Origin of the sequence: Streptomyces asiaticus (assembly GCF_018138715.1) — a bacterium.
Lineage (GTDB): Bacteria > Actinomycetota > Actinomycetes > Streptomycetales > Streptomycetaceae > Streptomyces > Streptomyces asiaticus.
On record NZ_JAGSHX010000006.1, the window covers coordinates 634,387 to 690,410 of the forward strand.

A 56,024-nucleotide genomic window follows, 5' to 3' on the forward strand; every position below is an offset into this window, starting at 1 on the left:
TGATGACATCGCTGCCGGCGAAGAGTTCCCGCAACGGCACCGGGCGCACCCCGAGTTCCTTCGCCTCCTGAGCGGTGACATACGGGTCGTAGAGCAGGAGGTCGAGGTCGTACGGGCGCAGCAGCTCGATCACCCGGCGGCCGATGGCGGAGGCGCTGAGGATGCCCACCGTCCGGCGGTAGTTGCCCGCGTCCGGATAGCGCTCGTTCCAGTCGATCGTGCGCCGCTCGGCGCGGTAGTCCCGGGCGATGTCCAGGACGCGCTTGTTGGACAGCAGGATCATGGCGACGGTGTACTCGGCGACGGGCAGGGCGTTGGCCGCGGCCGCCGAGGAGACCGCGATGCCGCGCTCCCAGCAGGCGTCGGTGATGTGGTGGCGCACGGTGCCCGCGGTGTGCACCACGGCGCGCAGCCGGGGCGCGGCGTCGAGCGTACGGCGGTCCAGGGGCGGGCAGCCCCAGCCGGTGACCAGCAGTTCGGTGTCGGCGAGTGCGCGACGGGCGGCCGGGGTGGTGAAGTCGTCGATGACGAGGCCGGGGTCGAGGTCGAGGAGGTCGATGAGCCGGTCCAGGCTCGCGGGCCCGAGCACCTGCCGGGCCGACCGCTCGGCCATGGCGAGGGCGGCACGGGGGCGGCGGCGGGCGGAGAGGTGGGTTGCGGTCACTTGACGCTCCCTGCGGTCAGTCCGGACTTCCAGTAGCGCTGCAACAGGACGAACGCCACGATCAGCGGCACGACGGCGAGCAGTGAGCCGATGACCACGAGGGGGTAGTACTCGGGCGAGACGGTGGCGGCGCTGTTCCAGGTGTAGAGGCCGAGGCTGAGCGGATACAGGTGCTGGTCGGAGAGCATCACCATCGGAAGGAAGAAGTTGTTCCAGATGGCCGTGAGCTGAAAGAGGAAGACGGTCACGAACCCGGGCCCGAGCATCCGCAGGCTGACCCGCACGTAGGTCTGGAGCTCGCCCGCGCCGTCGACCCGGGACGCCTCCAGCACCTCGTTGGGCACATAGCCGCTGCTGAGCAGGCGGGCGAGATAGACGCCGAAGGGGTTGAAGAGCACCGGGATGAAGACCGCCCAGAAGGTGTTGACCATCCCGATCTCGGAGGCCACCAGATAGAGCGGAAGGGCCAGCACGGTCGGCGGCACCATGACGCCGGTGAGGACGAGCCCGAAGAACTTCTCCTTGTGCCGGAACTCGTACTTGTCGAAGGCGTAGCCCGCGGCGACGCTGATGAGCGAGCCGACCAGGGCCCCGACGACCGCGTACAGCAGGCTGTTGACGTACCACTCGCCGTAGAGCCCGCCGTCCATGGAGAACAGGTCGGAGAGGTTGCGGCCGAAGGAGAAGTCGCCGAGCGAGAAGATGTCGCTGCCGAAGAGGGCGTCGGCGTTCTTGGTGGACGCCAGCAGCAGCCACAGCGCGGGCAGCATGGTGTAGAGGGCGGCGATCAGGACCACGGCGTTGGCGATGCCGCGGCTGGTCAGCTTGGAGCCGCCGAAGGGCTTGCCGAGCGGCCTGGACGGTCCCCGGGAGGGGGTCACTGGGGTGGTGGGTGTGGTCGTGGTCATCACGCTCTCCGTTCCCGGCGGCCCGACCAGCGCGTCACGGCGTACGACAGGACGCAGGTGACGATCAGGAGGATGACGGAGGCCGCGGAGGCGAGTCCGTAGTTGTTGCGGCGGAAGGCCGCGTCGTAGATGTACATGTTCGGGGTGAAGCGGGAGTTGACCATCGGGGTGGCCTGGTTCATCAGCATGGGCTCGGTGAACAGCTGGAGCGCGCCGATCAGGGAGAACATGCACACCATCACCACCGAACCCCTGATGATGGGCACCTTGACCTGGAGCGCGGTGCGGATGCCGCCGGCGCCGTCGATGGTCGCCGCCTCGATCACCTCGCGCGGCAGCGCCTGGAGCGCGGCGTAGAAGATGATCATGTTGTAGCCGAGGCCGCTCCACAGGGCGATGTTGACGATCGACGGGAGCACGGTGTGCAGGCCGAGGAAGTCGATGGTGATGTCGGCCTGGGCGAAGAGCTTGATGACCGGGCTGAGCCCCGGGGTGTAGAGGTACAGCCAGATGACGGCCGCGATGATGCCGGGGACGGCGTGCGGCAGGTAGAGCAGCATCTGCGAGGTCCGCCGCAGCCGGATGAGGCCCGAGTCGAGCAGCAGGGCGAGCGCGAGGGCGCTGACGACCACGGTGGGAACGAAGATCACGCAGTAGAGGGCGATGGTGCCGAACCCGGAGAGGAAGCTGGGGTCCTGCAACACCGCGAGATAGCTGCGCAGTCCGGTGAAGACGGTCTCCCCGCCGCCGAAGCCGAGCCCGCTGTGGTCCTCGCCGAAGAGGCTGAGGTAGATGGCGTAGCCGACGGGGACGAGGAACACGGCGATGAGCAGCGCCGTGAAGGGGGTCAGCAGAACGGTGGCGGCGATCCGTTGCTGGCGCCGTCCGGTTCTGCGGGGCGGATCGGCGGCGGCCGCCGGTGGCGGCGCCGTCCGTCTTGAGGACGTGACTGTGCTCACGGGGTACCTCGGCTCAGGCGTGGTGAGTACGGCTTGTGAAGGTGCGGTGTGAGTGGCGGGGCGGGCTCAGCCGGTGCTGACCGACAGGCCGAGGCTCTTCAGGTCGGGCATGGTTCTGCTCTGGGCTTCGCGCAGGGCCTCCAGGACGGTGCCGCTGCCGACCCCGGCCCGGGCGAGCCCGTCGTCGCCGGAGGTGGTGGTCGAGACCATCCGCGGTCCCCACTTCCAGCTGGAGGTGATCATCTCGGCCTGCTTCCCGAAGAGACCGAAGATGTCCTGTCCGGAGAAGTAGCTGGTGTCCATCTCCTTGCGGGCGACCGGGACCAGGCTGGGCACGGACGGGAAGGCGCTGCTGACACCACTGGCGAGCTTGGCCTTCAGCGCGTCGGGGCTGGTCACCATCCAGGAGATGAACTCCATGGCCTCCTTCGGGTGCCGGCTGTCCTTGGTGACCATGAAGGTCGAGCCACCCTGGGTGCTCACCTTGGGTTTCGCGGGGTCCCACTGCGGCATCGGCGCGATGGCCCATTTGCCCTTGCCGTCGGGCGTGGACGCCATCATCGAGCCCGCGGCCCAGGCGCCCGCCAGATATCCGGCCGTCTCACCGCTGCGCAGATGGGCCCGCCACTGCTGGCTGGAGCCCGGTTCGACGCGCACCAGGTCCTCGTCCTTCAGCCGCTGCCAGTAGCCGGCGACCTTGCGGGTGGGGGCGTCGTCCATGGAGACGCGCCAGGTGTCGTTGGAGGTCTGGTACCACTGGGCCCCGGCCTGCCAGGCGTACCCGGCCATGTAGAGGGTGCCGCCGGTGGTGAAGAGGCTGGCGATCCGGGAACGGGGCTGGGCCTTCTTGAGCTCGCGGGCCGAACTCTCGAACTCCGCCCAGGTCTTGGGGACGGGGATGCGGTTCTTGGTGAAGATGTCCTTGCGGTACAGGAAGACCATCGGCTCGATGTCCACCGGTACGGCGTAGGTGCGCCCGTCGAAGGTGGTGAGGTCCAGCGCCTGCGGCAGGATCTTGCGGCGTACCGAGTCGGGCAGCAGCTTGGAGATGTCCCGGGGTACGCCGTCGATGGTGAAGCTGGGCAGCTGGGGGTATTCGACGGTGGCGACATCGGGGGAGTTGCCCGCGCGGGCGGCGTTGCTGAGCTTGGCCCAGCCGCCCTGCTCGCCGGAGGGCACCTGCTGGAAGTTGACCTTGATGTCGGTGTGGGTGCGGTTGAACTCGTCGACGACCTCCTGGCTGCCGCGCAGCGCCGACCAGAAGGTGAGGCGCACGGGGCCGTCACCGGTGTCGGACCCGCGGCTTGTGGAGCAGCCCGCCAGGACGAGGACGAGCAGCGTGAGCAGTGCGGTGGTGCCCGCCGTAGCCCGGTGTCCGGGCATCGGGCGTCCTGGGCGTCTGTGACCAGGCATGGACCCTCCCCTGATTCAACGGTGGAGTCAGAGGGAATCCTGATCGCTTGACTGAAATTCCGTCAATACATCGAACAGTAGAAACTGAATCGGTCAAACGCTCAGTGAAGCGGGGCGGTGGAATCCCGGACCACCAGGTCGGGCAGCAGCTCCAGATGGCGGGCGGCACCGGCCCACCGCCCGGCCCGGGTCCGCTCCAGCTGACGGGTCAGCAGCTCCAGTGCCGCCTGCCCGACCTCCCCCTTGGGCGGGGCCACGGCCGTCAGCGCGATCTGCCCCATGTCGGCGACCACATCGTTGTAGGCCACCACCGAGCAGTCGCGCGGCACCTCGATGCCCGCCTCGCGCAGCCGCTGGACCAGCACCAGCGCGTCCATGTCGCCGTGGATCAGGGCGGCGGTGGCCCGGGCGCGGCGCACCGCGGCGGCCAGGTCGGCCTCCCGCTCGTCGCGCGGGCGGGGATCGGGCCCCGCGGTGCGCGAGCTGAGCATCACCGGGCACCCCTCGCTGATGCCGCGGGCGGCGGTCTGCGCGGCGAACTCCGACCGGATCACCCGTGCGGTGGGGCTGTCGTCGCGCGCCGCCAGCACGATGCGCCGGTGCCCCAGCGAGATGAGGTGCTCCAGCGCCAGATGCACCCCGTAGGCGTGGTCCGAGCGCACACAGTCCAGCCCGTAGATCGCGCTGCCCCGGTGGGGCCTGCGCTCCACCAGCACCACGGGGACCTCCAGGTCGGCGAGCCAGGCGTGGTCCGCCCGCGCCTCCGCCTCGGTGCGCCAGCGCGGGGCGAGCAGCAGCCCCCGCGCGCCCGCGTCCAGCGCCTGGCGGACCGCGCGCTCGGTCCCGCGCTCGTCCGCGGCGATGTGCAGCGCGAGCCGCAGCCCGGTCTTCTCGGCGGCCTCGCGCGCCGCCTGGACGGCCTCGGTGAGGTAGGTGTTGCGCTCCGGGACCACCATGCCGATGGTGTCGCCGGTGGCGGTGGACTCCTGGGCCATGGGCCGCAGCGAGCGCGCCACCCCGTGGCCGCGGCGCAGCTCGCCGCGCTGGGCCAGCTCCTCCACGTCCCGCCGCACGGTGACGACGGACACCGCCAGCTCATCCGCGAGATCGGTGATCCGGGCACTGCCCCGGGCCTCCACCAGGGCCGCGATCCGTGCCTGCCGCTTCTGCGCCGGCTCCCGCATGTTCCCCACCTCCGACGCGATCGGCTTTGGTCTTCGTATCGAAACACCGCCATAGTAGCGATCATTCGATCAGAAAACAGTCGTCGGATGGCCGGGACGGTCAGCAGTCGGTGATCCCCCGCGCCCGCAGGGCCGTCCGCAGCGCCCGCGTCGCGTAGTACGTACGCGACTTGACGGTTCCGGGAGGCACCCCGAGTGCCCGGGCCGCCTGGCTCACACTGCGGTCCAGACAGTGCAGATGCAGCAGCACCTCCCGCTGCGGGGGCGCCAGGTCCGCCAGGGCGTCCCACACCACCCGGGCGGTGAGCGTCTGATCGACCGGGTCCGGCGCGGCCAGAACCGCCATGTCGGCCTCACCGGCCGCCTCCATCCGCGGCTCCACCTGGTCCTGGTGGGCGTCGCCGACGAGATCGCCGACCACCGTGAACAGCCGGTGGCGGGCGGAGGCGTCCATGGGGCCGATGTCCATCGGCCGCAGCCAGGCCCGGATCGCCACCTCCTGCACGATGTCCTGGGCCCGGTGCCAGTCCCCGCCCAGCAGCCGGGCGGCCAGCCGGAGCAGCGCCGAGCCGTGGCGCCGGTACAGCGTCGTCAAGAAAGCGTCGGCGTCGGTCATGACGGCCGCCGCGTTGATGTCCATCGTCCCGTTCCCCCCGAGGCGAATGTGTAGATGGCGGGAGCGTAAAAGAAGGGGACGCCGATTGAGTGACGAAAGTCTGACGACACACGTCGGCCGGAAGAGCTCGGTGCCCGAAACGGGCTCGACTAAGATCCTAGTTGTGCGATTTACGGTGTTAGGCCCGGTCAGGGCGTGGCGTGCGGACGCCGAACTGGAGCTGGGCCCGCCCAAACAGCGAGCGCTGCTCGCGCTGTTGCTGGTGCGGGCGGGGCAGCCGGTGGCGCTCAGCGAGATCGTCGACGTCCTCTGGGCACAGGATCCGCCGAGCACCGCGGTGAACGTGGTGCACCGCCATGTGGGTTCGGTGCGCCGGCTGCTGGAACCGGGGCTGGCGGCGCGGGCGGAGGGCAGCCGACTGGTGCGCAGCTCCGGCGGCTACCGGCTGAACGCCGACCCGGACGCGCTGGATCTGCTGCGCTTCCGGCGCCTGAGCGAGTCGGCCCGGCGCACCGCCGCCGAGGGGGAGCCGGAGCGGGGGGCCGAGCTCTTCGCCCAGGCGCTCGCCCTGTGGCAGGGGCCGACCGCCACCGGGGTTCCCTCCGACATCCAGACCCATCCCGTCTTCTCCGGTGTCGACCGTGAACTACTGGCCGTCGCCAAGGAGGCCGCCACCACGGCGCTGGCCTCCGCGGTGCCGGAGCAACTGCCCACCGTGCTCCAGCAGTTCGCCGCCCACCACACGCTGGACGAAACCCTCCAGGCCCAGCTGATCCGGGTGCTCGCCACCACCGGACGGCGGGCCGAGGCGCTGGAGGTCTTCTCCTCCGCGCGGAACCGGCTGGCGGACCAGCTCGGCGTGGCGCCCGGCCCGGAATTACGCGCCGCCCACCGCGAGGTGGTGCCCCGGTCGACCCCGGCCCCCGCCGAGCCGGTCCAGCCGACCCCTCCCGCGACGCCGCCCGCCCCGGCGGTCCGCCCGGCGCAACTGCCGCCCGATCTGCCCGCGTTCAGCGGACGCCACAGCGAACTCGCCGGTATCCACGCCCTGCTGCCCGAAGGCTCCGGGATCGCCTCACCGGCCCCGCTGGTGATCAGCGCGATCGACGGGATGGCCGGGATCGGCAAAACCGCGCTGGCCGTGCACTGGGCCCACCGGATCGCCCACCGGTTTCCGGACGGACAGCTCTACGCCAATCTGCGCGGCTTCGATCCGACCGGCTCGATGATGTCGCCGAACGAGGCGCTGCGCGGATTCCTCCACGCGCTGGGGATCCCGCCCAGCCGGGTGCCCACGGGTCTGGACGCCAAGACCGCGCTGTACCGCAGTCTGCTGGCGGGGCGGCGGATGCTGGTCCTGCTGGACAACGTGGTGGACTCCCAGCACGTACGGCCGCTGCTGCCCGGCTCCCCCGGCTGTCTGACCATCGTCACCAGCCGCAATCAGCTGCACGGTCTGATAGCCGGCGAAGGGGCCCGTCCTCTTACTCTGGGGCCGCTGTCCCCTGCCGAGTCCCATGAGGCACTCGTCCGGCGGCTGGGCACGGACCGAATCGCCGCGGAGCCGCAGGCGGTGGCGACCATCATCCGGCTGTGCGGGCGGCTGCCGCTCGCACTGGCGGTGGTGGCCGCCCGCGCCGCGACCCGTCCCTCCTTTCCCCTTTCTTCTGTCGCCGCGGAGTTGCACGAGAGCCAGGGCAACCTCGACGCGTTCGCGGGCGCCGATCCGAGCACCGACGCGCGGAGCGTCTTCTCCTGGTCCTACCGGGCGCTGGAGCCGGAGGCCGCCCGGCTGTTCCGGCTGCTCGCCCTGCATCCGGGGCCCGAGGTCTCCATCGCGGCTGCCGCGAGCCTGGCCGGACTGCCGCTCCGGGTGACCCGGGCCCTGCTGGCCGCGCTCACCCGGGCCCATCTGCTGGTGGAACAGGACCCGGGCCGCTACACCTTCCACGATCTGCTGCGGGCCTACGCGATGGAGCTGGTCCAGGACCATGAGGCGGAGGAGATCCGCCAGGACGCCCGGCACCGGATGTTCGACCACTATCTGCACACCGCGCGCACCGCCGCCACGCTGCTCACCCCGCACCGGACCGAACCGCTGCCCGTGTCCCCGGCCCGGCCCGACGCGGCGCCCGAGCACCTGGGCGGCCAGGAGCGCGCCGAGGCATGGCTCTCGGCCGAGCGCCGCGTACTGCTGTCGGTCGTCGAGCACGCACGGGACCACGGATTCCCGGCCCACGCCTGGCAGTTGGCGGTGACGCTGGAGATCTTCCTGGACCGGCGCGGCCACTGGCAGGAGCAGACCGCCATCCAGCGCACCGCGCTGGGGGCGGCCCGGGCCCTGTCCGATCGGCTCGGCCAGGCGCACAGCCACCGCACCCTGGGCTTCGCCGAGGGACGGCTGGGCCGGTACGAGGAGGCGCACGGCCATCTGGAGCGGGCGCTGGAGCTGTTCACGGAGCTCGGCGAGCGGGGCGGGCAGGCCCGTACCCTGCGCGCCCTGGCCTTCCTGGCCAACTGTCAGGGCCGCTCCCAGGAGGCGCTGGACCACTACCGGCCGGCGCTCGGCCACTATGTCGGCCTGGACCACATCAGCGGTCAGGCCAGTGTGCTCAACGAGATCGGCTGGACCCATATCCTGCTCGGTGAGTACGAACACGCCCTGGCCCGCTGCCGGGAGGCCGTCGAACTGCACCGGCGGATCGGCGACGCGTCCGGCGAGGCCGCCGCGCTGGACAGCGTGGGGTACGCGTACCACCACCTCGGACGGTATGAGCACGCCCTCACCTCCTACGGCCGGGCGCTCGCCATCTACCGCGAGATCAGCGACCGGTATCTGGAGGCCGACACCCTGCACCACCAGGGGGACACCCGGTTGGCCCAGGGCGATGTGGCCACCGCCCTCACCGACTGGCGGCGGGCCCTGGAAATTCTCCAGGAGCTGAACCACCCCGATGCCCGGGTCCTCGACGGCAAACTGGGGCAGTACCGGCAGTCGCCGCATCCGGCCTCGGCTCTGAGCAGATGACGGGGCCTGGTGGGCGTGGTCTTCCGCGTTGTCGCATCCACGGCGGGGCGCCTCCGGGTCGTCGGGACGGTGTGCGGCCGGGCCGCTCGGACGCGGCCGTGCACCGGGTTCTCCCTGCCGTACGTACGGGCCAGGTGAGTTGCTCAACCGGGTGGGAAAAATCTTTGTGAGCGCCCTCCGGAGCGCGGCCGCGCAGGGTACCAAGAGGTAATGATCTCTGTCCCGGCTTTATTCACTAGTGATGAGGTCTCCACGACCGAGCCACACGAGGTACTAGCGTCCGGTGTCACTCCGAACCAAGGAGGGCGCTGTGCCATCAGCAAACCTCACCAGATCCATCGCCTCCAGCCGTACCATCGGCACCGGGCTCATCATCGGGGCGCTCGCCGTCACCCTGGCGGCGATCCTCATTCCGGTGTCGTTGTTCGGTGAGAGCAGCGTGGCCCAGCCGCGCAATGGCGTCACGGACGACGGCGGTGGGACGGTCAGCACCCAGTACGGGCCGCTCACGGCCACTGACCGGGACTTTGTCCGCAAAGTCAGGCTCGCCGGAACGTGGGAGCTCCCCGCCGGACGTCTCGCCCAGGAGCGTGACAGCCGGGATGCCGTGAAGACCGCCGGTGAGCATCTCATCGAGGGGCACACCGAGCTCAACCGCCGTGCCGAGGAGGTCGGCCGGGCGCTCGGAATCCAACTGCCCAGTCAGCCCAACGCTCAGCAGCAGGGCTGGCTGAATGAGATGACCAACGCCGGCAGCAGCGCCGAGTTCGAGCGGGTGTTCGCAAACCGGTTGCGCGCCGCTCACGGCAAGGTGTTCAACCTTGTGGCGCAGGTGCGGGCCGAGAGCCGCAACTCCATGGTCAGATCTCTGGCCACCAGGGCCAATGCCATCGTTCTCGACCACATCACGGTCCTCGAGGACACCGGGCTTGTCGACTTCGACGCCCTCTAACGACTAAGTGAAGTGATCTCATGAGGCAACAGACCCACAAACGCGGGCGGTTCACGAACAAGACCGTCGCCATCGTCGCCGCGCTGGCGCTCGGCGGCGGCGGGGCCGCGATCATCGCCGCCAACGCGTCCGCCCACGGCGACAAGAGCGGCTCCGACCAGAACAACACCGTGGCCGCGAAGGCGGGGACGATCCAGTGCCCCGATGTGGGGCAGCAGCTGAGTGACGTGCCGTCGAAGGCCAGGCCCAAGGTCGACAAGAACCTGGCCGAGCTGGACAACCAGGTGGCCAAGGCGTACCAGCAGATGAACCAGCAGCAGGGTTCGAACGACGCCGTGCTCTCCAAGCTCAACGACGACCGTTCCCAGACGCTGGACAACATCGGCTCGGCCATGGGCGGCGACAACTCCCAGCTCCAGGGCATGGCCAACTGCAAGTGGCAGGAGGTCACCAACCAGGCCGGCCAGGGCCAGAACGGTCAGCAGCAGGGTGGTGACCAGCAGGGCGGCCAGCAGCAGGGCGGCGACCAGCAAGGCGGCAATCAGCAGGGCGGCGGCCAGCAAGGCGGTCAGCAGGGCGGCGGCCAGCAGGGCGGCGGCCAGCAGGGCGGCGAGGGCGCCAACGAGGTGCCCGGCAACGCCGGCGGCCAGGCGGGCAACGGCCCCTCGCAGGACGACTTCGTCGACATCACCAAGGTGCAGCCGAACGTCAAGCAGCCGCCGCAGGCCCAGGGGAACGGCTCCACCGGCACCTTCTCCTCCGAGTGCGGAGTCGGCGACCCCCAGCTGCGCAACAGTGACAACGTCATCGTCGCGCCCGGTGTCGGCAACGGCGCCCACCACATGCACGACTACGTCGGCAGCGACAAGAACGACGCCTTCGCCAACAACCAGACGTTCGAGCAGGGCGGCACCTCCTGCAAGAACCAGGACGACAAGTCGACCTACTACTGGCCCGTGGTCCGCGCCCAGGACGGCAAGGACGAGGCGGACGCCGACCAGCTCGGCGGTGGCCAGGAGGGCAACGTCGGCACGATCCTGACCCCCAAGAGCTCCAAGATCGAGTTCAAGGGCAACGCGCAGAGCAAGGTCACGGCGATGCCGAAGTTCCTGCGCATCATCACCGGTGACGCCAAGGCGTTCACCAACGGCGACAAGAACGCCAACGCCTCCTGGAGCTGCACCGGCTTCGAGGACCGGCAGCTGACCGACAAGTACCCGCTCTGCCCCGAGGGCAGCTCGGTCACCCGGACCTTCGACTTCCAGAGCTGCTGGGACGGCCAGAACATCGACAGCGCCAACCACCGTGACCACGTGGCGTTCGCCAATGAGGACGGCTCCTGCCCCAACGGCTTCAAGGCCATCCCCCAGCTGGTGAACACCATCACCTACGACGTGCCGGCCAACACACCGTTCGCCGTGGACGGCTTCCCCGAGCAGTTGCACAAGCCCATCACGGACCACGACGACTTCATCAACGTGATGTCGGAGGATCTGATGAACGAGGCGGTGGACTGCATCAACAGCGGCAAGCAGTGCGGCTGATGGAACACACTCACCAGGCGCGCGTCGGCCGGAAGGCCGGCGCGCGCCGCGCTGTCACCGGGCACTTACACCAGGCCGCGGACGACGACGCGGACGACGACCCGCCGGCGGCGGAGCACCCGGACACCGAAGGGTTCCCGGGACCGGAACATACCGACCGACCGGTCCGTCCCCCCTCGGACCAGGAGCTCACCCGGCAGTTGGTGGCGGGCTACCGGTCGGGCAGCGCCAGTCCGGCCGCGGCCGACCTGCTCTACCGCCGCCACCACCCGGCGACCCTTCGCTACGCCCGGACCTGCTGCCGTGACCCCCATGACGCCGAGGACCTGGCCTCCGAGGCGTTCTTCCGCACCTTCCAGGCCGTTCGCGCCGGGGGCGGTCCGCGGGGTCCCTGGCGGCCGTATCTGCTCACCGTGGTGCGTCATACGGCGATGGAGTGGAGCGCCGGGGAGCGCCGGGTGCTGCTCACCGCCGACTTCGAGTCCTGGCGGCAGCACGCGCCCACGGCCGACCCCCAGCAGCATCTGGTGGCCCGGGAGGACCGCCGGTTGCTCATCCGCAGCTTCCGGGGACTCCCCGAGCGCTGGCAGACCGTGCTGTGGCTGACCCTGGTCGAGGAGGAGTCCCCGCACCGGGTGGCCATGGTCCTGGGCATCTCCCCCAGCGGGGTGACCTCGCTGGCCTTCCGGGCCCGGGAGGGGCTGCGGGAGTCGTATCTGCGGGCCCATCTGGAGTCGGCGCGCGACGACTGGTGCCGGCACTACAGCGGCCCGCTCGGCGCCTCGGTGCGCCGCGGCGGGGTGCGCGGCCGGGCGCTCGCGCGCCATCTCGCCGAATGCGCCTTCTGCTCCCACGCGTACCGCGAACTGCTCGGCCTGAACGCCGCGATGCGCACGGCCGGGCGCACGGCGGCGCCCGCCGGGGCGCGGGGCTGAACCACCCCGCTCCGGCGATCCCGGCGGGCTCCCGGAGCCCCCGGAGCCCCCGGAGGCGGCGAAAACCGCCGACCGCGTCAGCGCGGTCGGCGGTTCGCCCTTCTGTTGGCGAAGGCCCTGCTCAGAGTCCGTTGACGCGCGCCTCCCTGGCGATGCCCAGCGGCCGGACACCGGGGGGCGCGCCGGTACGGGTCCGGCGGCTCACCCGGGACGCGTGGCGCCGTATCCGGTCCATCTGCGCCATCAGCCTGCGGCCGCGCAGCGCCATCTCCAGCTCGAAGCGTATTCGGGGGTCCCGGAGGCCGGGCCCGAAGAGCTTCTCGATCTGGCGCAGCCGGTATCGCACGGTCTGCGGATGCACCTTGAGGGCCTTGGCCGCCTCCGGCGCGCCACCGCCCTCCAGCCACGCCAGCAGCGTCATCTGGAGGCGCTCGCTCTGCCGGGGGGTCAGCCCGACGAGCGGCTTGAGCCACCGGGCGGCCAGCGCCCGGACCAGCGACTCGTCCTGGAGGAGCAGCAACATCGACAGATGGTCGTCGACGAAGAGCACCCGGGCCTCGGGGCCGGAGCGGGCGGGCGCCAGGGTCAGCAGGCGCCGGGCCCAACGCACCGAGGAGGCCGCGTCGTTGAGCGGCACCACATGGCCCACGGCCGCGGTACGGCCACGCAGCGCGGTCTCCAGCGCCGACCGGGTGCCGGGCTCGGCGGGGGTGGGTTCCCGCTCCGGGTCCTTCTCGCCCTCCTGGGCGGCGGCGGTGCCGGGGTCCGCGGTGGGTCCCGGGTCCGCGTCCGGGTCGGGGATCAGCAGGCACAGCTCGTCGCCGACCGCGCCGATGAGGGTGTCTCCCAGCACGGCGGCCAGCTGCGGCGCCTCGCCCGGGGTGGGCAGGGCGATGGCCTGCACCGTCTCGGGAAGCGGCCAGCGGGCGGCCCGGGAGAGCTCCACCAGGGTGCGCTCGGAGACCGCCACCTCGCCGATGAGGGCCTCGAACAGATCGCGCCGGGCCCGCTCGGGCGGCACCTCGGCCAGCGTCTCCTCACCGGAGGCGGCGGCCTGCTCGCCCGCGCCGTCCTCGCCCGCCTTGCGGTGGCCGAGTGCGGTCAGGAGAGCCTGCTCGACTCCCCATCGGACCTTGTCTCGCTCAGAGTCCTCCAGGAGTTCGGCGAATCCCGGAATTCTGTGCCGAAGGTTCTCAACCACCTCGTCGGCCAGGGACGGGAGTTCATTGCGCAGCACACGGGTCCACTCGCCACGGGGGCGGGACCAGATGCGGTTCACGAGTTCGCCCATCATTACCTCGTTCTTGCCGGGGGGAGACCTGGCCGTTGGGGGGTCGGTCAGGTCCGTGGAGGTTGCCTCCGTCACCGGTTCGTCCAGTACCGGTCAGGGAGTCGAGGGTCCTCCGCTACGTCATAGAGGACCCCGCCCCCTCCCGGTCCCGGCACTTTGCCGGTTCTTTGCCATTGAGACGACAGTGGATCAGCCGGGGACGGTGTGGGCACGGTTCGTCCACTAGAAGTTGTCACGTTACGACAAATCTTATGGAGATCAGGTGTACTTCCGAGAAGCTGCTGCCCCCAAGACGACTTTGACGTATCTCGTCACCCGCGCGAATCCGCGCGATCGGGAGGCTCCAATGTCCATGTCCCAAACGCCGCTCCCCTCCTCGCAGGGGCGTCACGGGGGACGCCGAGCTCGTGGCGGACGACGAGCCGCTCGCCGGACCCAGCAGCATGATCCATCCGGACTGGGATGGCCACGCCATATCCGGATCTACGCCGTCGTCGGCTCCATCGCCCTGTCCCTGTACGTGACATGGAGCGCCGGCGCGTTCTCGAAGATGTTCGTGTTCCTCGACTTCGGCGCGGGTGTGCTCGCGCTGGTCTGTCTCACCTCGGCGGTGCTGTGGGGGCTCGCCGCAACCGACCAGATGATCCTGAACTCCAAACAGCGGCTGCTGGCCCAGGCCATCCACCGGGCGGCCGCGGTCGCCGGACTGCTCTTCCTGGCCGTTCACATCTGGGTCAAGGTCGCGGAGAGCCACACCAGCGCCGCGGCCATCGCGATACCGTTCGCTGACGCAAATCAGCCGGTGCTGATCGGGCTCGGCACCATCGCCGGCTATCTCTTCGTGATCGCCGCGGTGACCGGTGCGGCCCGCAGCTCGTTCGCCTCCAGGGGCAACTCCCGCTGGCGCTACCGCTGGTGGCGGGCGCTGCACGTGGGCGCCTACCCCGCGTGGTGCGCCGCGCTGATCCACGGTCTGAAGGCGGGACGCGCCGCCAAGATCTGGGCGACCTACGGCTACATCGCGGCGCTCGCCGGTGTGGCCATCGCGCTGTGGCTGCGGCTGGTCCAGCGGCGGCGCCAGGACGTCGACCGGGCGGACGGCATCGAGGTCAGGAACCCTCCGGCCCGCAGCATGCAGGAGGGCCGGACCCGGCGGTCCGATCCCGCCGTGCCGCGCCCCCGTTCGGGCGAACCCGGACGGCGTGACAGTCAGCCGCTCGGCGCCTCTCGCGGGTGGGACCGGTGATCACGACCAAACCCAGGCTGGCCTGTGTCGATCCGCCCCGGCTGCTGGCCGGGCTCGACGAGGTGTACCGGCTCGACCGCGTCGGCCATCTGACCGTCCATGGCACCATGCCCGCCCTCCGGGCGGACGAGCTCGTGGCGCTCGCGGAGAACATCGATCTGCGCGGGCGCGGCGGCGCCGGATTCCCCTTCGCCAAGAAGGTCCAGGCGGTCGTGGAGTCGGCCGGCCGGCGCGAGGGCCGCTGCACGGTGGTCGTCAACGGCAGCGAGGGCGAGCCCAGTTGCCTCAAGGACACCGCGCTGCTGCTGCACACCCCGCATCTGGTGATCGACGGCGCCGTGCTGGCCGCCGAGGCGCTGGGCGCCGAGGAGGTGGCCATCGCGGTGCACCGCGAGGATGTCGAGGAGTCAGTGGCCGCCGCGATCGCCGAGCGCGGCCCCAGTGGCGTCCCGGTGGGGGTGAGCCGCACCCCGGACCGGTTCGTGGCCGGTGAGGGCGGCGCGGTCATCAACGGCATCAGCGGCGCCCCGGCCATCCCCAACGGCCGGAAGATCCGGACCAGCGACAGCGGGCTCGGCGGACTGCCCACCCTGCTGTCCAACACCGAGACCTTCGCCCAGCTCGCGGTGGCCGCGCGGATGGGCGCCCTGCCGTACCGCTCGGTGGGGCTGCCCACCGAGCCGGGCACCACGCTGCTGACGGTCGGTGGCAAGTACGTCATGGAGACGCCCACCGGGGTGCCGCTGACCTACGTCCTGGAGCTGTGCGGGCTCACCCCCGGTCAGGCGGTGCTGGTGGGCGGCTACCACGGCAAGTGGCTGGACCCCAAGAGCATCAACGCCGCCACCATCTCCCGGGAGTCCATGAAGAAGTACGGCGCCCGGCTGGGCGCCGGCGCGGTGCTGCCCATCCCCGAGAACACCTGCCCGCTCGGCGAGACCGCGCGGATCGCGCGCTGGCTGGCCGCCGAGACGGCCGGTCAGTGCGGGCCCTGCTTCATCGGGCTGCCCGCGCTCGCGGACGCCATCGGCCAGGTGGAGCGCGGCGGCGGCCAGTCCTCGATCGACAATGTGCGCGCCTACGTCAACTCGGTGAAGAAGCGCGGGGCGTGCAGCCATCCCGATGGCACCGCCGGTTTCGTGACCACCGCGCTGGACGCGTTCCCCGAGGAGTTCGAGGCGCATGCGCTCGGCGCCGGCTGCGGACGGCCCACGATGGGGGTGCTGCCGCTGCCGGAGGACGCGCTGCCGCTCGCCCTGCCGCCCGCCCCGCTGAACCCCGGGGCGCGCGACGAGCGCCGCCAGCGGGGGCCGATGGAGAAGCTCCTGGTGGACTGGTCGCTGTGCCAGGGCCATGGGCTGTGCGCGGACATCCTGCCGCCCGAGGTGCTGACGCTCGGGATCGACGGCTATCCGTCCTCGGCCAGCATGGAAGTGCCCCGGCAGCTGCGGGCGCAGGCGGTCCGCGCGGTCCGCCGCTGCCCCGCCCTGGCGCTGCGCATCGAGGAGTAGCCGGGGGACGATCAGCCGCACCACCGACACCGCGACGGCCGTGAGGAACGGCCGTCGACTGCTGTGCGCTCAGCGATCCGGCGAATTTTGCGTCCGGTGACAAATTCGCAAGCCGCTGAACGCCGGTCCGCACGGGCTCCGTATGGACATGGCGTCGGCGCAATCACCGCCGGACCGATCGAGACTGTAGAGGAATGGTCATGGAGAAGCGGCGTCACATCGCATTCGCCGGGGTGTCGGTAGCGATGGTTCTGCTGACGGCGGCTTGCGGCAGCAGCAAGGACAACAGCGCGGGCAGCGCCAATGTGCAGCCGGCGGGTGGCAGCCAGACCGTGGGTGCGGGGGCCTCCGCGTCGGCGGGCGCGGGGGCCGCGGCCGGGGCCGGCGGCGGGTACGAGGCGGGCGGTGACACCGGTGCCGGGGCGGGCGGCGAGGCCGAGCGCACCGGTCCGGCGAAGCAGCTGGCGGTCAAGGAGGACGCCAAGCTGGGCAAGTTCGTCACCGACAGCAAGGGCTGGACGCTCTACCGGTTCGACGAGGACACCCCCAAGCCGGCCAAGTCCAACTGCAACGACGACTGCGCCACCAAGTGGCCCGCGGTGCCCGCGGACGACGCCGCGGCCACCACCGGTATCGAGGCCGGCAAGCTGGGCTCGGTCACCCGCGCCGACGGCACCAAGCAGCTGACCCTGGCGGGCTGGCCGGTCTACCGCTTCGCGGGCGACAACAAGCCCGGTGACACCAAGGGCCAGGGCGTGGGCGGCACCTGGAACGCGCTGGCGCCCGACGGAAAGCCGGCCGGCAAGACCGCGGCCGCGGACGACAGCCTCCAGCTGATGGTCAACAACAACGCCGAGCTGGGCAAGATCATCGTGGACGGCAAGGGCATGACCGTCTACCGGTTCAACAAGGACAGCGCCTGGCCGATGAAGACCGGCTGCCTCGGCGCCTGCCTGGACACCTGGAAGCCCGTCAAGGCCGTGGACACCACCAAGGTGGCCGGGCTCGACGCGGCGAAGGTCACCTCCTTCAAGCGCCCCGACGGCACCAAGCAGGCGGCGTTCGACTGCTGGCTGCTGTACACCTTCACCGGGGACAAGAAGCCCGGTGACATCAACGGCCAGGGCGTGAAGGGCACCTGGTTCGCGGTCACCGACAAGGGCAAGAAGGCGGGCCAGTAAGGGAGACAGCCACTACTTTTGGTCCACCGCGGCGGGTGGCCCGAGGCATCAGAGCCCGGGCCGCCCCGCCGGATTTTCTACGGGAGGTTGTTGTGTCACTCGCTCTCCGTGCCACCGCGGTCGGCGCGGCCCTGTTGTTTCTGGCCGGCTGCGGTGGAGGCGATCGGACACATGGCGCCGGCCACGAGGAGAAGAAGGTGTCCCCCGCCACCAAGGAGTTCGCCAAGCCCGGGAAGCCCGCGCAGCTGACGAAGATCGCCGACGCCATCGGCTGCAAGGCCACGATCATCACCGAGGCGGAGGAGCTGCGTCAGGGCTCCTGCGGATCCGGTCAGAAGCGGTTCACGATGGTCACCTTCGCCACCGACAAGGGCCAGCACGACTGGCTGACCACGTCGAAGGACTACGGGGGCATGTACCTGGTCGGCAAGCGCTGGTCGGTCACCGGCCTGTCCATGGGCTCGCTGGAGCCCCTGCGCGAGAAGATCGGCGGATCCCTCGAGAAGGGGATGTCCATGTCCCACGGCGGATCCCATGGCGGGGCCAAGTCCGGGGGCGGCATGGAGGGCATGGACGGCTCGGCGAGCCATGCGGGTCACGACGGGAAGAAGTGACCCGCGGCCCCCGCCGACCAGGCGATGAGCGTGGCTCAGACAATGAGCCTGGCTCAGACAGTGAGCCTGGCTCAGACAGTGAGCCTGGCTCAGGCGGTGAGCGTGGCTCGGCCCCTCAGGCCACCCGGGAGTCCGCCCACTTGACCAGGTCCGGGTCGGCGAGGGTGGAGACCCACACATCGACCGGCGGAGGCTCGTCCACCGGCTTCCGCGGGCCCACGCCGAGCACCCTCAGCCCGGCGCGCGAGGCGGACAGAAACCCGCAGTGGGAGTCCTCCACCGCGAGGGCGTCCTCGGGGGCCGCCCCGCACAGCCGGGCGGCCTCCAGATAGACGTCCGGGTACGGTTTGGGCCGCACGTCCCCCTCGGGGACCAGCACATGGCCGAAGTACCGCAGCAGCCCGGCCTTGGCGAGCCCGTCCTCGACGACGTCCCGCGGGCAGTTGCTGGCCACGGCCAGCGGTGCGAAGACGGCCGCCTTCGCGACCAGTTGGGGCGCCCCCGGCATGGTGACCGGGTCGTCGGCCACCAGCCGGCGGAAGGCGTCCAGGAGTTGTCCGGTCATTTCGTCGGCGAGTTCGGGGCGACCGGCGAATTCGGCCAGCATTCGGCCGCATTCGGTGTAGTGGAGCCCCTTCGTGCGCCGCGCGAACTCCTCGTCGGGGGCGGTTCCATGGCTTCTGAGGACCACTTCGCGCGCCTCCTCCCAGTGTCGTTCGGAATCCATCAGGGTGCCGTCACAGTCGAAGACGATGGCGGCTGGGGTCCATCCGAGAAACTTTTCGGCTGTCATCTGTCTGCCGTTCCATGGGAGGTGGAGGAATCGGCGCAGGGGATGCCTGTACCTGCGGGAGCCGCGCGGTGGAATTCGACCGGGCGGCTCATGAGGGCGCTGTGCGCCGACCGCTGTTGTCGTACAGGCCGTGGGGTTCGCCTGCCCGAAACATAACGATCACTACGTTAGTTTGATGACCCGCAGTAAGCAAGAGGCTACGGAGCGTCGGCGATTTGTTCGTCGTTCAGTCTGTTCGTCGTCACATTGTTCGTCGCACGGCGTGTTCGTCGCTCAGAGGTACCGGAGCACGCCGACCGCCGTGCAGATACCGGCCTGACGCAGCCGGAAGACACACGTCCGGCCGTGGGAGGTGCACTCGACCACGGCCGGCGGATACGACTCGGTGAAGCGGATCGCCTTCATGCGGCAGGCGACCGGCCGGGTCAGCGTCCCGCCGGTGGCCAGCGCCGCCGCCTGCCGGGCGCCCTCCAGCAGCACCAGGCCCGGCATATGGTCGCTCCAGTGGTCGAAGAAGAACGGATGACGGGGGTCGGCGGGGTCGAGGTAGACCACTCCCCCGTCCCGCACCACCAGGACGTCCCGGGCCGCCGGAACGGCCAGTTGCGCAGGTGAGGGCCGTACGGCGGCACGCAACCTGCGGCGCGCGGTGTGCCCGTGGGCGGCGGCCCGGGTCTCCGCGTAGGTGGTGCCGTCGAGGAAGCGCGCGGTGCCCCCGGCCCATGCGAAGAGCTTGCCGCCCGCCGACAGCACGACATCCAGCCGCATCCCGGTGACGAAGCGTCCGCAGGGGCTGGTGCGGATGTCGGTGACGGCGGCCCGGCAGGTGATGTCGGAGGCCCCGTACGGCGCCCGGGGCTCGGTCTCGGGGTCCAGCCGGTAGGAGATGTCCCGGATCAGGAAGTGCGCCCCCGCGGGCACCGCGTAGTACCGCGTCGGGATGTAGATCCCCAGCTCGCGCAGGGTTTCCGCGATCATCAGCGGATGATGGCGGCCGTCTCCGCCGTGCGGGAAGGTGGGATGGGACCTCGGCCACTGGGCCGCGGCCTCGAACCGGTTGTCACCGTGGTTGCGCACATCGGTGAGCAGCACCTCGGCCACCGAGACCCGGTGCACCGCCTCCCGCGCCACCGTGCGGGACCAGCTGAGCGGCCGCCCGGTGGGACCGGACGGCTCCGAAAGGCCATGAGCCTCACGAACGATCACCATAAAATACTAATAATGTTTGACCTGTCTCGCCTCATCACCATCTCAGGCCGAAAGTCCGCTAAGTTCTCCCCGTCACATCCGACGGGGAAGGACGGCGAACACCACGTGCAAGAACGGGCCGAGCAAACACGCCGATCCCTTCTGGAGGCCGCAGCGTTCCTTTTCGACGAACGGGGATACGCGGGCACGAGCATCAGCGACATCACCTCCCGGTCCGGCCACACCAGCGGCGCGATCTATTTCCACTACACGAGCAAGGAAAGGCTCGCCCTCGCCGTGGTGGAGGAGCACTTCGCCACCTGGCCCCCGCTGATCGAGCGCTTCGCCGCCCTCGACGCCCCGCCCCTGGAGCAACTCGTCCGGCTCAGCTTCGCGGTGGCCCGCGCCTTCCGCGATGACATCGTGGTGCGGGCCGGAGCCCGGCTGTGGGCCGAGCGCACCCTGATCGAGGCGCCCATGCCACCGCCCTTCGTGGGCTGGATCGACGCGGTGGGGCAGCTGATGGAGAAGGCGCGCGCCGAGGGCGATCTGGCCACGCATGTCGATCCGCTGCCCGCCGCCCGGACCGTCGTGTGCGCCTTCTTCGGGCTGCACACCGTCTCCGAGGCGCTCGACGGGCGGCGGCTGGTCGAGGACCGGCTGGCCGATCTGTGGACCCTGCTGCTGCCCTCCCTCCAGGCCCGGCCCGGGGACGCATCGGGCCTGCTGGCGCTCGCCCGCGCCGACGCCGCGCCGCCGTCAGAGTGAGGCGCCCGCGCACATCACCAGCGTCTGGCCGGTGACCGCGCCGCCCTCCGGGCCCAGCAGGAACGACGTCAGCCCCGCCACCTCCGCCGGACGGACCAGCCGCCCCAGCGGTGGCATCACCGGCGGGGTGCGGCTCCGGCCGGGGTCCCGCAGCATGGGGGTGTCCGTCGGCCCCGGCGCCACCACGTTGACCGTGACCGCCCTCGGCGCCAGCTCGGCCGCCCAGGACCGGGCCAGGGCGGGCAGTGCCGCCTTGGTGGCGGCGTACTGGCTCTTGCCGGGGACACCCGTCATCGTCCTGCTGCCCACCAGCACCACCCGCCCGCCGTCCGCGACCCGGTCCACCAGCGTGTCCACCAGGACGCCCGCCGCCTGCACATGGATCCGCCACATGAGGGACCCGTCCTCGGGGTCGAGCTCCCCCAGCCGCGCCGAGCGCTGAACGCCCGCCGCGTGCACGATCGCGTCCACCCCGGACACCGGGGCGAGCACCTCGGGGAGGGTCTCCGGGCGGGACAGATCGCCCGGGATCCAGCGCAGCCGCGTCACCGGATGCGCGGGGGCCGTACGGCTGATCCCGGTGATCCGCCACCCCTCGTCCAGCAGGCGGGCGGCGATCGCGGCGCCGATACCGGAGCTGACACCGGTGACCACGGCGTGGCGGGGCTCAGCCATCGGCCGCCCAATCCGGTGCGACGCGGACGTACTTGATGGCCTGGCGGTGGTAGGTGTACGCGATGTGCAGCGTGCCGTCGGCCCCCTGCCGGATGGTGGGGTAGGACAGCTCGCGGTTGAGCCGGTCGCGTGAGTTGTTGGTCAGACAGTGGCCGTCGCCGGTGTCCAGATCGCGCCGTACGGGCCAGGTCAGGCCGTGGTCGGAGGAGAGCGCGAGGGTCATCGGGGCGCGGGGCGCGCCCCAGAAGGCGCCGGGCGCCGAGTCGTCCGGTGTGGCGGCCGGGGCCGGTGTCTCTCCTGTCCGCCCCTCGTCGTCGATCTCGTCGTAGAGGGACACCCGGCGGGCCGTGGCGTCCGCGCGGCTGCTGTGGTTGTAGACCAGCGCGAGCCGCCCGTCGGCGAGCGGGACGTACTGCACGGAGGAGTTGTTGTTGGGCAGTTCGGTGCGGACCGGCTCGCTCCAGGTCTCCCCGCCGTCGGTGCTGTGCGAGCGGTACACCGCGTCCGCCCAGCGGCTGCGGAAGAGGGCCAGCAGGGTGGTGTCCGGCAGTTGGTGCACATTCATGTGCACACAGCCGGTCGAGCCCGGCACCGGCCGCTCGCGCCAGGTGCGCCCCTGGTCGTCGCTGATCATCACCGCGCTGGTGTCGCGGTCGCCGACCCATCTGACGCCCGGGGTGGCCACGCAGTGGAACACCGGCAGCAGCCACCGCCCCGAGTCCAGAACGGCCACCGGCTGACGGATGAACACCCCGCCCGCCTCGGTGGCCGGGAACAGCGTACGCGGCGCGCCCCAGGTGGCGCCCGCGTCGGCGGACACCCGCAGCCGGACCTCGGCGGTGTCCTGATCGCCCGCACGCTGGGCGGTGTACAGCAACCACAGCTCCCCGGCGGGGGTGGGGAACAGCAGCGGGTTCTGCTCCGAGCGGGTGTCGTCGTCCGAGAGCCGGACCGGCTCGGTCCAGGTGTCGGCCCCCGGGACGAGCCGGGAGAACCACACCGAGATGTCCGGCACGCCCTCCTGCGTACCCCCGAACCACACACACCCGAGGTCCCCTGCGGGCAGCACGGTGAGGTTCGCGGCATGGTTCTGCACGGCGGGCGCGGGCAGGAACGCCTCCTGTAGCCCCGGGTCCCCCGGGCGCGCCCGAAGCCGCCCGTCCGTCAGCGGTATCGCGGTGTCATCGTCGGCGGTCATGTTCGCCGGGCTCCTCATGGTTGTGGCGATACGGGTTCGGGGGAACTACCGGTTGTACGCGGGCATCGGCCCCCGCGGCCCAGGTCGACATGGTCGGTGCCCAGGCGGCGCAGGCTGCCCTCGAGGGCCGCGCGCAGGCCCGCGTAGGCGTTCGCGGTGTCCACGCCCGTCACCCCGGCGTCCAGCGCGATGTCCAGCATCGCGGCGGCGCCCGCGCGGTCCACCGTGTCGCCGAAGGTCATGGTGCCGAGCACCAGCCGCGAGAGCGGCACCGGGATGCCCGGCAGGGCGACCCCGCCGGGCGACGCCTGGCTGGTGGTGTGGGTGTGTGGATGCGCGTTCACTGCGTCGCTCCTGGTTCCTGGCCGGCCGCGATGGGTTCTTGCGCAGTCGCGACGGATTCCCGGTCGGCCGCGACGGACTCCTGGTCGGCCGCGATCGCGGACACGAGGGCGCGCGGTTTGCGTCCCCGCATGGTCGTCGGGTCGAGCGCCGCCCGTCGCAGCGCCCGGGTGCAGGGGTCGGCGGGCGCGGAGAGCACCGTGTCGGTGGGCCCGGATTCGACGATCCTCCCGGCGCGCATCACCACCACCTCGGAGCTGATCTCGCGGACCACACCGAGGTTGTGCGAGATGACGATGTAGGCGAGCCCCTGTTCGGCCTGGAGCTCCCGCAGCAGCTGGAGCACCTGGGCCTGTACGGAGACGTCCAGCGCGGAGGTGGCCTCGTCGCACACCAGCAGCTCGGGGCCGCTGGCCAGGGCGCGGGCGATGCCGATCCGCTGCCGCTGACCGCCGGAGAACTCGGCCGGGCGGCGCTGGAGCGCACCGGCGGGCAGCCCGACCTGGTCGATGAGGGCGGCGGCGCGGCGGGCGCGTTCGGCCCCGGAGCGCACGCCGTTCAGCCGCAGCGGCTCGGCCACGATCTCCTCGGCCGTCAGATGCGGGTCCAGGGAGCCGTACGGATCCTGGAAGACCATCTGCACCCGCTTGCGCAGCGGGCGCAGCCGCCGCTCGGGCAGGCCCGCGATATCGGTTCCGTCGAGCAGGATCCGGCCCCTGGTGGGGCGCAGCAGCCGGACGATGGAGCGGGCGATGGTGGACTTGCCGCAGCCGGACTCGCCGACGATGCCGAGCGCCCCGCCGGGCGGGACGGCGAAGCTGACGCCGTCCACCGCGCGGAAGACTCCGCCGGCGACCGGGTATTCGACCACCAGGTCCTCGACGGCCAGCAGGGGTGTGGGGCTCACAGCGCCTCCTCGGTGACGGCGGCCGCGGGGGTCTCGTCCCAGGGGCCCAGGGTGGGCACGGCGGCGAGCAGATCGCGGGTGTACCGCTCGCGGGGGTGGTCCACGATCTGTTCCACCGGTCCCGACTCCACGAAACGGCCGTCGCGCATGACGTGGATGCGGTCGGAGACCAGCCGGGCCACCCCCAGGTCGTGGGTGATCATCAGGATGCCGATGCCGGTGCGTTCCTGGAGCTCCATCAGCAGGTCGAGGACGCCCGCCTGGACGGTGACGTCGAGTGCCGAGGTCGGCTCGTCGGCCACCAGCAGCCGGGGCTCGGCGGCCAGGGCGATGGCGATGAGGACGCGCTGGAGCATGCCGCCGGAGAACTGGTGGGGGTAGGCGCCCCAGCGGGTCTCGGGGCGGGGGATCCGCACCCGGCCGAGCAGTTCGACGCCCTTGGCGCGGGCGTCGGCGCGGGACATCCCCGGGTGGCGCAGCCGGAGCGCCTCGCCCAGCTGACGGCCGACCGTGTGCACCGGGCTGAGCGCGGTCATCGGGTCCTGGGGGATCAGGGACACCCCGCGGCCACGGATCCGCCCGGCGGCGGTGGCGTCGGCGATGACGTCGGCGCCGAAGATCCGGGCGGTTCCGGAGAGGACGGCGAGCCCTTCGGGCAGCAGCCGCAGCAGCCCCATCGCGGTGGTGGACTTGCCGGAGCCGGACTCGCCGATGATGGTCACCGTCTCGCCGGGGCCGATGGTGAAGCCGACCCCGTCGACCGCACGCACCACACCGCGGTCGGTGATCAGCTCGATCTGGAGGTCCTCGACCTCCAGCAGCGGGACGCTCGCCGGGGTGTTCGCCGGGGCGCCCGTCGGAGTGCTCGTCGGAGTGCTCGTCGTGTCGCTCATCGGGAGCCCTCCGTCGTACGCCGTCGGGTGCGGTCGCGCAGTCCGTCGCCCAGCAGGTTGACCCCGACCACCAGCAGCACGATGACGAGGCCGGGCAGGGTCACCAGCCACCAGGAGGTGGTGATGTAGTCCTGGCCGTCGGAGATGATCCGGCCCCAGGTGGCGAACGGCCGCTGGGGGCCGGCGCCGAGGTAGCTGAGGGCGCTCTCCAGCAGCACCGCCTGGGCGAGCAGCAGCAGGACCACGAGCGATGCCTGGCGGACGATGTTGGGGATGACATGGCGGGCCAGGATGACGATCCGGGGCAGCCCCAGCACCTGGGCCGCGGCCACATACGGCTTCTCCCGCTCGACCAGCACCAGGGACCGGGTCAGCCGGGCCACCTCGGGCCACTGGGCGATGGCGATGACGCAGGTGATGACGGTGACGGACGGGCCGAAGAGGGCCACCACGAGCAGCAGCATCATCAGCAGCGGCAGCGACATCTGGGCCTCCAGCAGCCGGGAGACGACGGCGTCCACCCAGCGGCCGTAGTACCCGGCGGCGGCGCCCGCGACGATGCCGATGAGGCCGGAGACGACGACGGCGAGCACCCCGACCGTCAGGGACACCTGGCCGCCGTGCAGCACCCGGGAGAGCACATCGCGGCCGAGCTGGTCGGTGCCGAAGAGATGGCCGTCGGTCAGCGGGGCGAGCCGGCGCCGGGAGAGGTCCTGGTCGCCCGCGCCGGGCAGGGGCAGCACCTGGGCGAGGGCCACGGGCACCACCACCAGCAGGGTGCACACCGCGCCCGCCCACAGCTTCAGGCTCGCGCTGCGGCGGCGCCGGGTGGCGGTGGCGCGGGCCAGATCCCTGGCGGTGACCGCGCTGGCGCGGATCCCGGGGCCGGCCTTGGCGGGGGCCGGGGGTTCGAGGGCGCCTTGCATCTCAGGCCGCCTTTCCCAGGCGTACCCGCGGGTCGAGCAGCGGGTACGCCAGGTCGATGAGGAGTTGGACGAGGACCGCCAGCGCGGCGGTGACCAGCACGGTCGCCTGGATCAGCGGATAGTCGCGGGTCTCCAGGGCGCGGACGACCAGCGAGCCGACCCCGGGCCAGCCGAAGACCACCTCGACCACCACGACTCCGTTGAGCATCGCGGCGAACCGGGTGCCGAGCGCGGTGAGCACCGGGATGGCGGAGTTGCCCATGGCGTAGCGCCAGGTCAGTACGCGGGTCGAGACCCCGCGGGAGCGGGCGACGGTGACGTACGGCGAGGCGAGCGCCGCCACCATCTCCCGGCGGACCAGCCGGGAGATCAGCGCCATCTGGAGGATCGCCACGGTGACGGTGGGCAGGATCAGTCCGCCCCAGGTGGTGAAGCCGGATGCGGGCAGCACCGGGACGGCCACGGCGAAGAGGGTCAGCAGCATCACGCCGATCCAGAAGTCCGGCATGGACTGCCCGGCGATGGTCAGCACATTGGCGCCCAGCTCCCGCTTGGTGTCGGCCCGGCGGGCCATCCACACGCCGAGCGGCACGGCCACCACCGTGGTCAGGGCGATCGCGGAGAGGGAGAGGGTGATGGTGTACGGCACCCGGTCCAGCACCACGTCCAGGGCGGGCGCGTGGAAGGAGTAGCTGGTGCCGAGGTCGCCGGTGAACAGATCGCGCAGGAAGAGCCCGTACTGGGTGAGCAGTCCTCGGTCGAGGCCGAACTGCTCCCGGATCCGGGCGAGGTCCGCGGTGGAGGGGTTGGGCCCGGCCAGGGCGGCGGCGGGGTCACCGGGGGCCATCCGGACCAGGACGAAGACGGTGGAGAGGGTCAGGAAGACGGTCAGGACGCTCTGGCCCAGGCGGCGTATCAGATAGCGCGTCACGGCTCAGCCCTCCAGACGCACGGCGGCGAGGTCGTAGGAGTTGAGCTGGAGCAGGCCCACATCGCGCACCCGGGTGCGGCGGGCCAGCACCACATCGGGGACGAAGGCCCACAGGCAGGGGCGGGTGTCCCAGATCTGCCTCTGGACGGCGGCGAGTCGCTCGTTCCGCGTCTTCTCGTCGGTTTCGGCGGAGGCGTCGGCCAGCCGGGTGGCGATCCGGGGGAAGACATAGCCCTGGTAGGTGTCCCGGCTCCGCTCCTTCTCCGGAGTGCCGCCGTACATGCCCTGGAGGCTGGTGGAGGCGTGGCCGGTGGGGACGGAGAAGCCGTTGCCGAGGACGTCCCAGTCGCCGCGGCGGCCCTGCCGCCACTGCTGGATGTCGCCGCCCGGTTCGAACTGCTGGAGGCCGGCGCGGACGCCGACCCCGCGCAACATCTCCAGCACGGCCTCCATCACCGAGGTGTCCGCGGGGAACTCGCCCGACTCCCAGATGATCTTCACCTTGAGATCGCTCGCGCCCAGCGCGGCGAGGCGCTTGCGGGCCTCGCCGGGGTCGTGGACGTAACGCCCGGTGCGTACGGCCCCCTTGAGGGCGAGCGGGACGACGCCCTCGGCCTGCTGGGCCGAGTCGGTGAGCACATCGCGCACCAGGGCCTCGCCGTCGATGGCGTAGCTGAGCGCCTCGCGCACCCGGGCGTCGGCCAGCGGATGTCCGCGTGGCTTGCGGAAGTTGAAGAACAGCTGGTTGACGCGGGTGCCCGAGGTGCGGTCCAGGCGCACCCCCGGCAGGCCCTTGAGCTGCTCGGCGGAGTCGGGGGTGATGGTGTCGATGACGTCCAGCTCACCGCTGCGCACGGCGACGACACGGCTGGACTCCTCGGGCACGAAGCGCACCCGGACCCGGTCCACGGTGGGGCGGCGGCCCCAGTACCGGTGGTTGACGGCGAGGGTGTACTCGCCGGTCCCGGAGTTGGCCGAGGTGACCACGTACGGGCCGGAGCCCGCCCCGCCGGACAGCTCCTCGGGCCGGTTCCCGGCGGCCGGGCTGATCAGGATGTTGGCCATCAGCTGGTCGAGGATGGGGACCGGGCGCTTGGTGTGCAGCCGGAAGGTGCGCCCGTCGACCGGCTCGACGGTGGGCAGCTCGGGGAAGAGGCCGACGATGAACGAGCCGTTGACGCCCGCGTACATCTTCAGCGCGGTCGAGACGTCCTTGACGGTGACCGGAGTTCCGTCGGAGTAGCGGACCCCCTCGCGCAGCCGCACCGTCCAGGCGGTGGGCTCGGTCATCTCGAAGCGGTCGGCGAGCACGAGTTCGGGGCGGAGCCCCTTGCCGATCCGGGTCAGCGCCTGGCGCACCGCGCGCTGCACGGTGACCGCCGCGTCGAACTGGTTGAGCTTGTTGTCCAGGCTGACCAGCGAGCGGTTCAGCCCGAGACTGATGGCGCCGGGCCCGGGGGCGCCGGTGGGGCCCGCGCATCCGGTGAGCGGGGCGAGGGCGATACCTGCTGAGGCGCCTGCTCCGAGGCGCAGCACGGACCGGCGGCTGAGGGCCGGAGCGTAGGGGATACGGGTCATCGTTGACCTCTCGGCGTTCCTGAGGCGAGCGACGTGTCGGGCGAGCTACCGGCTCGCTCGACCCGTGCGGCGCCCGGATGAGGGCCGTACGGGTCGAAGTGTCGCGGCGGTCACCGTGACATGGCTGCGCGCTTTACGCAATACTTCTCGCGCACTTCGCGCAACGTATGTCATCATCGGGGCCACGGAGACGATGCCCACGGTGGTGGGCCGCTCCGCCTGTCATGGTCGCTCGAGGAGGTACCGGTGGACATGACACCCAGCCGGAGACTGCTGGCCATCGCGGATGACCTGTCGGGCGCCGCGGAGGTGGCGGCCGCGGTGCGCTCGCGCACAACACGCAGCCGGGTGCTGCTCCTCGGGGCGCCGGGCGCCGCCGGTACGGCAGCGGCCCTTCGCCCCCGCCATACCGGCGAGGCGACCGTCCTGGACCTGGACTCCCGGTACCGCCCGGCGGCGGAGGCGGCGGAGGCGGTCCGCGAGGCGCTGCGGATGTCCTGGCCGGACGGGGACGGCCGGGGCGGCTCGGGTGCGCTGGACGCCTTGGACACCTTGGACACCTTCGTCCTGAAGAAGATCGACTCGCAGCTGCGGGGCAATGTCGCCGCCGAGATCGCCGCCCTGGCGGAGGGCGGTGCGGGGGTGGTGCTCGCCCCCGCGCTGCCGATCGCCGGGCGCGTGGTGCGCTCGGGGGTGGTCCACATCGGCGGAGTGCCGCTCCACGAGGGCGACGCATGGCGCGCCGAGGCCGTCCCGCCGCCCGCCTCGGTGGCCCAGGCGCTGGGCGGCCTGCCCAGCGCCCTGATCCCGCTCACGACCGTACGGTCCTCCCGCCCCACCCTGCTCACCGCCCTGCGCGCGGCCGCGACGGCGGGACGGGTGGCCATCTGCGACGCGGAGACGGACGCGGATCTCGACGCGATCGTCGGGGCATCGCTCGCGGACGGCCCCGGGATGCGACTGGTCGGCTCGGGCGGCCTGGCCCTGGCCGTGGGCCGCCACCTGGCGACGGCCTTTTCGGTCACGGGGGTCCCGGCCGCTCCGGGCGCCACGGGCCCGGTCGCGAAGGACACTGGGAGCCCGGCCGCCACGGGCCCGGCCGCCCCTGGCGCCACGGGCTCGCTTGCCACCGCCGTCGGGGGCCCGGCCGTCTCGGACACCTTGGGCCGGGGCGCCCCCGACGCCACCGGGGCTTCGGCTCTCGCCACACCGGCGGCAGCCGCGTCGACGGACGGACCAGCCGCGCCCTCGGCGCACGCTGCGGGCGACCCCGACGCGGCCACGCCCTCGACGAACACCGGGCGGCCCGTGCTGGTCGTCGTGGGTACGGCCGAGCCGGCCGCCGTTGAACAGGTCCGGCGGCTGATCGAGGACGGGGCAAGCCATCAACGGCTTCCGCTTGCGGGGCTGTTGGCCGACGGGCCCCCGGTGCGGCTGCCCGCGCTGACCGCCGCCGTCACCGTCGTCTCCCTCGGCGCCTCGCCCGGGTCCCCGGGCCGGACACCTCCGTACGAGGCGGTGCCACTCCCCTCCCCCCGACCGGCGCCACCCTCCGTCGGCGAAGCCGAGCCCGGGTCCGGGCGGCGGCTGGTGCACGGGCTCGCCCGCGCCGTCCGTGCGGCCGTCGCCGCGCACCACGGGGCCGTCGACCTCGTCCTGACCGGTGGCGAGACGGCGCGCCGGGTGCTGGACGCCCTGGCGGTGACCGAGCTCGACCCGGTCGGCCAGGTGCACCACGGCGCCGTCCATCTCCGCACCCCCGACGGGCGGTCCGTCGTGACCCGACCGGGCAGCTTCGGCGATCCCGACTCCCTGCGCCACATCGTCCAGGCGCTGCGCCCCCACTCGACCGAACGGAAGGTCACCTCATGAACCCCTCCCCCCACCTCGCCCCCACCGGGGCCGCTGGTGCGGACACCGATCCCGCCCCGCTTCCGCTGATCGCGGTCACCATGGGCGACGGCACCGGCATCGGACCCGAGGTGGTCGTCCCCGCGCTGCTCGACCCGGACACCCTGCGGCGCTGCCGGCCGGTGGTCATCGGGGACGCGGAGCGGCTGCGGCAGGCCGCCCGGCTGCGCGACATCGCGTGCGAGGTCGTCACCGTGGCCGCGCCCGGCGAGGCGGCGTTCACCCCGGGCCGGATCAACGTCATCGACCTCGGGCTGCTCCCCGCCGATCTGCCCTGGGGCGAGCTCTCGCCGGTGGCCGGGGACGCGGCGTACCAGTACATACGGACCGCCGCCGAACTCGCCATGAACGGTGAGGCGCAGGGCATCTGCACCGCCCCGCTCAACAAGAAGGCGCTGCACGCGGGCGGCCATGTCTTCCCCGGCCACACCGAGCTGCTGGCCCATCTCACCGGGGTCGAGGAGGTGTCGATGATGCTGGCCACCCCCACGGTGAAGGTCATCCACGTCACCACCCACATCGGGCTCATCGACGCGGTCAAGAAGATCGAGCCCGGTCTGGTCGAGCGCACCGTGCGCCGCGGCCATGAGGCGATGGTCCGCGCCGGCACCCCCGAACCGGTCATCGGGGTGTGCGGGATCAATCCGCACGCCGGTGAGAACGGCCTGTTCGGCTACGGCGAGGAGGAGGAGAAGATCGTGCCCGCGCTGGAGGTACTGCGCGCGGACGGCATCGACGCCCGCGGCCCGCTCCCCGCCGACACCGCCTTCTTCCTGGCCGGGCGCGGGGACTACGACCTGATCGTGGCGATGTACCACGACCAGGGGCACGGCCCGGTCAAGGTGCTGGGCCTGGAGGCCGGGGTCAATCTGACCGTCGGACTGCCGGTCATCCGCACCTCCGTCGACCACGGCACCGCCTTCGACATCGCGGGTACCGGTGTGGCCGACGCCGGTAGCATGATCGAGGCGCTGCGGCAGGCCGCCGAGATGTCGCCGTCCCCCGCCCGCTGACGCGGGGAGCCACATTGAGGAACGCGAGGCCGAGTCCACGGTGAAGAACGCGAAAGACATGCCGGTGAACGGAGCGCGAGCCCGGCGCGACCAGATCGTCCACCTGGCCACGACCACGGGTCTGACCAGTGTGGAGGAGCTGTCCCGCGCCTTCGGGGTCACCGCCTCCACCATCCGCCGCGACCTCGCCCAGCTCACCGCGGACGGCCGGCTGGCGCGGACGTACGGCGGGGCGATGGCCCTGGTGGCCCACCCGGAGGCGTCGCTGCGCCAGCGCACGGGCGAGGCGTTCGAGGCCAAGCGGGCCATCGCGCACTGGGCGGCGTCGACGGTGCGCGCCGGGGAGACGGTGCTGCTCGACGCCGGTTCGACCGTCGGCGCCCTCGCGCATGAACTGCGCACCGCCGAGGGGCTCACGGTGGCCACGACCGGGCTCACCGCACTACAGGAGCTCGCCGATGTGGAGACCGTGCAGGTGGAATGCCTCGGCGGTACGCTCCGCCCGCTGAGCCAGAGCTTCCTCGGCCCGCTCGCCGAGGCCGCCCTGGAGCGCATGACCTTCGACCGGGTCTTCCTGGGCGCCGACGGGGTGACGGCCGAACACGGCATCTGCGAGGCGGATCTGCGCCAGACCCGGCTGAAGGAGCTGATGGCCCGCCGGGCGGAGGCGGTGTACGTCCTGGCCCACTCGGCGAAGATCGGCCGCCGCCCCTTCCACACCTGGGTACGGCTGCCGCCCGGCTGGACACTGGTGACCGACGGCGACGCGGACCCGGCAGAGATCCGCGCACTACGCGCCCAGGGGGTCGAGGTCACGGTCGTCGAAGGCGAGTGAGCCGCGCACATCATGCGCGGTCCGCGCACCCGTCGTACGTACGATGTGGGTGAACGAGGGATGGTCCGGATTTCGCATTCCGGGATCCGGATCAGGAAAACGTCGCCTGGCGACAGCGCGACCGCCGAGACCATGCGTACACCCCAGGGGACCGGGGCACCCGCCCCGGAAGTGACGTGGCCACCAGCCCAAGAGCTTTGGAGGACACCGTGGCACGGCAGACCGACCCGACCCCCATCCACCCGACGCTGCGAGACCCCGGGCCGCCGTCTCCGACCCCGTCGCCCGGTCCGGGCGGTCCCGAACCGGGTCCCGCACCGGGCCCCGTGCCCGGACCGCCCCCGGGCCCGCCGCCCGACCCGATTCCCTCTCCCCCGCCCGAGCCGCCGCCGAACCCCACGCCCGGCCCGCCACCGGACCCGTCCCCCGATCCGGTGCCGAAGCCGCCGGGCCCGGATCCGGTCCCGGACCCCTCACCGGCGCCCGGCCCCGTGACCCCGTGAGCTCCTTGACCCGGTGAGTCCCTTGTCCCGGGAGCTCACCGGGCCGGTGGGCTCCCGGGTGGCGTAACAGCCCCGGGTGGCGTAACAGCGGTGGGTGCCGCGGTGGCCGGGGTGAGATCGTCGGACGGAACCGGACCGGCAAAGGAGAAGCAGATGGCCACCACCGCTCCGGCCCGCCCCGTCCTCGAACCCGCCGCCGCGGCGTTCGCCGAGGCCACCGCCAAACCGCCGTATCCGTACCAGCTGACGCCCGCCGAGGGGCGTCGCACGCTCGACGAGGTGCAGTCGGGCGAGGTGCCCAAGCCCGAGGTGGACGAGGAGTGGATCAGCGTCGGGGGCATCCCGGCGGGTGGCGTCAGGGCGCGGATCGTGCGCCCTCCGAAGGCCGTCGGCACCCTTCCGGCGATTCTCTACATCCACGGCGCGGGCTGGGTGTTCGGCAACGCCCACACCCATGACCGGCTGGTCCGGGAGCTGGCGGTCCGGGTGGGCGCCGCGGTCGTCTTCCCCGAGTACGACCTCTCCCCCGAGGCCCACTACCCGGTGGCGCTCGAGCAGAGCTACGCGGTGGGCCAGTGGATCGTGGCGCACGGCGAGGGCGCGGGGCTCGACGCCTCCCGGATCGCGGTGGCCGGGGACTCGGTGGGCGGCAACATGGCCATCGCCCTCACCCTGCTCGCCAAGGAGCGCGGCGATCTGCCGCTGGTGCGGCAAGTGCTCTTCTACCCGGTGACCGACGCCGCCTTCGACACCGGCTCCTATGAGCAGTTCGCCGAGGGCTACTTCCTCACCCGTGAGGCGATGAAGTGGTTCTGGGACCAGTACACCACCGACCCGGCGCAGCGCTCCGAGATCACCGCCTCCCCGTTGCGCGCCACCCCCGAGCAGCTCGCCGGGCTGCCGCCCGCCCTGGTCATCACCGGCGAGGCGGATGTGCTGCGCGACGAGGGCGAGGCGTACGCGGCCAAGCTGCGGGAGGCCGGGGTGCCGGTCACCGCCCTGCGGATGCAGGGGATCATCCATGACTTCCTGATGCTGGACCCGCTGCGCGACACCCGGGCCGCACGGGCGGCGCTCGCCCTGGCCGTGGACACCCTGCGGGACTCACTGGACACCGCCTGAAGGACCTCGCCCCGAATGGTCTGAAGGACCCGCCCCGAACGCCCCGCCTCAGGTGCCGCCCTTCGCCTGCTTCGCCTGCCGCTTGAGCTCCTGCTTGTGGGCGCGGACCTTGTCCAGCGACTCGGGCCCGGTGATGTCGGCCACCGAGCGATACGCGCCCTCCTCGCCGTACGCCCCGGCCGCCTCGCGCCAGCCCTCCGGCCGCACCCCCATCCGCTTGCCCAGCAGCGCGAGGAAGATCTGCGCCTTCTGCTTGCCGAAACCGGGCAGCTCGTTCAGCCGCCGGAGCAGCTCCTGGCCGGAGGGGTCATCGCGCCACAGGGCGGTCGGATCGCCCTCGTAGCGCTCGGCCAGATACCGGCACAGCTGCTGGACGCGCCCCGCCATCGAGCCCGGGTAGCGATGCACGGCGGGCTTCTCCGACAGCAGCGCGGCGAACGCCTCGGGGTCGTGGGCGGCGATCTCCTGGGCGTCCAGGTCGTCCCTGCCCAGGCGCCGCGCGATGGTGTACGGACCGGAGAACGCCCATTCCATGGGCACCTGCTGATCGAGCAGCATCCCGATCATCAGGGCCAGGGGGTCGCGCTCGAGCAGGGCGTCCGCCTCGGGCTGCTGGGCGAGACGAAGGCGTGCGTTCATCCCGCGTGGATACCCCGCCACGACTGCGACGAAGCACCTGAAACCCGATACCACCCAAAGGCGCTCATACCATCACCAATTTGGTCGAATTGCGAGGTGTGAGGGCCCATGCGAATCTGGTGGCGACCGCCGTGACATCGGACCACGGAGGCGAGTGACCATGTCAGCAACCGCGACTCGCCAACGACGCCATGACGACACTCCCGACACCGGCGGTGCCTTCCTGCGTCTGTCCCGGCTCCCGTCCGGGCCCGAACGCGACGCGCTGCGCGAGGCGATCATCTGCGCCTGGCTGCCCGTCGCCAAACGCCTGGCGCTGCGCTTCCGCAACAAGGGCGAGAACATGGAGGACCTCACCCAGGTCGCCTCGCTGGCCCTGGTGAAGGCCGTCGACCGCTACAACCCCGACCTCGGCCATGCCTTCCCCTCCTATGCGATCCCCGTCATCACGGGTGAGCTCAAGCGCCACTTCCGCGACTATCTGTGGACGCTGCACATCCCCCGCAACATCCAGGAGGTCCGCTCCCGCACCCGCTCCGCGCGCGACACGCTGGAGCAGGAGCTCGGCGGGCGCACCCCCACCATCCACGAGATCTGTCTGCGCACCGGTATGCCCCAGGAGGATGTGAAGGCCGGCCTGGAGGCCAGCGCCTCCTGCACCCCGCTCTCCCTCAACGCCACCGTACAGGGCGCCGAGGAGCGGCTGCTCGCCGAGACGGTGGGCGCGGACGACGCCGCCATCGAACGCGTCGTCAACCGCGAGGCGCTGCGGGTGCTGATCGCCGAGCTGTCGGAGCAGGACCGTTACGTCCTCTATCTGAGGTTCTTCGCGGGGCTTTCGCAGAGCCAGATCGGTGAGATCCTGGGCTTCTCCCAAATGCACATATCCCGCCGGCTCTCCCGGCTCTACAGCGAGCTGCGGCAAGGGCTCATGGCCTACGCCTAGCGACGCTCATGGCCCACGCCTGGCGACCGCACCAGCCCGTCGCCCGGCGGCGGCCCGTCCGCCCAGCGGCGGCACCCGCCCGCGCAACCCCCGGCAGGAGGTGGCCGATGCGCTCCGAGACCGCCCGTATCGCCGCGGACGACGCCATGCTCGTGGGCGAGCTGGCCCTTCCCGAGCAGCCCATCGGCGTCGTCGCGTTCGCCCACGGCAGCGGCAGCTCCCGGCACAGCCCGCGCAACCGCGCGGTGGCCCGGGTGTTGCAGGACGCGGATCTGGCCACCCTGCTGTTCGATCTGCTCACCGAGGCCGAGGAGCGGGTGGACGCGATCACCGCCGAACTGCGCTTCGACATTCCGCTGCTGGGCCGCCGGCTGGGGGCCGCCATGAACTGGCTCGACGAGCACCCGGCCACCTCCGGGCTGCCGGTGGGGTTGTTCGGCGCCAGTACGGGCGCGGCGGCGGCGCTGACGGCCGCCGCGGAGCGGCCGGAGCGGGTGGCGGCCGTGGTCTCCCGGGGCGGACGGCCCGATCTCGCGGGCGGCGCGCTGAACCGGGTGCGGGCGCCGGTGCTGCTCATCGTGGGCGGTGACGACCACGAGGTGCTGCGGCTCAACCAGCAGGCGGCCGCCATGCTCGCCGCCCCGCATGAGATCCATGTGGTGCCCGGGGCGAGCCATCTCTTCGAGGAGCCCGGCACCCTGGAGCAGGCCGCCGAGGCGGCGCGCGACTGGTTCGTACGGATGGCCAGGCGCCCGGCGCGGGGCGGCAAGCGGTGACGCATGGCGGCTAAGCGGCTGGGGGGACGCCTGCGGCGCGCTGGTCCCCTCCCCGCCCCTTCCCGAAACCGGGGCTCTGCCCCGGGCCCCGAAGCTGGGGCTGTGCCCCTTCCCGTTACCAGGGGCTTCGCCCCTGGACCCCCCGGAGCTCTGGGGCGGAGCCCCAGTTGAGGGAAGGGGCGGGGAGGGGAGCAGCCCGCCGCAGGCGTCAAGCGTGGCTACGACCCCGGGGCCGAGCCCAGCACCTGCCGCAGGTCGTAGGAGACCGGCTCCTCCAGCTGGTCGTAGGTGCACTGCTCGGGCTCGCGGTCCGGCCGCCAGCGCCGGAAGCGGGCGGTGTGCCGGAAGCGGCGGCTCTGCATGTGGTCGTAGGCCACCTCACAGACCCGCTCCGGGCGCAGCGGCACCCACGACAGGTCCTTGACCCCGGTCCAGCGGCTGGGCGCGCCCGGCATCCGGCCCTGGGCATGGGCCTCCTCGCGCGCCCAGTCGGCCCACGGGTGGCCGTCGACGGTCGCCATGCGCAGCGGCTCCAGCTCGGCCAGCAGCTCCTGGCGGCGGCGCGCGGTGAAGGCGGCGCTGACGCCCACGTGCTGGAGGCGGCCGGTGTCGTCGTACAGGCCGAGCAGCAGCGAGCCGATGCCCTGGCCGGATTTGTGGACGCGGTACCCGGCCACCACGCAGTCGGCGGTGCGCTCGTGCTTGATCTTGACCATCACCCGCTCGCCGGGGCGGTAGCGGAGGTCGGGGCTCTTGGCCACGACGCCGTCGAGCCCCGCCCCCTCGTAACTCTCGAACCACTGCCGGGCCACCTCGAGATCGTCGGTGCAGGGGGCCAGGTGCACCGGTTCCCCGGCGTGGCGCAGCGCCTCGGTGAGCGCCGCGCGGCGCTCGCGCTGCGGGGTGTCCAGCAGCGAGGCGTCGCCGAGGGCGAGGAGGTCGAAGGCGACGAAGCCGGCCGGGGTGTGCTCCGCCAGCATCCGCACCCGGGAGTCGGCGGGGTGGATCCGCTCCAGCAGGGCGTCGAAGTCCAGCCGCCCGCCGCGCACGATGACGATCTCGCCGTCCAGGACGCAGCGCGGCGGCAGGTTGGCGAGCAGCGCCTCGGCCAGCTCGGGGAAGTAGCGGGTGAGCGGCTTGGTGGTGCGGCTGCCGATCTCGATCTCGTCCCCGTCGCGGAAGACGATGGCCCGGAAGCCGTCCCATTTGCCCTCGTAGACCATCCCGGGCGGGATGGTGGCCACGGCCTTGGCCAGCATCGGCTCGACGGGAGGCATCACCGGAAGGTCCATGACCTCCGATTGTGCTCCTGTGGCGGGCCGGGCGCCCGCCGGGAGGCGGCCCCGGGCGGGCGGGCCTAGCGTGTCCGTATGGGAGAGTCGGTGGAGCTCACGGTCGGTGGCCGCGCGGTGCGGGTGACCAACCCCGGGAAGGTGTACTTCCCGGAGCGCGGGTTCACCAAGCTGGACCTCGCCCGCTACTACCTGGCGGTCGGCGAGGGCGCGCTGCGGGCGCTGCGGGACCGGCCGACGACGCTGGAGCGCTATCCGGACGGGGTGGACGGGGAGTCGTTCTTCCAGAAGCGGGCCCCGAAGAACCTCCCGGAGTGGATCCCGACCGGCCGGATCTCCTTCCCCAGCGGGCGGCACGCGGACGAGATCTGCCCCACCGAGACGGCCGCCGTGGTGTGGGCGGCGAATCTGGGCAGCCTGACCTTCCATCCGTGGCCGGTGCGGCGCGAGGACACCGAACACCCCGATGAGCTGCGGATCGACCTCGATCCGCAGCCGGGCACCGACTACGAGGACGCCGTCCGGGCCGCGGGAGAGCTGCGCGAGGTGCTGGACGAGCTGGGGCTGCGCGGGTGGCCCAAGACCTCGGGCGGCCGGGGGCTGCACGTCTTCGTCCCGATCGCGCCGGAGTGGACCTTCACCCAGGTGCGGCGGTCCGCGATCGCGATCGCGCGGGAGCTGGAGCGGCGGGCTCCGGAGCGGGTGACCACCAAGTGGTGGAAGGAGGAGCGCGGCCAAAAGATCTTCGTGGACTACAACCAGACCGCCCGCGACCGCACCATCGCCAGCGCCTACTCGGTGCGCCCCCGCCCCCATGCCCCGGTCTCCGCGCCGCTGCGCTGGGAGGAGGTGCCCGACGCCCGGCCGCGCGACTTCGACCTGGCCACCATGCCGGTGCGCTACCGCGAGCTGGGCGATGTGCACGCGGACATGGACGAGCACACCTTCCGTCTGGAGGCCGCGCTGGAGCTGGCCGCGCGGGACGAGCGGGAGCACGGTCTGGGCGACCTCCCCTATCCGCCGGAGCATCCGAAGGCGGCGGGCGAGCCGAAGCGGGTGCAGCCGAGCCGCGCCAAGAAGTGATGGCCGGATCGGCGCGTCTGCGAGAATCGCGCCATGTCCGTCTTCACCCACCCCGGCCGCCATCGGGTGGCGGTGCTGGTCCGCCATGGGCTGCTGCCGTTCGAGCTGGGCATCGCGCACCGGCTGTTCGGCCGAGCCGTTTCGGCCGCCGGTGAGCCGCTGTACGAGGTGGTGACCTGCGCGCTGGTCCCCGGCGAGGTGCGTACGGACTCCGACGTCACGATGAACGTCGCGCATGGCCCGGAGGCGCTGGCCGAGGCCGACACCGTGCTCGTCCCGGCCGCCAACGAACCGGACGCGCCACAGACCGAGGGCAAGCTGGACGCCCCGCTCACCGGCGCCTTCGCCCGGATCCGCCCCGGCGCCCGGATCGCCTCGATCTGCACGGGGGCGTTCGTCCTGGCGGCCGCGGGGCTGCTGGACGGGCGCCGGGCGACCACCCACTGGCAGGAGGCCGACCGGTTCCGGGAGCTGTTCCCGGCCGTCGCGCTCGACCCGGACGTCCTCTACGCGGACGAGGGCGAGGTGCTGACCTCGGCCGGGGACGCCGCCGGTATCGATCTGATCCTGCACATCATCCGGCGCGACCACGGTGCGGCGGTGGCGGGCGAGGTGGCCCGCGCCTCGGTGGTGGCCCCGCACCGCGACGGCGGCCAGGCGCAGTTCATCCGGCGGCCCGTGCCGGAGCGGCGCGGCGGCTCCACGGGCGCGGCCCGCGCCTGGGCGCTGACCCGGCTCGACCGTCCGCTGACCCTGCGGGAGCTGGCGGAGCGGGAGTCGATGAGCGTACGGACCTTCTCCCGGCGGTTCCGGGACGAGGTCGGGATGACCCCGGTGCAGTGGCTGACCCAGCGGCGCCTCGAGCGCGCCCGGCAGCTGCTGGAGGAGAGCGATCTGCCGGTGGACCGGATCGCGGCGGACGCGGGCTTCGGCACCGCCGCCTCACTGCGGCAGCATCTGCACACCGCCCTCGGGGTGTCACCGAGCGCCTACCGCGCCACGTTCCGAGGCAGCGCGGCTCGCCACTACTAGGCGGCGTCCGGCGGATCAGTCCCCTCCCCGCCCCTTCCCGACACCTGACGATATGCGGCTCCGCCGCGTGGGGGGCTCCGCCCCAGACCCCGCTCCTCAAACGCCGGAGGGGCTGATTTCAGCCCGTCAGGGGGCACCTCCCAGCGGTAGCTGGGGAGCTTGAGGACACGCCCGAAGGGCGTCCGGGGTCCAGGGGCGAAGCCCCTGGTAGCGGGAAGGGGCGGGGAGGGGGAAGCATCGATGTGCGGCTCCGCCGCGTGGCCCGCCGCAGGCGTCAGAACCCGTCGGAGACCCCCTAGCGGCGGACCGTGAACTGGCCGGTGCCGAATGTGTGGAACCAGGTCTGGATCCGATGCTCGTTGTGCGTGGTGGCGAGCGAGAGGAGCAGCAGCAGCCGGGCCTTCTGCGGGGTCAGGCCCTGGGCGCCGATGACGCCGCGCACATCGGGGTCGTAGACGGCGCCGGAGCCGGCGCGGGAGGCGGAGACCATGACCACCCCGTTCTTGACGGCGTCGTCCCGGGCCTCGGTCATGGCCGGGGAGAGACCGCCCGCCCCGGAGCCCGCCGTGACGATCCCGGCCGCCCCGGCGTCGGCGAACGCCTTGATGGCCTGGGGTCCGGCGCCCTGGTAGCTGTAGGCGATGTCGACCTTCGGCAGTGGCCGCCGGGCGATCCGGTCGAGGTCGAACGGGGTCTTCCAGCCGGGCTTGCCGCACTGCTCGACCCGGGCGGGCGCGCGGTTGACGCGGATGTGGTTCTGGTCGATGACGCCGAGCTCTCCGCTGCTGCCGCTGCTGAAGGCGTTCAGCCGCAGGGTGTCGGACTTGCGCACCTCGCGGGCGGCGTGGATCTGGTCGTTGAGCATCACCACGGTGCCGAAGCAGGTGGTCCGGCCGCTGGCGGCGAGGTGGATGGCGTTGTAGAGGTTGGCCGGGGCGTCGGAGCCGACCACCGTCCAGGGCCGCATGGCGCCGGTGAGCACCACGGGCTTGTCGCTGCGGACGGTCAGGTCCAGCCAGTACGCGAACTCCTCCATGGTGTCGGTGCCGGTGGTGACCACGACCCCGTCGTTGAACTTCAGGGCGTGGTCCACGGCGGCGGTGAGCCGGCGGTACTCGGGGATCGTGTAGTTGTTGGAGTCCTTGTTGCCGAACTGCTGGGTGGTCACGCCGGCGATCCGGTTCACCTCGGGTCTGAGGTCGTTCACCAGCCGGGACACCGGGAGCTTGCCCGCCTGGTAGTCGTCGAAGGACACCTTGGTCCTGCTGACGCCCGCGATGGTGCCCCCGGTGCCGATCACGGCGACCTTGGGGGTGGGCCTGGGGATCGGCTCCGCTCCACCGGCGAGGGAGGCCGTGCTCCCCAGGGCGAGGGCCACCAGTGTGATCAATACGCCGGAGCGGCGGGCGAGCTGAGCCATGGGGACGTCATCTCATCGATGGAGTGCGTGACGGGTCGGCCCTTCTTCAGCCACTGTCCACGGTAACCACGGACTTCTCCGGCAGTCGAGGGCGGCGCAGCCGGGCCAGCAGCAGGGCCACATCGTCGTCCGGCGCCCCGTGCAGCGCGGCCAGCACCTGGTCGCAGATCCGCTCCAGCGGGCCCTGGTGGCGGCGCAGCAGCTGCACCAGGGTGTGCAGCCCCACGTCGAGGGACTGATGGCGCTTCTCCACCAGGCCATCGGTGAACAGGGCCAGCAGCGCGCCCTCGGCCAGCTCCCGCTCCACCGAGGCGAAGGGCACGCCGCCGACGCCGAGCGGGGCGCCGGTGGGGATGTCGATGAGTTCGGCGTCGCCGCCGGGATGCACCAGCACCGGCGGCAGATGCCCGGCGGTGGACATCTCGCACCGCCCGGTGCGCGGATCGCAGACCGCGTAGAGGCAGGTGGCGATGGACTCCCCCAGGCTGGACGTGATCTCGTCGAGATGGCACAGCACCTGGGCCGGGGGCAGCCCGAGCCGGGAGAAGGCCCGGGTGGCGGTGCGCAGCTGGCCCATGATGGCCGCGGCGTGGATGCCCTTGCCCATGACATCGCCGACCACCAGCCCGACCTTGCCGTCCGGGAGGGGCAGCACATCGAACCAGTCGCCGCCCGCGGCGCTGACCGCGGGCAGGTACCGGGAGGCGATCTCCAGTCCGTCCAGGTCGCGCGGCTGTTGGGAGAGCAGGCTGCGCTGGAGGGTGAGCGCGGCGTCGCGTTCGCGGGCGTAGAGCCGGGCGTTGTCGATGCACAGGGCGGCGCGGATGGCCAGTTCGCAGGCGAGGGTGAGGTCCTCCTCGTCGAACGGCCTGGGGTTGATGGTGCGGTGCAGGCTGAGGGTGCCGAGCACACTGCCGCGGGCGATCAGCGGGGCGGCGATGTACGAGTGCACGCCCTCGCGCAGCAGCACCCTGGCGGCGTCGTCGTCCCGGGCGATCCGCCGTACGTCCTTCTCGGTCACATGCGGCACCAGCAGCGGCCGGGCCTCGCGGACGCACTGGGTGATCAGCCGGGTGGGCTCATAGCGGGCGATCTCCCCGACCGGGTCCGCCGCGTGGACGGCGGCGGTGGGGTACCCGGCGGCGACGGCGAGCGCCCGGAAGCGGGCGGAGCCGTCGGTCCACACCCGGGGCGTGGCCTCGCGGTGCACCACGGAGTCCAGGACGTCGACGGCCGCGAGGTCGGCGAGCCGGGGCACGGTCACATCGGCGAGTTCCTGGGCGGTCTGGCGCAGATCCAGCGTGGTGCCGATGCGGACGCTCGCGTCGGCGATCATGGCCAGCCGCTCGCGTGCCTCGGCGATCTCGCTGGTCTCCCGGTGCCGCCGGGAGATGTCCATGATGGAGACGGCGATGCCCAGGATCCGGCCGCTGGGGTCCTCCAGCCGGTAGTACGACTCCGACCAGGCGTGGTCATGGTCGGGGTCGGCGGGGGTCCGGCCGACGCTCTGCTGGTCCAGCAGCGGCTCACCGGACTCCAGCACCCGCCGCATCGCGCCCTCTATGGCCTCGACGTCGAGCCCCGGCAGCACCTCCCCGAGGCGGTGGCCGCGCACCTGGGACTCGGTGATCGAGTTCATCTGCTGGAGGGCCGGGTTGGCGAGCAGCCAGCGCAGGTCGGTGTCGAACACCGCGAGCCCGACGGGCGACTGTTTGATCAGGAAGCCGGAGACGGCCAGGTCGGTCTCCAGCCGCCGTACGGTCCCCTCGTCGGCGGCCAGTCCGAGGGCGTAGCCCTCGCCGTGGGCGTCCCGCAGGCCCATGGTGCGGAACTCCACCTTCAGAGTGGAGCCGTCCGGGCGGCGGACCGGGAAGACACCGGCCCAGGTGTCGCCCGCCCGCACCCGTGCGAAGAGCTCCACGGCCGCCCGGCGGTCCCGCGGGTGGACCAGCAGCTTGTCCGCGCGGCGTCCCAGCGCCTCGGCCGCCCGGTAGCCGAACAGCTGTTCAGCCTCGGGGCTCCAGAGCGCGATCCGCCCCTCGACGTCCAGGGCCACGGCGGCGACCCGCAGCAGGTCGAGCACCCCTCCCGGGCCGGTCGCCATGCTGCTGATAGCCGCCTCTTCCTCCTGGTCCACACGGTCATGCGTCGTCATACCGGCACCTCACCGGCTCGCCGTGCCCTCCTACTGTCATACCTCGCCCGGCGGGCCGCCGCACACGGATATGACAAGGGCACGGTCTCAGATCCCGGTTCAGATGGTGAAGGGCCGCTGCCGGGCGAAGGCGGAGTTCGGCGCACCGGCCTGGAAGAGGTTGGGCGTCTGGTCGGGCGGCATCCGCTTGACGATCTCCCGGTGCAGCCCGCGGTAGCTGCCCGCGAAGGCACCGCCTCGCCAGACCTCCAGCAGCGTACCCGTGAAAAGCCCGTTGACGATCCCGTCGGCCGAGGTCTGGTTGTCCTGGCAGCCGGAGATCTCCAGCACACTGGCGTCGATCTTGGCGAGGTCCTTGGCGGTACGGGTGTTCTGGATCCGGTCGTAGACGTCGCGGTCGCGCCGGTAGACGGCGGCCTGCACCGACTGGGGCATGGCCCGGATCCTGCGGCCGACCTCCTGCGGGTCGGCGGTGCTGAAGCGCCGGTCGAGCTCCTGGGGGCTGAGCATCTCGGGCAGCCGCCGGGCCACGGTGCCGCTGTGGCAGCTGTCGGAGAGCAGCCAGATCCGCACCCCCCTGGCGAACTTCCCGAACAGCTCGAAGAGCTCGTCGTCGACCAGCTGCCGGTCGTACAGCACCCACGTCTCGTCGAGACGGTCGCCGGTCTCGTCGTGGTTGAGGTCGGGCACCTGACCGCCGTGGCCGGAGTAGGTGAGGAAGAGGATGTCCCCCTCGGCCAGCCGCCCGGCCGCGGCCTCCAGGGTGGCGGTGACCGTCTCCGCGGTGGCGGCCGGGCTCAGCAGCGGGCCGGTCACATCGAACCCCGCGGCGTCGGCCAGCCCGGCCATGTCCACGGCGTCCTGCTCGCAGGCGCCCAGCTCACCGCTCCAGCCGTCGTACGCCTCGGGGTCGACCTGATTGAGTCCGATGTGGACGGAGAGGCCGATGGACATGGGGGCTCCTTGGGTCGAGGACGTGCGGCGGCTCACCATCGCTCGTCACTAAGCGATGATGCGGGGCCGCGCCCCGCCATGCCCTGTTCTCCGGCCCCATCCGGAGGAGGCACCCCGGCCGTCAGCCTCCGCGCGGCCGGGCGTCCAGGGCCCGCAGCGCCATATCGGCGGCGCGCTCGAAGTAGCCGGGCTCCAGGGGCGCGCCACGGGCCGAGACGCGCCAGTAGACCAGCCCGCCGAGCAGATCGAGCGCCAGCTCGCGGTCGAGGTCCGGCGGCAGCTCACCGCGGTCGACCGCCCGGTCCAGCGCATCGGTCATCCGGGCGCGCCGGGGCTCGCCGACGCAGCGGGCCAGGGCCTGGCTCAGCTCCTCGTCGCGCTGCGCCTCGGCGATCAGGTCCGGCAGGATCCGGGAGAACCGCGGATGGGTCAGCCAGTCGGCCACCGCGCGCAGCCCGGCCAGCACATCGCCGCGCAGGGTCCCGGTGTCGGGCGGCTCCACCAGGGCGACGCTCAGCTCGGACACGACCGCGATGACCATCCGCTGCTTCGACGGCCACCGCCGGTACAGGGCGCTCTTGCCCACCCCGGCCCGTTTGGCCACCGCCTCCATCGACAACCGGCCGTAGCCCTGCTCGGCGAGCTCGTCGAGGACGGCTTCGGAGATGGCCGCGGTCTTGTCCGCGCGCAGGGTGGCGGCGCCGCTCGGAGGGCGCCGGGTGGGCTCCGACATGACCCCGAGGTTAACAGATGGACGGGACGGTACCGTCTCGTTCTATGCTGTGCGGACGGGACGGCACCGTCCCGTCCTATTGACTTCCGTTGATGGAGGAGAGGTACGCCATGGACGACCGCGTCAAGGTGTTCGAGCGGGCCAAGGAGCTGCTGCTCGGCCACGACATGGTGGGATTCGCGGAGCTGTGGGCCGTCGACGGCACCATGGAGTTCCCCTTCGCCCCGCCCGGCCGGCCGCGCCTGCTGGAGGGGCGTGAGGCCGTGCGCGCATACGTGCGGGACTACACCGACCACATCGATCTGCGCGCCGTCGCGCACGAGGTCGTCCATCTCACCGAGGACCCCGACGTGCTGATCGTGGAGTTCTCGATGGACGCCGTGGCCGTCGGAACCGGCCGCCCGCTCCGCCCCGGCTACGTCGCCGTCATCACCGTCCGCGACGGCGAGATCGCCTCGTACCGTGACTACTGGAATCCGCTGATGCTCGACGAGATGAGCTTCGGTTCCGAGGAGGGCCGGACCCATGGCTGAACCCACCGCTCTGGTCCTCGGCGCCACCGGGAACACCGGCTCCGAGGTGCTGCGGATGGTGCGCGCGGAGGGCGCGCGGCCGCTGGCCGCCACCCGGCGGCCCGAGACCGCGGCCGCGGCGGGCGTGGCCGACGCCGTACGGTTCGACTGGCACGACCCGGCAGGCCACGCGGCGGCGCTGCGCGGTGTGGACCGGCTCTACCTCGTCGCGCCCCTGGGGGTGGCCGAGCCGCTGCCCGTGGTCGAGCCGTTCCTTAAGGCCGCGGTCGCCCAGGGCGTACGGCGTGCGGTGCTGCTGAGCTCGTCCGCGGTCGACGAGGCGGACACCGGCCTCGGCGCGCTGCACACGCTGGTGCGGCGGACCGTGCCCGAGTGGGCGGTGCTGCGGCCCTCGTGGTTCATGCAGAACTTCACCGGTGACCATCCGGTAGCCCAGGCCATCCGCGGCGACGGCGAGATCGTCACCGCCACCGGGGACGGCAGGGTGGCCTTCGTCGACGCGACGGACATCGCCGCCGTCGCCACCCGGGCCCTGCTGGACGACCGTCCGCACACCACGGAACACGTCATCACCGGCCCGGAGGCGCTCGGTTACGCCGAGGCGGCGCGCATCGTGGCGGAGGTCTCCGGGCGGCCGGTCCGCCATACCGCGGTGGAGACCGGGGAGTTGGTCGGGAGACTGAGGGCGACAGGGCTGCCGCCGGAGTTCGCCGCGTTCCTCGCCGGGCTCGACGAGGACATCCGGCACGGCGCGGAGGACCGTACGACGGACACCGTCGAGCGGGTCACCGGGCGCCCTCCCCGCTCGTTCCGCGCCTTCGCCGAGGCACACCGCGCCGCGTTCGTTCCGCCGTCGGCGGCCTAGACCCCGGTCCGGGGCAGGGAGGGGAAAGATCCGCCGGACGCCCCGGAGCGGCCGGGCTCAGCGGACGGCGAAGGCCAGGAAGTCCGCCCAGGCGGTGGCGGCTATGTGGAGGCGGGGACCGTCGGGGTTCTTGGAGTCCCGTATGTGGACGGTGGTGGGGGTGGTGGCGACCTCGACGCAGTCGCCGCCGCCCGCGTCGCTGTGGCGGGACTTGTGCCAGTCGAGAGCGATCTCGACGCACTCGCCGCCGCCCGAGTCGCTGTAGCCGCTCTTGAACCACAACAGGTCGTCGCTCATCTCTCACCCATCAACTGGCTCATGACTTCCGGGCCGCCAATTTGCCGCCGTAGCGCAGCCTCTTCGAGGATGACGTGGATCAGTGCCCTCGGCTTACGATCGAAGATCGCCTTGCGGTCCAGACGACCTTGCACGAGCTGTTCGAACTCTGCATCTTCGAAGGGCGGGTAGTTGCACGCGAGTAGCGCCCGAATGTAGCCCTCTGTCTGCAGAAGTCCATGGATCACCTGGGTGCAGTACGACGCGATGCTCAGGGCTTCCTGCTCCAGCTGAACGAAGCCCTGGAAGTACACCGGGTAGCGCTCAAGCCGCAAGTACTTGATCGCAGACCGCAGCAACCCGCCCGCGTCCAGTGCCTTCTCGGCCACGTCGATGAACTCGTCCGTCGGCGGCTTCGCGCACGTCTCCACGGCGCTCACCGCCGACCCGGTGTAATTCATCAGCGCACCCAACTCGTCCTGGGTGAACCCCGCCCGTTCCCGCAGAAGCCGCAGGACAGCGGCGAAGTACTGCACGGTCGGCGGAGCGGAGTCCTCCTTCTTCGACTGGGCCACGCGGCCCCCCAACAACTCTCAACGCCAATCAACCCGCGCTCGACCAGAGTTGCCGGTCGCCGCAGTCGACGCTCTGTTACTGGTGAAGGCAGCGGCCTGCACTGACAGTGGGAGGATGAACGCGGAAAGACACGACGTAAACCCGCTCCATGGCTGGAAGCAGAGGTTTACGCTCATCCCTCCATCCGTCTCCCATGCTCGCCGCGCCGCCGATGCCGCTCTCCGCACCTGGGGCCTGGACCGGAGCTCGGCGGCCCTCTGGGCCCGAATCCGCCTGTAGCGGTCGTCGGTTGGGCGCGGCGCCGTCTCGCGCCTTCGGCGCAATTGAGCATGGGTCGGGGGTGCCGGGGCCGGGGCCGCGTCGCCGGCCGCCGGGCCGGTGGGGGCGGGGCGAGTGGCGGCATCCGGGCTCGCGGGCCGGAGTCGATCCGGACTGCGGGCGCGGCCCCTCCGGGTACCCCTCTCAAAAACACTTGATCTGGCGCAACTAATAAGTCAAGCAATCTCCAGAGGGGTACCCCACCCCCGGCGGAGTTGTCCGGCGTCGACCCGAGCCCCCGACTGCGGAAGCCGCCACCGGGCCCGACCTCCCACCGGCCCGGCGGCCGGCGACGCCGCCCGCGCCCCCACCAGCCGCCCCCATGCTCAAATGCGCCGAAGGCGCGAAACGGCGCCGCAGACGACAAACGACCCCAGCCCGGCACGCGCCTCCGGGCTCACTCCAGGACATGCCGCAGATCTCACGCCCCCTGGACCACCTCGGCCGCGACGCGCGAACGTACGGCGATGCGCGCCTATGCGGAACTGATGCGTCATGGATCGGCTCGGCGGCTGATGCTCGCCTCCACCACCGGTAAGCTGCGCTTTGCCATCTTCCCCCTGGCCACCGTCCTGCTCGGACACGGCTCTTCGGGCTCGTTCCTGGACGCGGGGATCGTGGCCGGGGCCTGGAGCGTCGGCGGCACCGTGACGGCGCCGCTCCGGGGCAGACTGGTGGACCGTCATGGGCAACGGTGGCCCATGGGAGTCATGGCCGTGCTCACCGCGCTCGCCGTGGCCGGTCTGGTGACGGCCACGGCGACCACACAGCTGGTGCTCTCCGGCACGCTCGCCGGGGCGAGCGCACCGCCCATCGTGGCGAGCACACGCTCATTGTGGGCGCGGGCCGTCCCCCACGACCTGCTGCGCGGCGCTTACGCGCTCGAAGCCGTCCTCACCGAGGTGACCAAGATCTGCGGCCCGCTCGTCGCGGCAGCGGCGGCCGTACGGTCCCCCCGGCTCGGGGTGATCGTTGCCGGGGCGCTCCTGGTGGCGGGCTCGTGCCTGGTGATGTCACACCCTCCGGCCCTCTCCACCCTCGCAGCCCCCGCCCCGGACACCGGCAGCCGTGGCGTCCTGAGCTCGCCCGCGCTGCGGCTGCTGCTTCTCACCAACGTCTGCGCCGGAATCTGCCTCGGGGCACTGACGGTCGGCCTTCCCGCCCGGGCCGCCGAGAGTGGTTCGGCGGCGGGCGCGGGCTGGATGTTCGCCTGCCTGGGCCTGGGCAGCGCACTCGCCGGCGCACGCTTCGGCACCCGCCACCGCACGGCCCCGCCCGCCACCGGCTATCTCACCACCCTCACCTGGCTCGCACTGCTTCTGGCCCTCCTGGCCGCCATATCGGCACCCCCGCTCATGGCGCTCCTCCTCACCCTCGCAGGCGCGGCGTTCGCCCCCATGACCGTCTGCCTGTTCGAACTGCTGGACGCACACGCGCCCCGTGGCACGGCCGTCGCGTCCATGATGTGGATGGTCGCAGGCGAGGAACTCGGCATCGCCGCCGGGACCATGGCCACCGGAGCCCTGGCCCAGCAGGCGGGCACCTGGCCGACCCTCGTCCTCGCGGCGGCGGCATGCGGACTCGGCGCCACGATCACCGCGCTGCGCATCACCGAATTGGCCTGTGACGAACGATCACCGTGAGGCGAGCGAAAAGCCACTCGGCTCCGGCGGGCCGCTACGGGGTGTCCGACGGAACGTGACGCCTGCGGCGGGCTGCTCCCCTCCCCGCCCCTTCCCACGCAGCATCGATATGCGGCTCCGCCGCGTGGGGGCTCCGCCCCAGACCCCGGGGCCCAGGGGCGAAGCCCCCGCGTGGTCCGCCGGACATCCCCTAGACGCAATGCCGGGACTCTGTTGGTGCCCCGACGCCTGGCACGGCCGCTCGCCGCGTTGTCGCGTCACCCGAGTACGCCCAAGTAACGAGGGCGACGCTCCGCCTTGCGATCGACCGCACCAGCCTCCCCCAGCTACCGCTGGGAGGTGCCCCCGCTCGCGGCCGGGCGCCCCCTTTGACGACAGACCCTAGGCGGATCGGCGGAAGTCGGCTGCGTTCGGTGCGCCCCGAAGGGGCGCGGGGCTGTGTCGAAGTGCGGCTCCGCCGCGCGGCTGTGTCGATATGCGGCTCCGCCGCGTGGGACCAGCCACGACGGCGCCGCGGACGATCGACGGCAGGTCAGGGCACTTCCAGCGGAGCGCTCAGCGGAACAGCACACCCGGGAGGCCGGGGCGGTCGACGGCCTCCTGGAGGGCGGCGCGCAGGGTGTGGCTGTCGGTGAGGGGGCCGCCGGGCCGGATCAGCCAGACATGGCCCTGCCGTACGCAGCCGGGCCTGGGGCAGCGCAGCACCCGGCCCGGCCCCGCCGCGGCCACCGTACGGCGGCGGGCGTACACCGTCCCGGCCAGCCAGACCTTCCACTCGGCCGCGGCTCCGGGCGGCACGAGGAAGGAGAGCACATGGCTGGCGGTGGCCAGCATCACCGGCCCCGCCGCATCGCGCCGTTGCAGCGCCTGGATCACCGCGGTGCCGATGTCGTCGCACATCCGCACCAGGTCGAAGACCGGGCCCACCGGCAGATCCGCGAGGCCGGTGCCGCTGGCCCACTGGAGCCGCACCCGCCCGGGGTCGTCGCTCGCGGACAGCAGCCATTCGGCCGCGTCGGTCTCCACGGTGACCCGCGTCCGGCGCTGCCCCCGCGCCCCCGCGTTCATGAGGTGGCCACCAGTGGCAGGGTGAACCACACCTTCTTCCCCCGGACTCCGGGGTCGGGCGGCTCGGTGCCCCAGTCGGCCGCCAGGTCCTCGACGATGGCCAGCCCCCGTCCGGACTCCTCGGTGGGCTCCGGCGTGCGGGCGACCGGGACCACCGGCGAGCCGTCGGCCACCTCCACCCGCAGCTCACGGCCGAAGCGTTCCAGCGAGACGGTGATGGTGACGGTGTCCGCGGGGCCGGAGCTGCCGTGCTCCACGGCGTTGGCGAACAGTTCGTTGGTGGCGAGGACGACATGGTCCACGATCGCGCCGAGCCGCCAGTCGCGCAGATGCCCGGCGACCATCCGGCGCACCGCGGCGGCGCGGTCGGGGAGGGCGGGGAACTCCGCCCGGAAGAGCCGGCGGGTGTCCAGCGGGATCACCGTCCTCTCCCCTCCGGAGCAGGGGACGGGGATCGCCGCGGCGGCCGGGCCGCCGGCCGGATCGGTTCCCGGCGCGGCCCGCCCGGTAACCGGCTCGGTTCGCGGGCGGTCCGCGGAGACCGCGACGCCGCGGCTCGGGCCCATCGTCTCGCCCTCCTCATCGGCCGACGCCGGCCGGTGCGACAGTCCTGGACAGGATCGGCTCACGGTCTCGGTCCTCACGGTCCTCATCGGTCTGTGGGCTCTGGTGGCATACGGGCACATGGGGTGATTGATGTCCGGGTGAGCGGGTAAGCGCATTCTGGTGACCGACGGCGTGGCATCTGAGCTGGTGACAGGCGGTGCGCACGCCCCACCCGACCCGCCTGGACCAGCTGCCACGGACGGAGACGGCCCGGTCGCGGTGAGTGCCGGTTACCGGCATGGTTCCTCCTTCGAAGGCAGCGCAAAGCGCCATCGGTCGCCGTTCAAGTAGACAAACGGTTGGACCGGCCGGCGGGCGAGAGGGCATGGGGGTTGTCCGGTTGTACGGGCGTAGTGGTTCGGGCTGTACGGTCCGGACGTGGCAAGCGTGAGCGAGGGCCGCGAGGGGCGGCCGGGCCCGGGGGAACGGTCCGGTGTGGACGGCAAGCGGGTCCTGGTGACCGGGGGTTCCCGGGGGCTGGGTGAACAGATCGTACGGCTCCTGGCGGCCGGCGGGGCGCGGTTGGCCACGTGTGCGCGGACCCCGGAGCATCTGCGGTCCCTCACGGCGTCCCTGGGCGCCGAGGGGCACGGGGAGCCGTTCACCCGTGCGCTGGACGTCACCGAACCGGAGCTGCTGGAGCGGTTCGTGGATGCGGCGGGGATACGTTTCAGCGGTCTTGACGGCGTGGTGGCCTGCGCCGGCGGTGCCCGCGGCCGCGGCATCGAGGACTCCGGTCCCCAGGACTGGTCGCTGACCTGGGAGATGAACGTCGGTCATACGGCCCGGCTGGTGAGGGCCGCGGTGCCGCATCTGCGCCGGGCGGGCGGCGGCTCCGTGGTGGTGATCGCCTCCATCTCCGGCTGGAAGCCGGGGCCCCAGGCGCAGTACGGGGCGGCCAAGGCCGCCCAGATCCATCTCGCGGCCTCACTCGCCCGTGAGCTGGGCCCGGACGGGATCCGGGTGAACGCCGTCTCCCCGGGGTCCATGCTGATCCCCGGGAAGCGGTGGGACCGGATGCGCACCGAAGAGCCCGAGGCCTACGCCCGGTTCACGGCCGAGCTGCCGCGCGGTGAACTGGTCACCCCGCGGGAGGTCGCCCAGGTCGTGGCGTTCCTGCTCTCGGACGCCTCGAGCGGGGTCTCCGGTGCGCATCTGCCCGTGGACCGAGCCCAGAACGCCCCCACGCCGGGAGGCTATTGAGAGCCTGTGTCATATCCTCGGCCGGGCGTGCGACGCCTGGCACGCACGCTGATCCGACCGTGGATATGACACAGGCTCTGCCCCCGGCGCTCCCCCGAGCGGAGGCGCTCCGGACACGCCACCGGCCGCTCACACGGAGCGGCCGGAGACTTCACTCGAGGCTCCGGCGGGGCGAGGCCCCGAGGCCGGATGCCTCAGGCGGCCACGCCCAGCACGGTCCGGGAGCGCTGCTCGAACTCCCTGACCATGGGCTCCCCGCGGTGCGGCCGCAGCCGGGTGCGGAAGTCGCGCAGCGCCTGGATCGAGCGCTCGCTGTGCACCCCGCTGAGCGTGTCGAGTGCCTCGCCCGCGGTGCCCACGGCCTCGTCCAGCCGGTTCTGCTGGAGGTAGGCCGTGGCCAGCACGGATCTGCTGATGGCCTGGCGCCGACGCCGGTCGGCGTTGGCGCGCACGGATTCGGCGGCGGCGTGCTCGGCGTCCGTGGCATTGCCCAGGTCGCGGAAGCACAGCGCCGCCTCGGCGGCCAGATAGTGGTGGTCGAGGAAGCGCACCCAGGGCGACTCCTGCTCGGGCCCCTGGCTGGCGGCCAGTTGGGCCTCGGCCGTACGCAGCGACTTGGACGTCTCTCGGGGCTGGTCCAGTGCGGCGTAGCCACGGGCGGCCATGGCGTGCAGCCGCATCAGCCCGAGCGGGCTTCCGGCGTGCTTGGCGGTGGCGACACCGACCCGGGCCAACTCGACCCCCGCCTCGGGCTGGCCCAGGTTGGTCGCCAGATGGGACAGGCCGGCCAGGATCTGACCGCCCAGGACCCGGTCGCCGCCCTCGGCGCACAGCCGCAGCGCCTGGGTCATATAGCGCTGGGCCAAGCCGTATTCGGCGTTGTCATAGCTGCTCCAGCCGGCCATCGCGGCCAGCTTGGCGGCGGCGGTGAACAGCTGGCGCCGCTCCTGCGGTGGCGCGCCGCGCTGCTGGAGCATGGGGACGACCTCGGTCGAGAGATAGAGCACGATGCTGGCGCGGACCTGGCCGCCGCCGAAGCGATTGTCCATCTCGTCGAACATGTTGATCGCCGCGTGGACCTGTTCGACGCGGCCGCCTTCGGCCGCGGGTGCGAGCCGGGCGGTGTCCTGGTTCTCGACCAGCCACAGCAGCCATTCGCGCTGTGGGGTCACCAGCGCGCCGGCGACGAAGGGCACCGCACCCAGCAGGCTGCGGCGGGATATGTCGGTGGAGCCGAGTTCGGCGAGCGTGTGCAAGGTTTCGCTTACGTCCTCCCGGTAGGCCAGCGCCCGGGCCACGACCGGTCGCTGTCGGTCGGAGATGAACCCCAGCTCGGCGGGGCCCACGGGCCTGCCGAGCCGGTGGGAGAGCACGGCGGCGATCAGCTCCGGCGTGGTGCCGCGCGGCTGTCCGCCTTGCAGCCAGCGGGTGACGGACGCCTTGTCGTAGTTCGACTCGCGCCCCTGCCTACGGCCCAGTTCATTGACCCGCAGGGCCAATGAGGCGTAGGAGCACCCGGATTCCTTCAGGGCGGCGGCCAACGCGCTGTTGGCCACGGTGGCTTGGCGCCCGCTTACCGGCTGTGCCTGATGCGTCACCGTGACCGTCCCCGTTTCGAGCCACGGCGGTCTCTGGGATCCCCGTCGCCCGCCGCCCACCGGTCGGCCGGGGGCCTCAACGACGTTGTGGACATGGGTGGTTGGGAGCCCTCGCCATCGAGGGTGAGATGGGTCACGCGCTCACTATGCGTGGTGAAGCCGTCACCCCGCAACCTTCGTTCTGATAATTTCAAAGCGTTCCGCTCGCTCTGTCAGTGTCATCTATCGCGTGGCACACTGTGCAGGCATATGACAGCCATTCCTACGGGAGGCGGACGTGAGCGAGGCACGGCCGGCCGGCGCCGCCCCCACTGTCTTGCGGAGAGTCCTGGGCAAGCGTCTGCGGCATCTGCGCGAGCGGGCGAAGGTGTCATTCGAGGAAGCCGCGAAAGCCATCGAGGTCACCCCGTTGACCGTGCGCAGGATGGAAAAGGCGGAAGTCGGCCTCAAGATTCCGTATCTGAAGGAGCTGCTCCGGAACTACGGCGTCCGCGGTCCGGAGATGGAGGATTTCCTCGCTCTGGCACGCGAGGCCAACCAGCCCGGCTGGTGGCATCAGTTCCGCGATGTGCTTCCGGACTGGTTCAGTGTTTACGTAAGCCTCGAAAATGAGGCCACCGTCATTCGCGCGTACGAGCCCCACTACGTACCCGGGCTGCTCCAGACGGAGGACTACGCGCGAGCGGTGCTACGCATGGGCTTCCCGCGTGACACCGAGGAGGAGCTGGAGCGCCGGATCGCGCTGCGGGTCAAGCGCCAGAGCCTGCTCACCAAGCCGGAGGCGCCGACCATCTGGGCCATCCTCGACGAGACGGTGCTGCACCGCCCGGTCGGCGGCTCGCGGGTGATGCGCGACCAGATCGACCACCTCATCGACACCTTGGACATCCCCAAGGTCAGGCTTCAGATCATGCGGTTCGCGGCGGGACCGCACCCCGGGGCGTTCGGCCCCTTCCACTACTTCCGCTTCGGATTCTCCGAACTGCCGGACGTCGTCTACACCGAGAGCCTCACCGGGGCGGTCTATGTGGACAAGCCGGCCGAAGTCGTCGCCTATCTCGAGGTCCTGGACCGGATGACGGTCCAGGCCGAGCCGATCGGCGACTCCAGCACCATCCTGGCCGAACTGCGTAAGGAGCACTGAGATGCATGACCCCGTCTACACCGGAATGCCGGCCACGGACCTGGGCACGGAGGGCTGGGAGAAGCCCTGGAGCGGGTCCAACGGCGGCACCTGCATCGAGGCCAAGCGACTGCCGGACGGGCGGATCGCGCTGCGCCAGTCCACCGACCCGGCCGGGCCCGCGCTGATCTACACCCGCTCGGAGGTGGCGTCCTTCCTGGAGGCGGCGAAGGCCGGCGAAGCGGACTTCCTCATCTCCTAGAGCGGGCCGTCCACGGCCGGTTTCCCGAAACTCCCCGAAAACCACTACGCCCGCACAACCGCACAACCCCGCACCGCACTCCCGTCCCCGCCGTCCCGCCACGCACACTGAAGACGCCGTGGCGGGCGGCGGTGTCGTCCCCCTTGCAGATGTGCAGAGCCCATGGGACCGACAGGATGCCGTAATGAACCTCGACCACGCGGTGACACAACACCGCACCCTGATCGTCGAGGGCTGCGACGGAGTCGACAGGGACGCGCTGCTGACCGGTCTCGCCCGCCGGCACGGCTACACCGTCACCCGCGCCTCCCGCGAACTCCCCCATGTCGACCCGGTCCGGCCGTACCGCGAACTCCTCCAGCGCGACGGAGCGCTCGCGGTCGACGCCGGGCTGGTCGGTGAGCTCGTCTACGGGCCGCTGCGCCGGGGCCACTCCCGGGTGACGTGGATTCAGGCGTTCGACTTCGCCGAGGCGGTGGCCGAGCGCCACGGCGCCTTCGTCCATGTGACCGCCCCGGTGCACGTACTGGAGGACCGGCTGGCCGCGCGCGGCGCCTCGGCAGCGGCCCTGGCGGAGATCGACGCCGCCGTCACCGGCTATGACCACGCCTTTTCCACCCTCGCCGAACACGCCCCGGTGCTCACCGTCGAGGAGCGGCCGGCCTCCGGCGGCGGCCCGGACCCGGATCCGGGCCACGGCGAGGCGGCACCGGAGCCCCCGGTGGCCTCGTTCGCCCGGCCCTTCCCCCGCATCCGCTCCCCCGGACCGTTCGCCGAGCAGAGCTGAACTCCCCGGCACCGGCCCTAAGTTGGTGCCCCGCGAATCGCATCCGCACGGCAGGAGACTGGCGCTATGACAGACGGCTCGTCCACCCCCGACCAGCAGGCCCTGACCAAGATCGACACCACGGTGCCGCATTCGGCCCGGATCTGGAACTACTGGATGGGCGGCAAGGACAACTACGAGGTCGACCGGATCGCCGGTGACGAGTACCGGGAGGTCGCCCCGAACATCGAGACCATGGCCCGCGCCTCGCGCGCGTACCTCATCCGCACCGTCACCCATGTGGCGGGCGCATGCGGGATCCGGCAGTTCCTGGACATCGGCACCGGGCTGCCCACCTACGACAACACCCACCAGGTGGCCCAGCGGGTGGCGCCCGAGGCCCGCATCGTCTACGTGGACAATGACCCCCTGGTGCTCCGGCACGCCCAGGCGCTGCTCACCAGCACCCGCGAGGGGGTGACCGACTACATCGACGCCGATCTGCACGAACCCGAGCGGATCCTGGCG

At 71.9% G+C, this 56,024-nt stretch carries 53 protein-coding genes (2 of these 53 only partly in view); 25 read left to right on the forward strand and 28 right to left on the reverse strand.

Annotated elements, in window-relative coordinates:
- The 6 genes from KHP12_RS09975 to KHP12_RS10000 form a co-directional block, all read right to left on the reverse strand.
- Nucleotides 1–613, reverse strand: partial view of a hydroxyacid dehydrogenase gene (locus KHP12_RS09975; protein WP_210610522.1) — the 5' portion only. It extends 368 nt beyond the left edge of the window; the window shows 613 of its 981 coding nt (coding positions 1–613); it begins with the start codon at nucleotides 611–613; its stop codon lies off the left edge, out of view.
- Between the two features lie 47 nt (nucleotides 614–660).
- A complete protein-coding gene (locus KHP12_RS09980) occupies nucleotides 661–1,572 on the reverse strand; it encodes a carbohydrate ABC transporter permease (RefSeq protein ID WP_037952573.1) in 912 nt (303 codons plus the stop codon).
- Nucleotides 1,572–2,531, reverse strand: coding sequence for a carbohydrate ABC transporter permease (locus tag KHP12_RS09985; protein WP_086885743.1), 960 nt, complete (start codon nucleotides 2,529–2,531; stop codon nucleotides 1,572–1,574). The genes KHP12_RS09980 and KHP12_RS09985 overlap by 1 nt, the downstream gene beginning before the upstream one ends.
- A 66-nt stretch (nucleotides 2,532–2,597) precedes the next feature.
- The gene (locus KHP12_RS09990) at nucleotides 2,598–3,914 is read right to left on the reverse strand and encodes an ABC transporter substrate-binding protein (RefSeq protein WP_246643096.1); all 1,317 of its coding nucleotides are present in this window, start codon (nucleotides 3,912–3,914) and stop codon (nucleotides 2,598–2,600) included.
- Nucleotides 3,915–4,045: 131 nt separating this feature from the next.
- Nucleotides 4,046–5,128, reverse strand: a complete 1,083-nt coding sequence (locus KHP12_RS09995) for a LacI family DNA-binding transcriptional regulator (protein WP_086885741.1) — start codon at nucleotides 5,126–5,128, stop codon at nucleotides 4,046–4,048.
- A gap of 100 nt (nucleotides 5,129–5,228) precedes the next feature.
- Complete coding sequence (locus KHP12_RS10000; RefSeq protein ID WP_086885740.1) at nucleotides 5,229–5,768, reverse strand: sigma-70 family RNA polymerase sigma factor; 540 nt, start codon at nucleotides 5,766–5,768, stop codon at nucleotides 5,229–5,231.
- A 139-nt stretch (nucleotides 5,769–5,907) separates the two neighbouring features.
- Here KHP12_RS10000 and KHP12_RS10005 point away from each other — a divergent pair, with 139 nt between their 5' ends.
- The 4 genes from KHP12_RS10005 to KHP12_RS10020 all read left to right on the forward strand — a co-directional run bounded on the left by KHP12_RS10005 (nucleotide 5,908) and on the right by KHP12_RS10020 (nucleotide 12,203).
- Nucleotides 5,908–8,772 (forward strand): AfsR/SARP family transcriptional regulator, encoded by a 2,865-nt coding sequence (locus KHP12_RS10005; RefSeq protein ID WP_308016738.1) that lies wholly within the window; start codon nucleotides 5,908–5,910, stop codon nucleotides 8,770–8,772.
- A 310-nt stretch (nucleotides 8,773–9,082) separates the two neighbouring features.
- Entirely contained in the window at nucleotides 9,083–9,724 is a 642-nt protein-coding gene (locus KHP12_RS10010; RefSeq protein ID WP_037952588.1) for a DUF4142 domain-containing protein, read from the forward strand.
- 20 nt (nucleotides 9,725–9,744) lie between these two features.
- Nucleotides 9,745–11,268, forward strand: coding sequence for a DUF1996 domain-containing protein (locus tag KHP12_RS10015; RefSeq protein WP_211832588.1), 1,524 nt, complete (start codon nucleotides 9,745–9,747; stop codon nucleotides 11,266–11,268).
- A complete protein-coding gene (locus tag KHP12_RS10020; protein WP_211832589.1) occupies nucleotides 11,268–12,203 on the forward strand; it encodes an RNA polymerase sigma factor in 936 nt (311 codons plus the stop codon). Before KHP12_RS10015 ends, KHP12_RS10020 begins: the two co-directional genes overlap by 1 nt.
- A gap of 121 nt (nucleotides 12,204–12,324) precedes the next feature.
- Here the strand turns inward: KHP12_RS10020 and KHP12_RS10025 are convergent, their stop codons facing one another.
- The gene (locus KHP12_RS10025; protein WP_086883656.1) at nucleotides 12,325–13,497 is read right to left on the reverse strand and encodes a PucR family transcriptional regulator; all 1,173 of its coding nucleotides are present in this window, start codon (nucleotides 13,495–13,497) and stop codon (nucleotides 12,325–12,327) included.
- Nucleotides 13,498–14,014: 517 nt separating this feature from the next.
- Between KHP12_RS10025 and KHP12_RS10030 the strand changes: the two genes are divergently transcribed.
- From KHP12_RS10030 to KHP12_RS10045, 4 genes are all read left to right on the forward strand, one after another.
- Entirely contained in the window at nucleotides 14,015–14,740 is a 726-nt protein-coding gene (locus KHP12_RS10030; RefSeq protein WP_244203061.1) for a ferric reductase-like transmembrane domain-containing protein, read from the forward strand.
- A complete protein-coding gene (locus KHP12_RS10035; RefSeq protein WP_086883658.1) occupies nucleotides 14,737–16,251 on the forward strand; it encodes an NADH-quinone oxidoreductase subunit NuoF family protein in 1,515 nt (504 codons plus the stop codon). Before KHP12_RS10030 ends, KHP12_RS10035 begins: the two co-directional genes overlap by 4 nt.
- A gap of 200 nt (nucleotides 16,252–16,451) precedes the next feature.
- On the forward strand, nucleotides 16,452–17,432 hold the full coding sequence (locus KHP12_RS10040; RefSeq protein WP_138916224.1) for an SCO0930 family lipoprotein: 981 nt from the start codon (nucleotides 16,452–16,454) through the stop codon (nucleotides 17,430–17,432).
- Nucleotides 17,433–17,524: 92 nt separating this feature from the next.
- Nucleotides 17,525–18,046, forward strand: coding sequence for a hypothetical protein (locus KHP12_RS10045; protein WP_086883574.1), 522 nt, complete (start codon nucleotides 17,525–17,527; stop codon nucleotides 18,044–18,046).
- 115 nt (nucleotides 18,047–18,161) lie between these two features.
- Here KHP12_RS10045 and KHP12_RS10050 read toward each other — a convergent pair whose 3' ends face one another.
- Both KHP12_RS10050 and KHP12_RS10055 read right to left on the reverse strand, forming a co-directional pair.
- Nucleotides 18,162–18,839 carry an HAD family hydrolase gene (locus KHP12_RS10050; protein WP_086883575.1) on the reverse strand — a complete coding sequence of 226 codons (678 nt, stop codon included), beginning with the start codon at nucleotides 18,837–18,839 and terminating at the stop codon, nucleotides 18,162–18,164.
- Nucleotides 18,840–19,112: 273 nt separating this feature from the next.
- Nucleotides 19,113–20,048, reverse strand: a complete 936-nt coding sequence (locus KHP12_RS10055) for a ScbA/BarX family gamma-butyrolactone biosynthesis protein (RefSeq protein ID WP_167442616.1) — start codon at nucleotides 20,046–20,048, stop codon at nucleotides 19,113–19,115.
- A gap of 105 nt (nucleotides 20,049–20,153) precedes the next feature.
- Here KHP12_RS10055 and KHP12_RS10060 point away from each other — a divergent pair, with 105 nt between their 5' ends.
- Nucleotides 20,154–20,795, forward strand: coding sequence for a ScbR family autoregulator-binding transcription factor (locus KHP12_RS10060; protein WP_086883576.1), 642 nt, complete (start codon nucleotides 20,154–20,156; stop codon nucleotides 20,793–20,795).
- Here the strand turns inward: KHP12_RS10060 and KHP12_RS10065 are convergent.
- From KHP12_RS10065 to KHP12_RS10100, 8 genes are read right to left on the reverse strand one after another with little or no spacing between them, the layout of a single operon-like run.
- Nucleotides 20,787–21,470: an SDR family NAD(P)-dependent oxidoreductase gene (locus KHP12_RS10065; RefSeq protein ID WP_086883577.1), complete on the reverse strand. Its 684-nt coding sequence runs from the start codon at nucleotides 21,468–21,470 to the stop codon at nucleotides 20,787–20,789. The two genes, KHP12_RS10060 and KHP12_RS10065, sit on opposite strands and share 9 nt — an antisense overlap.
- A complete protein-coding gene (locus KHP12_RS10070) occupies nucleotides 21,463–22,668 on the reverse strand; it encodes a sialidase family protein (RefSeq protein WP_086883578.1) in 1,206 nt (401 codons plus the stop codon). Before KHP12_RS10070 ends, KHP12_RS10065 begins: the two co-directional genes overlap by 8 nt.
- A gap of 14 nt (nucleotides 22,669–22,682) precedes the next feature.
- Entirely contained in the window at nucleotides 22,683–23,012 is a 330-nt protein-coding gene (locus KHP12_RS10075; protein ID WP_086883579.1) for an aldo/keto reductase, read from the reverse strand.
- The gene (locus KHP12_RS10080) at nucleotides 23,009–23,917 is read right to left on the reverse strand and encodes an ATP-binding cassette domain-containing protein (protein ID WP_244203051.1); all 909 of its coding nucleotides are present in this window, start codon (nucleotides 23,915–23,917) and stop codon (nucleotides 23,009–23,011) included. Before KHP12_RS10080 ends, KHP12_RS10075 begins: the two co-directional genes overlap by 4 nt.
- A complete protein-coding gene (locus KHP12_RS10085; protein ID WP_244203052.1) occupies nucleotides 23,914–24,810 on the reverse strand; it encodes an ABC transporter ATP-binding protein in 897 nt (298 codons plus the stop codon). The genes KHP12_RS10080 and KHP12_RS10085 overlap by 4 nt, the downstream gene beginning before the upstream one ends.
- A complete protein-coding gene (locus KHP12_RS10090) occupies nucleotides 24,807–25,736 on the reverse strand; it encodes an ABC transporter permease (RefSeq protein WP_107471821.1) in 930 nt (309 codons plus the stop codon). The genes KHP12_RS10085 and KHP12_RS10090 overlap by 4 nt, the downstream gene beginning before the upstream one ends.
- Before the next feature lies 1 nt (nucleotide 25,737).
- Nucleotides 25,738–26,667 carry an ABC transporter permease gene (locus KHP12_RS10095; protein ID WP_086883580.1) on the reverse strand — a complete coding sequence of 310 codons (930 nt, stop codon included), beginning with the start codon at nucleotides 26,665–26,667 and terminating at the stop codon, nucleotides 25,738–25,740.
- A 3-nt stretch (nucleotides 26,668–26,670) separates the two neighbouring features.
- Nucleotides 26,671–28,245, reverse strand: coding sequence for an ABC transporter substrate-binding protein (locus tag KHP12_RS10100; RefSeq protein WP_086883581.1), 1,575 nt, complete (start codon nucleotides 28,243–28,245; stop codon nucleotides 26,671–26,673).
- Between the two features lie 252 nt (nucleotides 28,246–28,497).
- Here KHP12_RS10100 and KHP12_RS10105 point away from each other — a divergent pair, with 252 nt between their 5' ends.
- From KHP12_RS10105 to KHP12_RS10120, 4 genes are all read left to right on the forward strand, one after another.
- Nucleotides 28,498–30,117 (forward strand): four-carbon acid sugar kinase family protein, encoded by a 1,620-nt coding sequence (locus KHP12_RS10105; protein WP_107471822.1) that lies wholly within the window; start codon nucleotides 28,498–28,500, stop codon nucleotides 30,115–30,117.
- Nucleotides 30,114–31,169, forward strand: a complete 1,056-nt coding sequence (gene pdxA / locus KHP12_RS10110) for a 4-hydroxythreonine-4-phosphate dehydrogenase PdxA (RefSeq protein ID WP_210610294.1) — start codon at nucleotides 30,114–30,116, stop codon at nucleotides 31,167–31,169. The genes KHP12_RS10105 and pdxA overlap by 4 nt, the downstream gene beginning before the upstream one ends.
- Nucleotides 31,170–31,227: 58 nt before the next feature.
- The gene (locus KHP12_RS10115; RefSeq protein WP_086885011.1) at nucleotides 31,228–32,004 is read left to right on the forward strand and encodes a DeoR/GlpR family DNA-binding transcription regulator; all 777 of its coding nucleotides are present in this window, start codon (nucleotides 31,228–31,230) and stop codon (nucleotides 32,002–32,004) included.
- Nucleotides 32,005–32,660: 656 nt separating this feature from the next.
- On the forward strand, nucleotides 32,661–33,629 hold the full coding sequence (locus tag KHP12_RS10120; protein ID WP_210610293.1) for an alpha/beta hydrolase: 969 nt from the start codon (nucleotides 32,661–32,663) through the stop codon (nucleotides 33,627–33,629).
- Nucleotides 33,630–33,677: 48 nt separating this feature from the next.
- Here the strand turns inward: KHP12_RS10120 and KHP12_RS10125 are convergent, their stop codons facing one another.
- The gene (locus KHP12_RS10125; protein WP_086881408.1) at nucleotides 33,678–34,268 is read right to left on the reverse strand and encodes an HhH-GPD-type base excision DNA repair protein; all 591 of its coding nucleotides are present in this window, start codon (nucleotides 34,266–34,268) and stop codon (nucleotides 33,678–33,680) included.
- Nucleotides 34,269–34,428: 160 nt separating this feature from the next.
- On the opposite strand from KHP12_RS10125, the gene KHP12_RS10130 reads away from it, so the two are divergent.
- Complete coding sequence (locus tag KHP12_RS10130) at nucleotides 34,429–35,214, forward strand: SigB/SigF/SigG family RNA polymerase sigma factor (protein ID WP_086881410.1); 786 nt, start codon at nucleotides 34,429–34,431, stop codon at nucleotides 35,212–35,214.
- 107 nt (nucleotides 35,215–35,321) lie between these two features.
- Complete coding sequence (locus tag KHP12_RS10135; protein WP_086881409.1) at nucleotides 35,322–35,990, forward strand: dienelactone hydrolase family protein; 669 nt, start codon at nucleotides 35,322–35,324, stop codon at nucleotides 35,988–35,990.
- Between the two features lie 218 nt (nucleotides 35,991–36,208).
- Here KHP12_RS10135 and KHP12_RS10140 read toward each other — a convergent pair whose 3' ends face one another.
- Entirely contained in the window at nucleotides 36,209–37,282 is a 1,074-nt protein-coding gene (locus KHP12_RS10140; protein ID WP_086881269.1) for an ATP-dependent DNA ligase, read from the reverse strand.
- A 78-nt stretch (nucleotides 37,283–37,360) separates the two neighbouring features.
- Here KHP12_RS10140 and ligD point away from each other — a divergent pair, with 78 nt between their 5' ends.
- Together ligD and KHP12_RS10150 are read left to right on the forward strand one after the other, a co-directional pair.
- The gene (gene ligD / locus KHP12_RS10145) at nucleotides 37,361–38,365 is read left to right on the forward strand and encodes a non-homologous end-joining DNA ligase (protein WP_086881270.1); all 1,005 of its coding nucleotides are present in this window, start codon (nucleotides 37,361–37,363) and stop codon (nucleotides 38,363–38,365) included.
- A 33-nt stretch (nucleotides 38,366–38,398) separates the two neighbouring features.
- On the forward strand, nucleotides 38,399–39,397 hold the full coding sequence (locus KHP12_RS10150; RefSeq protein ID WP_086881271.1) for a GlxA family transcriptional regulator: 999 nt from the start codon (nucleotides 38,399–38,401) through the stop codon (nucleotides 39,395–39,397).
- Between the two features lie 295 nt (nucleotides 39,398–39,692).
- Here the strand turns inward: KHP12_RS10150 and KHP12_RS10155 are convergent, their stop codons facing one another.
- The 4 genes from KHP12_RS10155 to KHP12_RS10170 all read right to left on the reverse strand — a co-directional run bounded on the left by KHP12_RS10155 (nucleotide 39,693) and on the right by KHP12_RS10170 (nucleotide 44,659).
- On the reverse strand, nucleotides 39,693–40,817 hold the full coding sequence (locus tag KHP12_RS10155; RefSeq protein WP_086881272.1) for an asparaginase: 1,125 nt from the start codon (nucleotides 40,815–40,817) through the stop codon (nucleotides 39,693–39,695).
- Nucleotides 40,818–40,863: 46 nt separating this feature from the next.
- Entirely contained in the window at nucleotides 40,864–42,972 is a 2,109-nt protein-coding gene (locus tag KHP12_RS10160; protein WP_244202721.1) for a SpoIIE family protein phosphatase, read from the reverse strand.
- Nucleotides 42,973–43,071: 99 nt separating this feature from the next.
- The gene (locus KHP12_RS10165) at nucleotides 43,072–43,926 is read right to left on the reverse strand and encodes a caspase family protein (RefSeq protein ID WP_086881273.1); all 855 of its coding nucleotides are present in this window, start codon (nucleotides 43,924–43,926) and stop codon (nucleotides 43,072–43,074) included.
- Between the two features lie 121 nt (nucleotides 43,927–44,047).
- Nucleotides 44,048–44,659, reverse strand: a complete 612-nt coding sequence (locus KHP12_RS10170) for a TetR/AcrR family transcriptional regulator (RefSeq protein ID WP_086881274.1) — start codon at nucleotides 44,657–44,659, stop codon at nucleotides 44,048–44,050.
- Between the two features lie 110 nt (nucleotides 44,660–44,769).
- Between KHP12_RS10170 and KHP12_RS10175 the strand changes: the two genes are divergently transcribed.
- Together KHP12_RS10175 and KHP12_RS10180 are read left to right on the forward strand one after the other, a co-directional pair.
- Complete coding sequence (locus tag KHP12_RS10175) at nucleotides 44,770–45,192, forward strand: nuclear transport factor 2 family protein (protein WP_086881275.1); 423 nt, start codon at nucleotides 44,770–44,772, stop codon at nucleotides 45,190–45,192.
- A complete protein-coding gene (locus KHP12_RS10180; RefSeq protein ID WP_086881276.1) occupies nucleotides 45,185–46,057 on the forward strand; it encodes an NmrA family NAD(P)-binding protein in 873 nt (290 codons plus the stop codon). Before KHP12_RS10175 ends, KHP12_RS10180 begins: the two co-directional genes overlap by 8 nt.
- Nucleotides 46,058–46,114: 57 nt before the next feature.
- On the opposite strand, the gene KHP12_RS10185 is transcribed toward KHP12_RS10180, so the two are convergent.
- A complete protein-coding gene (locus KHP12_RS10185) occupies nucleotides 46,115–46,354 on the reverse strand; it encodes a DUF397 domain-containing protein (protein ID WP_086881277.1) in 240 nt (79 codons plus the stop codon).
- Nucleotides 46,351–46,908: a helix-turn-helix domain-containing protein gene (locus KHP12_RS10190; protein WP_086881285.1), complete on the reverse strand. Its 558-nt coding sequence runs from the start codon at nucleotides 46,906–46,908 to the stop codon at nucleotides 46,351–46,353. Before KHP12_RS10190 ends, KHP12_RS10185 begins: the two co-directional genes overlap by 4 nt.
- Before the next feature lie 786 nt (nucleotides 46,909–47,694).
- Here KHP12_RS10190 and KHP12_RS10195 point away from each other — a divergent pair.
- A complete protein-coding gene (locus KHP12_RS10195) occupies nucleotides 47,695–48,870 on the forward strand; it encodes an MFS transporter (protein ID WP_086879363.1) in 1,176 nt (391 codons plus the stop codon).
- Nucleotides 48,871–49,425: 555 nt separating this feature from the next.
- Here KHP12_RS10195 and KHP12_RS10200 read toward each other — a convergent pair.
- Both KHP12_RS10200 and KHP12_RS10205 read right to left on the reverse strand, forming a co-directional pair.
- Entirely contained in the window at nucleotides 49,426–49,938 is a 513-nt protein-coding gene (locus KHP12_RS10200) for a hypothetical protein (protein ID WP_086879362.1), read from the reverse strand.
- Entirely contained in the window at nucleotides 49,935–50,504 is a 570-nt protein-coding gene (locus KHP12_RS10205) for an ATP-binding protein (protein ID WP_086879361.1), read from the reverse strand. The genes KHP12_RS10200 and KHP12_RS10205 overlap by 4 nt, the downstream gene beginning before the upstream one ends.
- Nucleotides 50,505–50,931: 427 nt before the next feature.
- On the opposite strand from KHP12_RS10205, the gene KHP12_RS10210 reads away from it, so the two are divergent.
- Complete coding sequence (locus KHP12_RS10210; RefSeq protein ID WP_078559519.1) at nucleotides 50,932–51,747, forward strand: SDR family NAD(P)-dependent oxidoreductase; 816 nt, start codon at nucleotides 50,932–50,934, stop codon at nucleotides 51,745–51,747.
- Nucleotides 51,748–51,941: 194 nt separating this feature from the next.
- Here the strand turns inward: KHP12_RS10210 and KHP12_RS10215 are convergent, their stop codons facing one another.
- Nucleotides 51,942–53,345, reverse strand: a complete 1,404-nt coding sequence (locus KHP12_RS10215) for an NsdA family TPR-like regulatory protein (RefSeq protein ID WP_086879360.1) — start codon at nucleotides 53,343–53,345, stop codon at nucleotides 51,942–51,944.
- A 277-nt stretch (nucleotides 53,346–53,622) separates the two neighbouring features.
- On the opposite strand from KHP12_RS10215, the gene KHP12_RS10220 reads away from it, so the two are divergent.
- From KHP12_RS10220 to KHP12_RS10235, 4 genes are all read left to right on the forward strand, one after another.
- Nucleotides 53,623–54,489 carry a Sco1979 family transcriptional regulator gene (locus KHP12_RS10220; protein ID WP_086879359.1) on the forward strand — a complete coding sequence of 289 codons (867 nt, stop codon included), beginning with the start codon at nucleotides 53,623–53,625 and terminating at the stop codon, nucleotides 54,487–54,489.
- A gap of 1 nt (nucleotide 54,490) precedes the next feature.
- Entirely contained in the window at nucleotides 54,491–54,730 is a 240-nt protein-coding gene (locus tag KHP12_RS10225; protein WP_020866552.1) for a DUF397 domain-containing protein, read from the forward strand.
- A 184-nt stretch (nucleotides 54,731–54,914) separates the two neighbouring features.
- Nucleotides 54,915–55,517 carry a hypothetical protein gene (locus KHP12_RS10230; protein WP_086879358.1) on the forward strand — a complete coding sequence of 201 codons (603 nt, stop codon included), beginning with the start codon at nucleotides 54,915–54,917 and terminating at the stop codon, nucleotides 55,515–55,517.
- Between the two features lie 66 nt (nucleotides 55,518–55,583).
- Nucleotides 55,584–56,024: the 5' portion of an SAM-dependent methyltransferase gene (locus KHP12_RS10235; RefSeq protein ID WP_086879357.1), read on the forward strand. It continues 372 nt past the right edge of the window; 441 of the gene's 813 nt are visible here — the first part of the coding sequence; it begins with the start codon at nucleotides 55,584–55,586; its stop codon lies beyond the right edge, outside the window.

Coding starts and splice junctions, on each gene's coding strand:
- KHP12_RS09980 (WP_037952573.1), bottom strand. CDS start 1,572: ATGACCACGACCACACCCACCACCCCAGTGACCCCCTCCCGGGGACCG.
- KHP12_RS09990 (WP_246643096.1), bottom strand. CDS start 3,914: ATGCCCGGACACCGGGCTACGGCGGGCACCACCGCACTGCTCACGCTG.
- KHP12_RS09995 (WP_086885741.1), bottom strand. CDS start 5,128: ATGCGGGAGCCGGCGCAGAAGCGGCAGGCACGGATCGCGGCCCTGGTG.
- KHP12_RS10000 (WP_086885740.1), bottom strand. CDS start 5,768: ATGGACATCAACGCGGCGGCCGTCATGACCGACGCCGACGCTTTCTTG.
- KHP12_RS10015 (WP_211832588.1), top strand. CDS start 9,745: ATGAGGCAACAGACCCACAAACGCGGGCGGTTCACGAACAAGACCGTC.
- KHP12_RS10020 (WP_211832589.1), top strand. CDS start 11,268: ATGGAACACACTCACCAGGCGCGCGTCGGCCGGAAGGCCGGCGCGCGC.
- KHP12_RS10025 (WP_086883656.1), bottom strand. CDS start 13,497: ATGATGGGCGAACTCGTGAACCGCATCTGGTCCCGCCCCCGTGGCGAG.
- KHP12_RS10040 (WP_138916224.1), top strand. CDS start 16,452: ATGGAGAAGCGGCGTCACATCGCATTCGCCGGGGTGTCGGTAGCGATG.
- KHP12_RS10050 (WP_086883575.1), bottom strand. CDS start 18,839: ATGACAGCCGAAAAGTTTCTCGGATGGACCCCAGCCGCCATCGTCTTC.
- KHP12_RS10055 (WP_167442616.1), bottom strand. CDS start 20,048: ATGGTGATCGTTCGTGAGGCTCATGGCCTTTCGGAGCCGTCCGGTCCC.
- KHP12_RS10065 (WP_086883577.1), bottom strand. CDS start 21,470: ATGGCTGAGCCCCGCCACGCCGTGGTCACCGGTGTCAGCTCCGGTATC.
- KHP12_RS10070 (WP_086883578.1), bottom strand. CDS start 22,668: ATGACCGCCGACGATGACACCGCGATACCGCTGACGGACGGGCGGCTT.
- KHP12_RS10085 (WP_244203052.1), bottom strand. CDS start 24,810: ATGAGCGACACGACGAGCACTCCGACGAGCACTCCGACGGGCGCCCCG.
- KHP12_RS10090 (WP_107471821.1), bottom strand. CDS start 25,736: ATGCAAGGCGCCCTCGAACCCCCGGCCCCCGCCAAGGCCGGCCCCGGG.
- KHP12_RS10100 (WP_086883581.1), bottom strand. CDS start 28,245: ATGACCCGTATCCCCTACGCTCCGGCCCTCAGCCGCCGGTCCGTGCTG.
- KHP12_RS10105 (WP_107471822.1), top strand. CDS start 28,498: ATGACACCCAGCCGGAGACTGCTGGCCATCGCGGATGACCTGTCGGGC.
- pdxA (WP_210610294.1), top strand. CDS start 30,114: ATGAACCCCTCCCCCCACCTCGCCCCCACCGGGGCCGCTGGTGCGGAC.
- KHP12_RS10115 (WP_086885011.1), top strand. CDS start 31,228: ATGCCGGTGAACGGAGCGCGAGCCCGGCGCGACCAGATCGTCCACCTG.
- KHP12_RS10120 (WP_210610293.1), top strand. CDS start 32,661: ATGGCCACCACCGCTCCGGCCCGCCCCGTCCTCGAACCCGCCGCCGCG.
- KHP12_RS10125 (WP_086881408.1), bottom strand. CDS start 34,268: ATGAACGCACGCCTTCGTCTCGCCCAGCAGCCCGAGGCGGACGCCCTG.
- KHP12_RS10130 (WP_086881410.1), top strand. CDS start 34,429: ATGTCAGCAACCGCGACTCGCCAACGACGCCATGACGACACTCCCGAC.
- KHP12_RS10135 (WP_086881409.1), top strand. CDS start 35,322: ATGCGCTCCGAGACCGCCCGTATCGCCGCGGACGACGCCATGCTCGTG.
- KHP12_RS10140 (WP_086881269.1), bottom strand. CDS start 37,282: ATGGACCTTCCGGTGATGCCTCCCGTCGAGCCGATGCTGGCCAAGGCC.
- ligD (WP_086881270.1), top strand. CDS start 37,361: ATGGGAGAGTCGGTGGAGCTCACGGTCGGTGGCCGCGCGGTGCGGGTG.
- KHP12_RS10150 (WP_086881271.1), top strand. CDS start 38,399: ATGTCCGTCTTCACCCACCCCGGCCGCCATCGGGTGGCGGTGCTGGTC.
- KHP12_RS10155 (WP_086881272.1), bottom strand. CDS start 40,817: ATGGCTCAGCTCGCCCGCCGCTCCGGCGTATTGATCACACTGGTGGCC.
- KHP12_RS10160 (WP_244202721.1), bottom strand. CDS start 42,972: ATGACGACGCATGACCGTGTGGACCAGGAGGAAGAGGCGGCTATCAGC.
- KHP12_RS10165 (WP_086881273.1), bottom strand. CDS start 43,926: ATGTCCATCGGCCTCTCCGTCCACATCGGACTCAATCAGGTCGACCCC.
- KHP12_RS10170 (WP_086881274.1), bottom strand. CDS start 44,659: ATGTCGGAGCCCACCCGGCGCCCTCCGAGCGGCGCCGCCACCCTGCGC.
- KHP12_RS10175 (WP_086881275.1), top strand. CDS start 44,770: ATGGACGACCGCGTCAAGGTGTTCGAGCGGGCCAAGGAGCTGCTGCTC.
- KHP12_RS10180 (WP_086881276.1), top strand. CDS start 45,185: ATGGCTGAACCCACCGCTCTGGTCCTCGGCGCCACCGGGAACACCGGC.
- KHP12_RS10185 (WP_086881277.1), bottom strand. CDS start 46,354: ATGAGCGACGACCTGTTGTGGTTCAAGAGCGGCTACAGCGACTCGGGC.
- KHP12_RS10195 (WP_086879363.1), top strand. CDS start 47,695: ATGCGCGCCTATGCGGAACTGATGCGTCATGGATCGGCTCGGCGGCTG.
- KHP12_RS10200 (WP_086879362.1), bottom strand. CDS start 49,938: ATGAACGCGGGGGCGCGGGGGCAGCGCCGGACGCGGGTCACCGTGGAG.
- KHP12_RS10205 (WP_086879361.1), bottom strand. CDS start 50,504: ATGGGCCCGAGCCGCGGCGTCGCGGTCTCCGCGGACCGCCCGCGAACC.
- KHP12_RS10225 (WP_020866552.1), top strand. CDS start 54,491: ATGCATGACCCCGTCTACACCGGAATGCCGGCCACGGACCTGGGCACG.
- KHP12_RS10230 (WP_086879358.1), top strand. CDS start 54,915: ATGAACCTCGACCACGCGGTGACACAACACCGCACCCTGATCGTCGAG.